Raw genomic sequence first — 56499 nt, 5'->3', positions numbered from 1 at the left:
CAAAAAAGCAAGAGAGCAATTCCAACTTTGCACTTACAAGAGATTAGTAGATATCTACTCAACTTCTTCTAAGACAGTAGACGCGTTGATGAAGCTGGAATTACCTAGCGGCGTTGATGTTGAAATCAAAGTTTGATAAGCAGCATTCCTGATGAAAGGGAGAGGGTAACCTCTCCCTTTTTTTGTGCCTCTACTTGATAAGATTGTTTTCCATCTGTTTTGACGAAAAAGCACCTAAATCAGAAATCATAAAGACTAACAATAGGGATTGGTCTAGGAGAAAGGAGCAAAGATCCGTTTTTAAGCAGTTATGGAGAAATAAGCAGCAAAACAGAAGAGGATTGGAATTATCTGAAGAACTTGAGAGTTAAGCAACTACTCCTGAATTCAGGAGAGCAAGCACAATGTTGGAAATACATTACTAGCTGAAAACAAATAATTTAGGATAGCTTGTAAAATAAAAAATAAATATAGAACTTTGCACTCCCGAAAATAGACCCTATTACGGGAATAATATTAATTGTTTAAATAAAAAAGTAGAATGCCTGGAATTATCGGTAAGAAAATCGGAATGACAAGCCTCTTCACTCCTGAAGGGAAGAGCGTGGCCTGTACTTTGATTCAAGCAGGACCATGCGTAGTAACTCAGGTTAAGACGCAGGAAACTGATGGCTACACAGCTGTTCAGCTTGGGTACGGAGAGAAAAAGGTTAAAAGAGTAAGCAAGGCGCTTGCCGGACACTTCGCTAAAGCGAACACAACTGCTAAGAAAAAGCTGGTTGAGTTTAGACTAGAAGATGTCGCTTCTTTCTCACTAGGAGATGAAGTAGATGTGAAACTTTTTGAAGAAGGCGAATTCGTAGACGTAGTTGGCACTTCAAAAGGTAAAGGTTTCCAAGGGGTCGTAAAACGCTACAACTTTGCTGGTGTTGGTGGCCAGACCCACGGTCAGCACAATAGAGCAAGACACCCCGGTTCAATTGGAGCCTGCTCATGGCCATCCAGAGTATTCAAAGGAATGCGTATGGCGGGTAGAATGGGTGGAGATCGCGTTAAGGTTCAAAACCTTCGCATCCTGCGCGTAATGCCAGAGCAAAATTTACTTGTAGTTAGCGGTTCTATCCCAGGCGCTAAAAATTCATTTATTGTAGTTGAGAAATAAGATGGAGCTATCAGTTTTCAATAGTAAAGGGGAAGATACCGGAAGGAAAGTAACCCTTCCAGAATCGGTGTTCGGCGTTGAGCCAAACGAGCACGCGATGTATCTTGATGTAAAGCAATACCTGGCTAACCAACGCCAAGGTACCCACAAATCAAAAGAGCGTGCCGAGGTAGCTGGTTCAACTAAAAAGATCAAACGTCAAAAAGGAACAGGTGGAGCAAGAGCTGGCTCTTTGAAATCACCAGTATTCGTAGGCGGTGGTCGTGTATTTGGACCGAAACCAAGAAACTATAGCTTCAAATTGAACAAGAAACTGAAGTCTTTAGCAAGATTGTCAGCTCTTTCTCAATTGGCAAAAGATGAGCGTCTGGTGTTAGTAGATAACATCACCATTGATACTCCAAAAACAAAGAGCTTCGCTGCTATTCTACAGAGCCTGAAAGTAGGTGAGAGAAAAACATTAGTGGTTACCAAAGAAGCTGATACCAATGTAGTTCTGTCTAGCAGAAACTTGCCAAAGGTAAAAGTTGCGACTCCGGGTGCTTTGACAACATATGACTTGTTAAACGCAGACAAAGTAGTTTGTTTAGAGGAATCTCTTTCTGTTTTTGAAGAAATATACACAGCGAAATAATGAGTATCCTGAAAAGACCATTATTAACTGAAAAGCTGACTGCTTTGAATGAAGTAGGTAAATACGCTTTTGAAGTTGATAGAAAAGCAAATAAGATTGAGATCAAAAAAGCGATCCAGTCACGTTACGGTGTAACAGTAGAGAAAATCTCTACCATGAGAACCCAAGGAAAATTGAAGTCTCGTAACACCAAGTCTGGTGTTGTAACCGGACGCACAGTATCCTCTAAGAAGGCGATTGTTACTTTGAAAGCAGGGGAAGTAATCGATTTCTATAGCGGAATATAAGCAACTACAAGAATGGCATTAAGAAAACTAAGACCGACAACACCAGGTCAAAGATTTAGAGTAGCGCCTGCCTTCACTGAAATCACGAAGAGCGAGCCTGAGAAATCTTTGTTGGCATCCAAGAAAAAATCTGGTGGACGCAACGATTCAGGAAGAATGACCATGCGCTATACCGGCGGTGGGCATAAGCAAAAGTTCCGTATCATCGACTTTAAAAGAACGAAATACGGAGTTCCTGCAACAGTAAAAGCGATTGAGTACGATCCAAATAGAACAGCACGCATAGCCTTGTTGTACTACGCAGATGGAGAGAAAGCTTACATCATTGCTCCTGCAGGCTTGGCTGTAGATTCTACTGTAGTATCAGGACCAGGTGTAGCGCCAGAAGTGGGTAACGCTCTGCCAATGACTGATATTCCACTAGGTACAATCGTTCACAACATTGAATTAGCTCCTGGCCAAGGAGCGGTACTAGCTAGAAGTGCAGGTTCTTATGCACAGCTAGTAGCCCGCGAAGGCCGTTACGCTACGTTGAAATTACCTTCCGGCGAAATGAGAATGGTACTGGTAAACTGTATGGCTACCGTAGGTACTGTTTCTAACGCTGACCACATGAACGTGAAGCTTGGAAAAGCTGGACGTAGCAGATGGATGGGTATCAGACCAAGAGTAAGAGGTGTTGCCATGAACCCTGTAGATCACCCAATGGGTGGTGGTGAAGGTAAATCATCAGGTGGTCACCCAAGATCACGTAAAGGTCTGTACTCAAAAGGTAAGAAGACCAGAAACAAAAATAAATTCTCTGAGAACCTGATTGTTAATAGAAGGAAGAAATAAGTAATGGCAAGATCATTAAAAAAAGGGCCTTATATTGACTACAGGCTCGATAGAAAAGTACAGACAATGGATGAGTCTGGGAAAAAGGCAGTGATCAAAACCTGGTCACGTCGTTCCATGATCTCTCCAGATTTCGTTGGTCATACGTTTGCAGTACACAACGGGAATAAATTCATTCCTGTGTATGTAACAGAAAACATGGTTGGTCACAAGTTAGGTGAATTTGCACCTACCAGAAACTTCAGAGGCCATATTGCTAAGAAAGATAAAGGTAAAAGATAATGGAAGCGGTAGCTAAATTAAACAATGTACCAAGCTCACCGCGTAAGATGAGACTGGTAGCGAACTTGATCCGCGGTAAAAGAGTTACCCAGGCATTAGGTTTATTAAAATTTACAGCAAATGCCGGCGCTCCTAAATTGGAGAAACTTCTTTTATCTGCTTTATCTAACTGGCAAGCAGCTAACGAAGATGCTCGCATTGAAGATGCTAATCTATATATTAAAGAGATTAGAGTAGATGAAGGAAAGATGCTGAAGCGCTTGCGTCCTGCTCCTCAGGGTCGTGGCCACAGAATCAGAAAGAGATCTAACCACGTAACACTTGTGATTGATTCTAAAGTGGAAGTGGAGACAGTTGAAACATCTACCTCTAACGAATCCAAATAGTTAAAATGGGACAAAAAGTTAATCCAGTAGGCCTAAGACTAGGTATTGTTAAAGGCTGGGACTCTAATTGGTTCGGAGGAAAAGATTTCGCTGATAAACTGATCGAAGACGAGAAGATCCGTAAATACATCCTTGCCCGTATTCCAAAAGGAGGTATTTCCAAAATCATCATCGAAAGAACTCTTAAGAGAATCACCATTACCATCAACACTGCCCGTCCAGGCGTGGTAATTGGAAAAGGTGGCCAAGAGGTTGATAAAATCAAAGAAGAGCTGAAGAAAATCACCAGCAAAGATGTTCAGATCAACATCTTTGAAATCAAGCGTCCAGAACTGGATGCCAAATTGGTAGGTGAATCAGTTGCCCAACAATTGCAAGCCCGTATCTCTTTCAGAAGAGCTATGAAACAAGCAATTGCTTCTGCCATCAGAGTAGGTGCTGAAGGTATCAAGATTCAGGTATCTGGTCGTTTAGGCGGTGCCGAGATGGCCCGTACTGAGCACTATAAAGAAGGACGTACTCCTTTGCATACTTTGCGTGCTGATATTGACTATGCCTTATCAGAAGCCCAAACCGTGTACGGTAAACTGGGTATCAAAGTGTGGATCTTCAAAGGAGAAGTATTCGGTAAGCGTGACTTATCTCCTAACGCTGGTCAACAAAGTGGTGGTCAATCTGCCGGTCCTCGCAACGAAAGAGGCGAGAGAGGTAATGACCGTGGTGATCGCAGAGACAACAACCGCAACAAGCGTCCTGCAGATGCCAACCAGAAGCGTGGTGGTGACAATAGACCAAAACGCAAGTAGTTGTTCAATTTTTAGGAATTTAAGAAATGTTACAGCCAAAACGGACCAAATATAGAAAGATGCAGAAAGGTCGGGTAACCGGTCTTGCGCACAGAGGAAGCACAATCTCCTTTGGTTCTTTCGCCATCAAATCATTAGAAGCCTCTTGGATCACTGCCCGTCAAATTGAAGCTGCACGTATCGCTATGACGCGTGCCATGAAACGGGAAGGCCAAGTATGGATTCGTATTTTCCCTGATAAGCCTATCACCAAAAAGCCTGCAGAGGTTCGGATGGGTAAGGGTAAAGGATCTCCAGAGTACTGGGTAGCCGTAGTAAAACCAGGTACCATCATGTTTGAATCTGATGGAGTGACGCTAGAAGTAGCTCAAGAGTCTTTACGACTGGCTGCTCAAAAGCTTCCAGTGAGAACTAAGTTTGTAGTACGTAGAGATTACGTTGAGAAATAGTCATGAAACAGTCAGAAATTAAAGCTCTTTCACTTAATGAAGTGAAAGAGCAACTTTCAACCGAGAGAAACAACTTAGTAAACTTGAAGTTTGCTCATGCTATTTCTCCGCTTGAGAATCCATCCAGAATTAAGATCACAAGAAAAACCATCGCCAGACTAGAAACGCAACTGCGCTCTCTAGAGCTCAATGGCTAAAATAGAAAACCATGGAGACGAGAAATCTAAGAAAAGAAAAAACTGGACGCGTGGTAAGTAACAAGATGGACAAGTCCATCACTGTTATTGTGGAAAGCAAAGTGAAACACCCCATCTATGGGAAATTTGTTTCCAAATCCAAGAAGTTCATGGCCCATGATGAGAACAATGAGTGTGGTATTGGTGATACTGTACGCATCATGGAAACAAGACCATTGAGCAAGAATAAAAATTGGCGCTTAGTTGAAATCGTAGAAAGAGCTAAATAAAATGATACAACAAGAATCGAGACTTACTGTTGCTGATAACAGCGGAGCAAAAGAGGTTCTGTGCATCCGGGTACTGGGTGGAACAGGAAAAAAATACGCCTCTGTTGGTGATAAAATTGTTGTTACCGTAAAATCTGCTCTTTCCTCAGGAAACGTAAAAAAGGGAACTGTTCACAAAGCTGTGATTGTTCGCACCAAGAAAGAGGTTCGTCGTAAGGATGGATCTTATATTCGTTTTGATGATAACGCAGCAGTGTTATTGAACAACAACGATGAGCCACGTGGTACTCGTATCTTTGGGCCAGTTGCCCGTGAGTTACGTGAAAGACAGTTTATGAAAATTGTTTCTTTGGCTCCTGAAGTAATTTAAACACGAGAAGAGAAAACAAGATGTCAAAGCATAAACTTCATGTGAAGAAAGGCGACACTGTAAAAGTGATCGCTGGTGATGATAAAGGCAAAACAGGAACAGTTACTTCTGTGCTTACTGATAAGCAAAAAGTGGTTGTGGAAGGTTTGAACCTGGTATCTAAGCACCAAAAGCCAAGCGCTAAAAACCCTAACGGTGGTATTGTTAAGTTGGAAGCTCCTATTCACGCAAGCAATGTGATGTTGGTAGAACCAGCTACAAATGTTGCCACTAGAACAGGAAAGAAGCTGAACGATGATGGTAAGCTTCAACGTTATTCCAAAAAAACTGGAAACTTAATCTAACATGGCAGCTAGACTAAAAGATAAATATTCAAAGGAAATTGTGCCTGCATTGAAAGAGAAATTTCAATACAAGAGCATAATGCAAGTACCTAAGATTACCAAAATCAGCATTAACAGAGGTATTGGTAATGCCGTGGCAGATAAGAAACTGGTTGACATTGGAGTTGATGAATTAACTATCATTGCTGGTCAGAAAGCAGTACAAACCAAAGCGAAGAACTCTATCTCTAACTTCAAGTTGAGAGAAGGTATGCCGATTGGTGCCCGTGTGACTTTGCGTGGTGAGAGAATGTACGAGTTCCTGGATCGTTTGGTAACAATCGCTCTTCCAAGGGTACGTGACTTCAAAGGTATCAGTGACAAAGGTTTTGACGGACGTGGTAACTATACATTAGGGGTTAAAGAGCAAATCATTTTCCCTGAGATCAGCATTGATAAAATCAAGTCTATCGCTGGTATGGACATCACTTTTGTTACCACTGCTTCTACAGACGAAGAAAGCCTTGAGTTATTGAAAGGCTTTGGTTTACCATTCGCAAATTTAAAGAAATAAGAAAATGGCTAAAGAATCAGCGAAAGCAAGAGAGCTTAAGAGACAAAAATTAGTTGCTAAGTTTGCAACTAAGAGAGCTCAGTTAAAAGCTGCTGGCGATTATGAAGCTCTAGATAAGTTGCCAAAAGATGCTTCTCCAGTTCGGTTGCACAACAGATGCAAATTAACCGGACGTCCAAGAGGGTATATGAGAAAGTTTGGCATCTCTCGCGTTACTTTCAGAGAGATGGCTTCTGCCGGCAAGATTCCTGGAGTAACGAAGGCTAGTTGGTAATTATTACTCCTATCATTATTATAGTTAGGAAAACATTAGTATCTTTGCGGCTCCTTAAAAAGAGCGGAATCTAAAATTATAGTCTAATGCATTCAGATCCGATAGCAGATTATTTAACTAGACTACGGAATGCCATCAAGGCAAATCACCGTGTAGTTGAAATTCCGGCTAGCAATATCAAAAAGGAATTAACCAAGGTTCTATACGAGAAGGGTTATATCCAAAGTTACAAGTTCGATGATAGTTCAGTTCAAGGTACAATTAAAATTGCCTTGAAGTATGATCCAGCAACCAAGCAGTCTGCTATCGTGAAGCTTGAGAGAGTCAGTAAGCCGGGACTCCGTAAATATGTGCATCTTGATGAGATGCCACGTGTGTTGAATGGGTATGGCGTAGCCATCCTGTCAACCTCTAAAGGTGTTATCACAGACAAAGAGGCAAGAGGCCTTAATGTAGGTGGTGAAGTATTATGTTACGTGTATTAATTAAGAGGAAATGTCGCGGATAGGAAAACTGCCAATCACGCTCCCACAAGGTGTAGAGGTGTTGGTTAACCAGGATAACCTGGTTACAGTGAAAGGGCCTAAAGGAACTCTTTCTTCACAAGTTGATACGGACATAACTGTTGCTATAGAGGATGGGGTACTTACAGTTACTCGTCCAACAGAGCAAAAGAGACACAAAGCTCTTCATGGTTTATACCGTTCTATCATCAATAACATGGTTGTTGGTGTTAGCACAGGTTATAAACTTTCTTTGGAATTAGTAGGGGTAGGTTTTAAAGCCACTACTGTAGGCCAGAACTTAGAGCTTGCGCTTGGTTATTCACATAACATTTACGTTGGTTTACCTCCAGAAATTTCTGCCGTTGCAGTAACGGAGAAAGGTAAAGCTCCTGTAATTACCTTAGAAGGTATTGATAAGCAGTTGATTGGTCAGGTTGCTGCCAAAATCCGTTCGTTACGTAAAGTGGAGCCTTACAAAGGCAAAGGTATTCGTTTCGTTGGTGAGGTTGTTAGAAGAAAAGCTGGTAAAACTGCTTCTAAATAAGAAAGAAAATGGCATTCGATAAAGCAAAAAGAAGACTGAGAATTCGTCGCAGCATCCGTAACAAGGTGTCTGGCACTGCTCAGCGTCCCCGTCTGTCTGTCTTCAGAAGCAATAAGTTTATTTATGCGCAGCTGATTGATGATGTGAATGGTGTTACATTAGCAAGTTCTTCCTCTTCTGTAAATGAAGGCGGAGCCACTGGTACCAAGAGCGAGTCATCTTCTTCAGTAGGCCGTGACATTGCAACTAAAGCTTTGGCACAAGGTATTACTGAAGTTGTTTTCGACAGAGGTGGTTATTTGTACCATGGTCGTGTTAAATCATTAGCAGAAGGGGCTCGCGAAGCGGGTCTAAAATTCTAAGAACATGTCTAAATTAAATATCAGAAGCGTAAAAGCGAGCGAAATCGAGCTGAAAGAGCGCGTAGTAGCTATCAACCGTGTTGCTAAAGTGGTGAAAGGTGGTAGAAGATTTAGCTTTTCTGCCATTGTAGTTGTAGGTGACGGCAACGGGGTTGTTGGATATGGCTTAGGTAAAGCAAACGAGGTAACTGATGCGATTGCAAAAGGTATTGACGATGCTAAGAAAAACCTGGTGCGTGTTCCTTTGTTCAAGCACACTGTTCCTCATTCCATGGAGGGTAAGTTCTCTGGAGGATTTGTTTTGATCAAACCTGCTGCAGCTGGTACCGGCGTTATTGCTGGTGGTGCTATGCGTGCTGTATTTGACAGTGCTGGAATCAGAGATGTACTAGCTAAATCAAAAGGTTCTTCTAACCCCCACAACGTGGTGAAAGCAACTTTTGATGCTCTGTCTAAAATGCGCGATCCATTGGTAGTTGCTCAGCAACGCGGAATCAGTTTACAACGTGTATTCAACGGGTAATTATGGCAAGTGTAGAAATCACCCAGATCAAAAGTATTATTGATCGTCCTGAAAGACAAAAGCAGACCATGAAGGCGCTTGGTCTTGGTAAAATCAATAAGACAGTAACAAAAGAGTTGACCCCACAGATTGCAGGTATGGTTAACCGTGTGCAACATTTAGTATCTATTAAAGAGGTCTAAAATGAATTTAAGTAATTTAAAACCAGCTGAAGGTTCTACCAAGAACCGGAAGAGAATCGGTCGTGGTACCGGTTCTGGTAGAGGTGGTACTTCTACCCGCGGGCATAAAGGAGCTAAATCTCGCTCTGGATATTCATCTAAAGCTGGATTTGAAGGTGGTCAGATGCCTTTGGTGCGTCGTGTTCCTAAATTCGGTTTCAAGAACATTAACCGGGTAGAGTATACTGCTGTTAACCTTGATGTTCTTCAAAACTTAGCTACCAAATCAGGATCTACTGTTATTGATTTTGCTGTGTTGCGTGAAAACGGCTTAGCTTCTAAAAATGACAATATCAAAGTTCTTGGAAGAGGAGAACTAACTACTGCTATTGAAATCCACGCGCATGCGTTCTCTCAAACTGCGGTAGAAGCAATTGAAAAAGCAGGCGGCAAGGTTGTGACTCTGTAACAGATGAAGAAGCTGATTACTACGATTAAGAATATTTTTGCGATTGAAGATTTGCGAGTTAGAATCCTAAATACTTTAGGATTCATCGCAATTTTCAGATTAGGTTCCTATGTTGTTTTGCCTGGTATTGATCCAAATCAATTAGGTGGCAATTCATCTGGAATTTTAGGTTTGTTAGATGCCTTTTTAGGTGGAGCATTTGGAAATGCTTCCATCTTTGCTTTGGGTATCATGCCTTATATCTCTGCTTCCATCGTTTTACAGCTTCTAACCATTGCAGTTCCTTATTTCCAGAAATTGCAAAAAGAAGGTGAATCTGGCCGTAAGAAGATAAACCAATACACCAGGGTGCTTACTATTGTGATTACGCTGGCACAGTCTGTTGGTTTCTTAGCTACCATCAATGCAGATGCAATTGATCCTTCTGTGGCCGGACCTCTCTTTACAATTTCTTCCATGATCATCCTTACTGCCGGAACAATGTTCTGTATGTGGCTAGGGGAGAAAATTACAGATAAAGGTATTGGTAATGGTATTTCCATGCTGATCATGATCGGTATTGTTTCTCGTCTGCCAGGCGCACTGGTTGGTGAGGCACTTGCTCTAGGTCTAGGTCGTGCTCTTATCTTTATTATTGAATTGATAGTTCTTTTCTTCGTAGTAATGGGTGTAGTGATGCTTACCCAAGCTATCAGAAGAATACCAGTACAATATGCGAAGCAAGTAGGTGGGAGTGCCTCTTTGCAAGCAGGACAGCGGCAATTTATTCCTTTAAAGGTGAATGCAGCCGGCGTTATGCCTATCATCTTTGCCCAATCATTGATGTTCCTACCCGGCATGATCGCTTCTTTCTGGAGAAACGAGAGTGATATTGCTAATGAGATTGGAAACGTTTTTTCTGATTATACCTCTTGGCAGTATAACTTATCTTTCGCCGTCTTGATTATCATCTTTACTTTCTTTTATACAGCTATCAGTGTGAATCCTAACCAGATTTCAGATGACTTGAAAAGAAGTGGTGGCTTTGTGCCTGGTGTGAAGCCTGGATTAGCGACTTCTGAATACATTGATGAAGTGTTAACCAGAATTACTTTGCCTGGAGCTATTTTCTTAGCGATTATCGCTATTCTGCCTTCCATAGCTATGTTGTTTGGGATCACAAGAGAGTTTGCAGCTTTCTTTGGTGGAACCTCCCTCATCATTTTGGTAGGCGTTGTTTTAGACACTTTGAACCAAATTGAGAGCTATTTGTTGATGCGTCATTATGATGGCATGATGAAGTCTGGTAAACTCAGAGGACGTTCAAAAAATATAGCGGTTGCTTCCTAAGGAATGATCATATATAAGACCGAAGAAGAAATCGAGCTTATCAAACAGAGTGCTAACATCCTCAGTCAAGTGCATGGTGAAGTTGCCAAGCACATTACTGAGGGTGTTACTACCTTGAAATTAGATTCTGTCGCGGAAGAGTTTATCAAAGATCATGGCGGTAGTCCTTCTTTTTTGGGGTATAATGGGTTCAAACATAGCTTATGCATTAGTTTGAATTCTGAAGTTGTTCATGGTATACCTAGTAAGTATGCTCTACAATCAGGAGATATTGTATCTATTGATTGTGGAGTTTTTTTTCAAGGTTTCCATAGTGACAGTGCTTACACCCATGCGGTAGGTGAGGTTGCTCCAGAAGTTACTGATCTCCTTCAACGCACCAAAGAGTCTTTGTACAAAGGCATTGAATTTGCAGTTGTGGGTGCCCGGATTGGCGATGTGGGTTTTGCTATTCAATCTCATGTTGAGCAGTATGGTTATGGAGTGGTAAGGGAATTAGTAGGACACGGTTTAGGCCGTAGTTTACATGAAAGCCCTGAAGTTCCTAACTATGGTAAACGTGGTCAAGGCATGAAACTCCAGGACGGTTTAGTTCTTGCCATTGAGCCCATGGTGAACCTTGGTTCACGCTATGTGGTTCAAGAAAATGACGGTTGGACTATCCGGACCAGAGATAAAAAGCCTTCTGCCCATTTTGAACACACAGTTGTGGTGAGAAAAGGAAAAGCAGAGATTTTAACTACTTTTGATTACATAGATAAAGCATTAAACTAATACATGGCTAAACAGTCTTCCATCGAACAAGACGGTACCATCATTGAGGCACTATCCAATGCAATGTTTCGGGTAGAATTAGAAAATGGCCATCAAGTTATTGCTCACATCTCCGGAAAGATGCGGATGCACTACATCAAGATTCTTCCCGGTGATAGAGTAAAATTGGAAATGTCTCCTTACGACCTTAGTAAAGGCAGAATAGTTTACAGATACAAATAAACAGATGAAAGTTAAAGCGTCAGTTAAGAAGCGCAGTGAAGACTGCAAAGTGATCAGACGTAAAGGCAAGCTTTACGTGATCAACAAGAAGAATCCACGTTACAAACAAAGACAAGGTTAATTTTTAAAACATGGCTAGAATAGCAGGAGTTGATATTCCAGATAACAAAAGAGGCGAAATTGCCTTGACGTACATCTTCGGTATTGGCCGCAAGTTGTCACAGTCTATTTTGGTGAAGGCTGGGGTGGATCTTGACAAGAAGGTGAAGGATTGGAGTGAAGATGAAGCGGGCGAAATCCGTAACATCATTGCTTCTGAGCACAAAGTTGAAGGTGTTCTTCGTTCTGAAGTACAATTGCACATCAAACGTTTGATGGACATTGGTTCTTATCGGGGTCTACGTCATAGAAAAGGTTTACCAGTAAGAGGTCAGAGAACTAAAAACAACTCTAGAACCAGAAAAGGTAAGCGTAAAACTATTGCAAATAAGAAGAAGGCATCTAAATAGTAAACAACAATGGCTCAGAAAAGAAAAGATAAAGCCAAGAAGCGTGTTGTTGTGGTGGAGCCTGTTGGTCAGGTACACATCAAAGCTTCTTTCAACAATATTATTATCTCTGTTACCAACATCAACGGCCAGGTTATCTCCTGGGCTTCTGCTGGTAAAATGGGATTCAAAGGGTCTAAGAAAAATACTCCTTATGCTGCCCAAATGGCTGCTGCCGATTGCGGTAAAGTAGCTTATGAAGCTGGTTTGAGAAAGGCAGAAGTGTTTGTAAAAGGCCCAGGTGCTGGACGTGAGTCTGCAATCCGGACTATGCAAAACGTAGGTATTGAAGTAACTTCTATCAAAGATGTGACTCCACTTCCTCACAACGGATGTCGCCCTCCAAAGCGCAGAAGAGTTTAAGGATCTTATTTAGTAGTAGAAATGGCAAGATACACAGGCCCTAAAAGTAAAATCTCCAGAAGATATAACGAACCAATCTTTGGACCAAGCAAAGCCTTAGCTAAGAAAGCTTACGGTCCAGGTATGCACGGTCGTGGACGGAGAAAAAAACAATCTGAATATGCTATCCAGTTAATGGAGAAGCAGAAAGCCAAATACATCTATGGTGTATTGGAGAAACAGTTTGAGAACTTGTTTGACAAAGCAGCCCGTAAGACTGGTATTACCGGTGAAAACTTACTTGCCCTATTGGAAGCAAGATTAGACAACACTGTTTACCGTTTAGGTATTGCTCCTACCAGACGTTCTGCGCGTCAGTTAGTAAACCACAACCACATTCAAGTGAATGGCCACGTGGTAAACATTGCTTCTTACACCCTGCGTCCTGGTGATGTGGTAAGTGTACGGGAGAAATCAAAATCATTAGAAGCGATTACTACCAGCTTGGCTGGACGTAATGCTCGCGCATTTACTTGGTTAGAATGGGATGGCGGTCAAATGGCCGGTAAATTCATCTCTAATCCACAGCGTGATCAGATCCCTGAGAAAATTCAGGAGCAGCTGATCGTCGAGCTTTACTCTAAGTAATCAGTTCTAATCTAAGTTTCAACCCTAAACCAGCAATCATGTCAATATTAGCCTTTCAAATGCCAGAGAAAGTCGTGATGGAGAAATCCGATGACTTTAATGGACAATTTGAATTTAAGCCGCTAGAGAAGGGCTATGGTGTTACCATTGGGAATGCGCTGAGAAGAATTCTTCTCTCCTCATTGGAGGGATATGCCATCTCCAGCATCAGGGTTCCTAGTGTGCTCCATGAGTTCTCTACCATTGAAGGTGTGGTTGAAGATGTCTCTGAAATTATCCTGAACCTGAAAATGGTTCGGTTCAAGAAAATTGGTGACCTGGTTGATGATAAAATCACCGTTAGCATCAGCAAGCAAGATACCTTCACTGCCGGTGACATCAATAAATTCTCTGGTTCTTTCCAAGTGCTGAATCCTGATCTAGTGATTTGCCACCTGGATCCTGAGTCTTCTTTTGAAATTGAATTAACTATTCAAAAAGGAAGAGGCTACGTACCAGCCGAAGAAAACAGACCTGCTGACCAGGTTTTTGGACAAATCGCGATTGATGCTATTTTCACTCCTGTAAAGAATGTGAAATACAGCGTTGAAAACACGCGGGTTGAGCAGAAAACTGACTATGAGCGTCTTTTACTGGAAATCACGACAGATGGATCTATCCATCCGGAAGATGCTTTGAAAGGTGCTGCCAATATTCTGATCCAGCATTTTATGCTTTTCTCTGACAACACCATGACTTTTGAGACAGTGAAGCCTGAAGAGGAAGAAGCGGTCGATGAGGAAATGCTGCACATGAGAAAAGTTCTTAAGACTCCATTGCACGACATGGACCTTTCTGTTAGAGCGTACAACTGCTTGAAAGCAGCTGACATTAGAACGTTAGGAGATTTAGTGCAGTTAGATCTTTCAGATATGATGAAGTTCCGTAACTTTGGTAAGAAATCATTGACTGAGTTGGAAAACTTGGTTTCTGACAAAGGCCTTACGTTCGGAATGGACATCGCCAAGTATAAATTAGAAGAGGATTAATCATCTACGGCATAATTCCCGATCCCGAAAGGTTGATCGACGGTATGCACGTGCACAATCAAATCAATGAGACACGGTAAAAAGAACAACCACTTAGGAAGAACAGCCTCTCACCGCGCTGCTTTGCTTTCTAACATGGCATCATCATTAATCCTACACAAGCGTGTAACCACTACGGTTGCTAAAGCCAAAGCGCTTCGCAAGTATGTAGAGCCTTTGCTTACAAAATCAAAAAGCGACACTACGCACTCACGTCGTACTGTATTTGCTTACTTACAGAACAAAGAGTCTGTAAAAGAGCTTTTTGACAATGTATCTGGCAAAATTGCTAACCGTCCAGGTGGCTATACCCGCATTATCAAAACTGGTACTCGTTTAGGTGACAACGCAGAAATGTGTATCATGGAGCTGGTAGATTACAATGAGGATATGTTGAGCACAACCGGTACCGGTACTGCTGCTAAGCCTAAAACCAGACGTCGTTCTTCTGGTAAGAAAAAAGAAGATGGTCAGGCTACCACTGATGCTTCTGCTTCAACTACAGAAGAAACTCCTTCTGCTGATTCGGCTGAAACTCCAACTGCTGAATAGTAAGAATGTAATAATTTATGAAAAGGGATACGAGATTACTCGTATCCCTTTTTTATTTTTGCCACATATCTAATTAGAATGAAACTTCAAACAACAACTGACGCAGTATTGGTGCTGGAAGACGGCACAGTTTTTCGTGGCAAGAGCCTCGGAAAGATTGGAACTACCGGCGGAGAGGTCTGCTTTAATACAGGCATGACCGGATATCAGGAGATTTTCACCGATCCTTCCTATTATGGTCAGATTGTGATTACTACCGTTTCCCATGTAGGCAACTATGGGGTACAGGCAGAAGAAGTTGAATCTAGTAACATCCAGATCAAAGGTTTGGTGTGTAAGGAGTTTTCGCAGCATTTTTCCAGAAAGACTGCTGAAGGATCTTTGCAGGAATACTTTGAGAAAGCGGGCATTGTGGGCATCTGTGAGATTGATACCCGTGAACTGGTGCGCTATGTACGCGATAAAGGCGTGATGAATGCCATCATTTCCTCAGAGACCACCGACATTGATGTTCTGAAGGAGAAACTGGGTGAAGTTCCTTCCATGGACGGTTTAGAGCTTTCTTCTCAAGTAACCACCCGTGAACAGTATGACCTGCCTGTAACAGAAACCAGATTCAAAGTGGCTGTGCTGGATCTTGGAGTGAAACGTAACATTCTGAATAACCTGACCAACAGAGGTTGTGAGTGCCGGGTGTTCCCCTACGGAACTACTTTTGAGGAAATGGAAGCCTGGGGGCCAGATGGGTACTTTATCTCTAATGGACCCGGTGACCCTGCTGTGACCTATGAGGCTGTTAAAAGTGTAGAGCAGATTCTGGCAGTAGAAAAACCGATGTTCGGGATCTGCATGGGACACCAGATTCTGGCTCAGGCCAATGGAATTCCTACGTACAAGATGCATAATGGGCATAGGGGCTTGAATCATCCTGTCAAGAACCTGATTACGGGTAGAAGCGAGATTACTTCCCAGAACCATGGTTTTGCGGTAGACGCAGACGCGGTGAGGAACAACCCTAATGTGGAAATCACGCACATCAACCTGAATGATAATACCGTAGAGGGAATCAGGATTAAAAATAAACCAGCCTTCTCGGTCCAATATCACCCAGAGTCTTCTCCGGGACCACACGACTCTGAGTACCTTTTCGACCTTTTCGTGGAGATGCTGGAGAAGGAAAAGAATTCATTAACAAAATAGAACTATATGAGCTTAATTGAAGACATCAAAGCCCGCCAGATTTTTGACTCCCGTGGCAATCCTACCGTTGAGGTAGACGTAATCACCCAAAGCGGTATTGTAGGCCGGGCAGCGGTTCCATCTGGTGCCTCTACCGGCAAACACGAAGCCGTAGAGTTGCGTGACGATGACAAGAGCATGTTCATGGGCAAAGGTGTACTGCAAGCGGTACAAAACGTGAACACCATTATTGCCGATGAACTGGTAGGTTTCAATGTATTTGAGCAGAGCCTGCTGGATAAAATCATGATAGAGATTGACGGCACGCCTAACAAAGCAAAGTTGGGTGCTAACGCCATCTTGGGTGTTTCTCTGGCAGCGGCCAAAGCGGCGGCCAAAGAAGCCGGTCAGTCTTTGTACCGTTACGTGGGTGGAGTGAATGCCAACACATTGCCGGTGCCTATGATGAACATCCTGAACGGCGGTAGCCACGCTGACAACTCAATTGACTTCCAGGAGTTCATGGTAATGCCTGTAGGTGCTTCTTCTTTTTCTGAAGCGCTCCGTTGGGGTACTGAGGTGTTCCACCACCTGAAGAACGTACTGAAGAAGAAAGGTATGTCTACGAACGTAGGTGATGAGGGTGGATTCGCGCCTAACATCGGGTCTAACCAGGAAGCCATTGAGGTGGTATTGCAAGCCATTGAGGCTGCTGGATACCGTCCGGGCGAAGACTTCATGATTGCCATGGATGCCGCAGCTTCTGAGTTCTACGATGCTTCTACCGGCCATTATCACTTCAAAAAATCTACTGGTGACAAACTGACCTCTTCTGAGATGGTTAGCTACTGGACCGAGTGGGCGAACAAATACCCGATCATCTCTATTGAAGACGGGATGGACGAAGATGACTGGTCTGGCTGGAAAGCGCTGACGGATTCCATAGGCAACAAAACGCAGTTAGTAGGCGATGATTTGTTCGTAACCAACGTGACTCGTTTACAGCAAGGAATTGACCAGCAGGTAGCCAACGCGATCCTGATCAAGGTAAACCAGATTGGAACGTTGACGGAGACTATCAATGCAATTAACTTAGGCCGTATCAATGGCTATAAGAGCATCATGAGCCACCGTTCTGGTGAGACTGAGGACAATACAATTGCTGACTTAGCCGTGGCCTTGAACACTGGTCAAATCAAAACCGGTTCGGCTTCCCGTTCAGACCGGATGGCCAAATACAACCAGTTACTCCGTATTGAGGAAGAACTAGGCGAGGTTGCTTACTTCCCTGGCCGGAAAATGTAAATTTGTCTTTAGGAGCTTGTCAAAACAGAGCACGTTTTAGGTTTGTTTTACATAAAACAGGACGAAAACGGAATCTTAAAATTTGATTCGCTTCTGGTGCAGATACCTTCTGGAAACTTTGTAAATTCATGGCGGCAAGACAGCACTTGCCGCCATTTCCTTTTTACCATGTTAGCACGCGTACCCAAATTCTTCTGGAACTTTTATTTTCTGACAGGGCTCGCCTTTCTGTCCTGGATGTTCTTCTTTGATTCAAACGACTTTATTACCCAATACCAGACCAGCCGCAAACTGACTATTTTGGAGGAAGAACGCGACTATTACCTGGAGAAGATTGCCGAAGTCCAGAAAGACCGCAAGGAACTGATGAGTAACCCTGAGTTACTGGAGAAGTTCGCCCGCGAGAAGTACCTTATGAAGAAGCCTACAGAAGAGCTTTACCTCATTGTAGAGAAAGACGAAGAAGAGAAATAAGCATATTTCTAACCCATAAAAGCAGAACGCGCAGCTCTAACAAGGGCTGCGCGTTCTGCTTTTATGGCTATCTGTTCTGAAGCCGTTTTAGTGACAACGGCCCCAAAGCATAATCGACTCTTCTATGGCGCAGAAGTTACTTCCGTGGCTTATAATTACTTTATAGGAAGTCACGGAAGTAACTTCCGCGCCATAGAAGGATTTCAGCTAATCTATTTCAGGACTGTTACTACAAAATAACCCCGAAAAGGACTATTCAATTTTTTTACCCGTCATGGCTTTCTTGATGGAAATCTGCATCACGCGTTCGGCAAAGGGGCTGGTTTGCTCTTCCAGCACATCTACTGCTTTCAGGATGGTGTCTTTATCGCCGGTAGGCAACACGTCTTTTAGGTGCTGCAGGTTCTGGCGGGTAAGGGTAATTTCCTCTGGGGTGAGGTGTTCGCCATTCTTCTCTAGGAAGCGCTCAACTTGGTATATCATCTGCTCGGCGGTGGTGCGGGCTTCAATGACCATGCGGGTGGAAACGTCTTCGCGGGCGTGGGTGATAGAGTCCATCAGCATCTGCTCTACCTGCTCATCGGTGAGGCCGTATTGTGGTTTTACTTCCACTTCCTGCCGTACGCCGGAGCGCAGTTCAATGGCTTCCACTTTTAAGATACCATCGGCGTTCAGGATGAAATTCACGTCTACTTTCGGGAAACCGGCGGGCATGGCCGGAATGCCTTTTAGGTCAAACTCCGCCAGTTTACGGTTCTCTTTCACTACATCGCGTTCGCCCTGGTACACGGATATTTTCATGTTCACCTGACCATCTACCGACGTGGTGTACTGCCGGCCGGCTTTGGTTGGAATCTTGGAGTTACGCGGAATGATGGAGTCCATTAAGCCGCCCATGGTTTCAATGCCCAGCGTGAGCGGTGTTACGTCTAGGAGCAGGATGTCTTTACGGTTACCAGCCAGCACATCGGCCTGGATGGCGGCGCCAAGAGCTACGACTTCATCGGGGTTCAGGGAGTTGTTGGCCGGTTTTCCAAAGAAATCAGACACGGTTTGGTACACCAAGGGCACGCGGGTAGAACCGCCTACCATGATCACGGTGTCAATCTGCTCTGGTTGCATTCCGGCGTCTTTCAACGCCATCTGGCAAGACGCCATAGTACGGTCCACAATGGGGGTAATCAGGGTCTCAAAGGTGTGGCGGTCCAGTTCCAGTGCAATGCCGTTCAGTTCAGATTTGAATGTGTCCTGGTTGCTTAATGTTTTCTTGGCTTCTTCGGCTTTCAGGCGAAGGGCTTGCGCTGCGTTGGCATCTTGCGTAGCCAAATCAGCTAACAAACGATTTTGCAGGCCCCAGTGCGTAATAATAGCGCGGTCCAGGTCATCGCCACCCAAATAGGTATCACCGTTGGTAGACAGCACCTCAAAGATGCCCTGGTGGATGCGTAGAATGGAAATATCAAAGGTTCCGCCACCCAAGTCATACACGGCAATGGTGCGCTCCTCGGTTTGGTCCAGCCCGATGCCGTAGGCCAGAGAAGCCGCGGTGGGTTCGTTCACGATACGCAGTACCTCCAGGCCCGCCAATTTACCGGCATCACGGGTGGCTTGGCGTTGCGAGTCATTGAAATAGGCCGGAACGGTAATGACGGCGCGGTTCACTGGAGTTTTGAGGGCGTGTTCGGCACGAGCGCGGAGTTCTTTCAGAATCTCGGCACTCAGCTCAATAGGGGAGTAGAACTTGTCCTGCACCCGTATCTTCACCAGTCCTTCAGAATTATCATCAATGATTTTGTAGCCGAAGAAGTCTTTGTGCTCGCCTAGGTCCTGGTACGATTTTCCCAACAGACGCTTCACCGAATAGATCGTATTGGCGGGATCTGTAATCAAGTAGTCTTTGGCGGCATCGCCCACTAACACCTCTCCGTTCTGGGAGAAGTGAACCACTGAGGGCACAATGGTGCCCAAGCCTTGGTCATTGATGGCAATGGGCACATGGTCCTCGGGGTGCATATAGGCCACCAGACTGTTGGTGGTGCCCAGGTCAATACCCACAATCACCTCTTCCTTCTGGATAGAAGCCGTGGTCAGATTTATCGCTATTTTAGCCATGTTGTCAGGTTTAGAGCCGCGCGTTGCCGCGCACTTCCGCAAAAGTACGAAGAAATAGACTGTTAACGGTTTACGGTTTCCTGCGGGATAGGTAGCGAAAGAAAGTGTTGGCTCCCGGAGTTAAGTGCTGCGGTATCAGGTTGATTTCTGAAAAGTACGTCTGAAATGAAATCAGTAGCGTCGTTACACTGTAACGACGAGTGTCTATGGAACATGAACGTCACTACCAAAAAGGCCTTGCTCCAAGGCAATGTGTTGAAAGCAGTTCATTAAGCAAAGAGACGGATTTGGCCTGTAGAACCACGTCGTTACACCGTAACGACGCTACATTTAAGGCCTAATTATTGGAAAGTAGGTCAAAAAAAGCCCTCTCGGGGGAGAGGGCTTTGGGGAGGTCTTTACACGGCATCTGACAAACTGCTGAACGTGAAGTCACGGATTTTGAGGGGCGGCAACAGGTAATTGTTGCTGGATTCGCCGCTTACGGTGCGTTCACTTTTACCCATGGCTTCCAGGTTGTTGAGCATGATGATGGGGCTTTCATTGAAGCGGAAGTTCTTGACCGCATGCTTGATTCTGCCGTTCTCAATGTAAAAGGTTCCGTCACGAGTGAGGCCGGTGAGCAGGAGCGTCTGTGGGTCTACGCTCCGGATGTACCAAAGGCGGGTGACCAGAATGCCCTTCTGCGTGCCTTTAATGAGGTCTTCCAGGCTTTGGGTTCCGCCTTGCATGATGGCGGTGTTGGGGAACGGTACGGGCGTGGTTTTCTTTTGCTGCGCCCAGTACCGTGAGGTTGGAATTTGCTTTACCACGCCTTTGTCTATCCAGGTGACTTTGTTCAGCGGCTGGCCGTCTCCGGCCCAAGGCGAAGTGGGCAGTTCTGGGTGGGCCGGGTCTGAGTAGATGGTCACGCGCTCGTCTACTAATTTCTGCCCTAGTTTATTGCCGCCACCCGGCTTGCTTAGAAAGCTTCGGCCTTCATCCGCGGAGCGGGCGTCCATCCCGAAGAACAGGTTTTCCAGCATTACGGCCACCGCCGCAGGTTCCAGAATCACGGTGTACTTGCCGGGTTCCAGCGCTTTGGCGTTCATAGAGCCGGTGGCTTTGTTCACGGCAATGGTGGAGACGGTAGCGGTATCTAGCTTAGAGACATCATTGAAGCCTCTGGACACGTAGCCCGAGCCGGTGCCGTCTGGGGTGCGTACGGTTAAGGAGAAATCCACGCCAGTATCTGTATTGTAGGCGAAAAGCCCTTTGCTGTTCATCATGGACTGGAATCCCACTGTGTCTTGCAGGTAGCCAGCAGCGGTGAGATTCTTGGATTTAGCGGCGGCAATGCTCTGGGCCACCATTTCGGCACGTTTGTCTGGAGTGATGGCTGCCGTTGCCGGTGCGTACGGATTGGTTGTGACGTATTTCTGCGGACCCAATACGCCCATGTACTCGGGGTTCTCAGGTGCCAGCTTTGCCAATTCCTCGGAGCGCCGCACCACTTTCTCCAGCGAAACATCGTCAAACTCATTGATGGTAGCCGTGCCCACGCGCTTCCCGAAGGAAGACTGCACCACCAGTTGCGTGGTGTGCGACTCCCCGGCGGTAGAGACGGAATTACGGGCGTAGCGCACGTTCCCCGCCTTGCCGCCGGTTAAGTTCGCCTCGCATTCATCTGCTTTGCTCAATGCCATCACTTTCTTCAGGACGGCCTGCGCTTGTTCTTTGGTATATATTGCCATTGGTTGATTAGCGTCTATTTGTTGACTGAAACTGGTTGGGGTTAGTTCTGAGTCTTGAGTTCTGAGTCCTGAGTGGGAAAATGACTCAGAACTCAAGACTCAGAACTCAGGACTGATCAACACTGGAAGGAAAATCTCAGATTTTTCTTCCAGTGTTGATGACGTTCACGCCGTTGAAGCGGGCGGTGGCGGAGCCATGGGACACGGCGCTGCTTTGGGTGGGTTGGCCTTTGCCGTCAAAGAAGGAGCCGCCCAGCCGGTAATCGCTTTCATCGCAGACGGCGGCGCAGGAGTTCCAGAATTCCTGGGTATTGCTCTGGTAGGCCACGTCTTTGAGCGGACCCACAATTTTGCCGTCTTTGATCTCGTAGAACAACTGCCCGCCGAACTGGAAATTGTAGCGTTGCTGGTCAATGGAGAAAGAACCGTCGCCAATGATGTAGATGCCTTTCTCCACGTTCTTGATCATGTCGTCTACACTCAGTTTCTGTTTTCCGGGGGCTAAAGAAACATTGGCCATGCGCTGGAATTGGACGGAACTCCAGTTGTCGGCGTAGGAGCAGCCGTGCGATTCTTTCTCGCCGATGATATGCGCCTGGTCGCGGGTGGCCTGGTAGTTGACCAGCGTGCCGTCCTTCACCAGATCCCAGCGCTTGGTTTTCACGCCTTCATCGTCATAGCCCACGGCTCCCAGAGAGCCCGGCTGTACTTTATCAGCGAAGAGCGTTACCTTATCGCTGCCGTATTTGAAGTTCTTGGCTTGCCATTTGTCCAGCGTGGCGAAACTGGTGCCTGCGAAGTTGGCCTCATAGCCCAGCACGCGGTCCAGTTCCAGCGGGTGTCCCACAGATTCATGGATGGTGAGCCACAGGTGCGACGGATCCAGTACCAGATCATATTTACCCGCCAGTACTGATTTAGCAGTCAGCTTTTCTTTGGCTTGTTTGGCGGCGGCGGTACCGTCTTCCACCATGTCATAGTACTTGCCGTAGCGGGTGGTAATGCCTTTGTATTTGCCCTCAGGTCTTCCGCTCAGGTACTCAAAGCCCATGCCCACCGGCGAACTTAAGGATTGCCGGGTTTCAAACTTGCCGGTTTTCTGGTCAATGGCGGTGGCGTTGAGTACGGGCCAGGTGCGGTGCACATCCTGATTTATGTAAGAGCCGTCTGACGAAGCGAAGTATTTCTGCTCGTTTACCAAAAACAGCGCTGAATTGACATAGTTGGCACCGTTCTGCATAGCGGCAGCATTGGCACCCAATAAGATATCTACTTTCTCTTTCAGGGGAACCTCAAAGGCGTTGCGTTCAATGGGTGTTTTCCAATTTACCTCGCCGTAACCTTGCTGCGGAGCCAGTTGGACCGGTTCAGACTGCAACTTGGAGTTGGCTTTGGCAATGGCTACGGCCAATTCAGCCGCTTTAGCTGCCCCGGCAGGCGTTACCTCGTCAATGGCCGAAAAACCCCAGGTGCCATTCACAATAACCCGTACGCCCAACCCAAACGACTCTGTGTTAACGGTATTCTGCACCTTGTCTTCCCGCGTGATCAGGTACTGGTTCAGGTAACGGCCAATCCGTACATCGGTGTACGTTGCCCCCTTAGACTTGGCAGCGTTGAGGGCCGCATCGGCAATTTGTTTGTTCAGGGCTACATCTAAGGGCGTAAGCATGGCCTCTGGAGCAATGTCATGGCCCCACAGAGGAATCGGCAGCATAAGGGCTCCAAGTCCCAAGCCAGAAAGTTGAAGGAAATCGCGTCTTTTCAAAGCGGAAGAAGTTAAGGGTTAGCTATTTAAATGTAGCTAATTTGCGAGTATTACCAAAGGAGAAAATTAAGTTTATGCTATATAGAGGAGAAAGCTCGAAAGACCTTCAGCTAAGTGTCTGCAAACAAAAATCCCACTTCCGCCGGAAGTGGGATTTTTGTTTGTTTTCAGGAAAATGGCCCTGAATCATTCTTCGCAGCCAATCATATCTAGAGAACCAATGGGGGCTCCGGGAGGCAATTCTTTGTGCAGTTCTGGTTTAGCTTCTGATGGGTTTTTCAGGCGGTGCAAGGCTAGAAGCCCATTGGCTTTCACGCTTTCATCAGATGACTTGGCCAGCTTTTTCGCTTTCTTCTCTAATTGGGATAATTGCAGAAGAGCCGCTGCACGGGCGGGGTACGCGGCTGCTTCGTTCTGAGACAAAGCCAGCAGGTGCGTGAGGACCAGTTGCTGCGTCAGTAATTGAATCTGGCCGTTCATGCCAGCGGCTAATTTGCCGGACCAGGTGTGTTCTATCACTTGTTCCAACACTTCATCCAGGCCTAGTTCATTGCCTCGGGCTTTCAGCTCCACCAAACGGGTCGCCCGCTCTGGGTGAAACAGGAACGAAAGCGTGAAATCAGCGGAAGCTTCGGCGGCGGCGAGCGGGTCAAAGGTGAGGCCGGTACGTTTGCCGAACAGCTCCCGAGTGGGCGACCAACCAGCCGGCCGGGGCGGAATAGCGGCAATGATTTTCTCTGGAAGGGCTAACACATTTGGCTGCAGGGTAGAAAGTAAGGCATCTAAGGCTTTCTGCTGTTCGGCCTCCGGCACAAACTCCGTAACCAGCTGTCCGTCGCCGCGGGAGGCGTAGGTGTAATTAACGCCGCCTACTACTTTGGCGGCGGCTTCTACCTGGTAGCGGTGGTAGTTGTAGATAGGCACTAACACATTTTCCAGCATGGCCATGGGTACGCCCGGTTTAATGTTGTTCACCCCGAACCGCTCCAACGCTTTCTGCCGCACATTTAAAACGTGTTTCAGTTCCTCGGCGGCGTTGGCGCCATTATCCCAAAGGTGCGCCTGCGGATGCGCTCCGCCTGGTGCTCTAGAGTCACGGTCAGAAATAAATTGCAGGCCGCGTTTGTGGCTTTCGCGCAGCAGTTGGTCTAAGGCTTGTGGCTCATTGGTGCCCGCCGGGAAATGCTGGTAGCCGAATTTAATGGCCTCTTTGTCCCATTCGCCAATACCCACGGCGTAGGCATCAGACAAGTCAATCTCGCCGCCGGAAGTCAGTTTCACGGTAGGGTGCGGGTAATCCATTACGCTGGCGCGGTTGGTCACGCTGGCGGCGTAGTTGTGCATGATGCCCAGCGTGTGGCCCAACTCATGCGCCGACAATTGCCGCAAGCGTGACAAAGCCATTTTCATCATCTCGGGGTTGGCTGGTTTGCCTTCCTCATAAGGAGCCAGCAAACCCTCGGCAATCAGAAAGTCCTGGCGCACGCGCAGAGAGCCCAAACTCACGTGCCCTTTGATGATTTCACCCGTTCTGGGGTCTGTAACAGTTGCGCCGTAAGACCAGCCTCTGGTGCTGCGGTGCACCCATTGGATCACGTTGTAGCGCACATCCATGGGGTCAGCCTCTACGGGCAGGATTTCTACTTGGAAGGCATCTTTGTACCCGGCGGCCTCAAACGCCTGCGCCCACCAGCGGGCTCCCTCCAGCAACGCGCTTCTGATAGGTTCCGGGGCAGCGTGGTCTACGTAGTACACAATCGGCTCCACGGCCTCAGAGGTCGGTGCCGCCGGATTCCTCTTCTGGAGGCGGTGGCGGGCAATAAACCGTTTTACAATGGGCTGGTCTACGGGCGTGCTGAAATCAAGGTACTCAATCCCGAAATACCCGGCCCGTGGGTCCATGGCGCGGGGTGTGTAGTTCTTATCTGGGAGTTGCACAAAGGAGTGGTGCTGCCGCAACGTGATGGCTTGCGCCGATGGAGTCACGCTACGCACGAAGCCTCCCGCATCGTCTCCGCCAGTAAACGTAAGCGTCGCTTCAAACTCTGAGTTCTGCGGAAAATTCTTGGTGCGGGGCAGGTACATGGCCGAACGGGTGGCATCTAACCTATACGTGCCTTGGCGGCTGCGCCGAATGCTGCCTACCACATCATGGGCATCTCTTAACAAGAACTCGGTGGCATCTACCAGTACCTTGTCACCCTCAGCCGCTTCCACCTTGAAACCCCACAACGCTGACTGCGCGAACGACTGGGCCACGGCCTGTTCCTCGGCGGGGTTGCCGTTCATGGCACGGTAGCCTTGGTTGGGTTCAATCAGCAGCACTTTCGGGCCAACTTTATGAAAATACACCACATGCTCACCGCCCAACTGCCCCCGGTCCAACCCGATGTCATTGCAGCCCAACCCAGCCGCCAGAGAATTGACGTACAGAAACTGCTGGTCCAGCTTGTCAATCTCCAGCAGGATTCGGCCGGTGGCCTCGTCCCAATAATAGGGAAAGTAGCCGCTGAACTTCTGCATGCCCGCCGTTTTACCTGCAATGCCCGCGGGTTTATTCTGGGCCCAAAGTTGGGTGATGGTCAAAAAAGTGAGAAGAAAGGGGAGTAGCGTTTTTCGCATAGTTTTGGGAAAGTAAGCCTGAAACGGAATGAGTTGGATAAGGTAGGGAATTTAGAACATAGGGGCAAGGCTATGTTTAAGGTAGAAAGCAGAATAAATAACAGACAAAAACAGAACAGCCGTTTCTTCGCGAAGAAACGGCTGTTCTGTTTTAATTTTATAATAGGATGAGCTTGGTTAGTTTACGTCTTTATGTTGGAAGTCTGTTTTTTTGAAGTTCCTTTCAATAAAGTTAAAGCCGATATCAATAGTAATTGGTTGCCTTGTCTTGTACCAGAACTTGAAGTATCTCCCGTCTGTCGTAATTTCCTTTATAGGTACAGAATCCAACTTTGTATAACCTTGACCTTGTGCTTCTTCTTCAAAGGAAGGAACCCAGAGGTAATTCAAATTAAAGCCTATCTGATATTTATTGTTGAAAGGTTTACTTATGGTTTTGCCTCGTCGAAGGCAATCCCATAATAAGAAGCCTTCTGATTGGGTAAGCCGTAATTCTTTGTTCCCTTTCTTAATCATGTGATAAAATCCAGCAGGATCGAAAAGTGGTTTATCTATGGGCAGAGGAGTAAGTTTAACAGTTTTATAAAGATGCCTGACTGGTATAAAGGCCCATTCTAGTTCTAAAGGTCCTGCGTAGCAATAGTCTGATATGGTTTTGTAAATACTGTCTCCTTTCAGAAAGGTGACTGTGACTTCCTCACAATCACTGGTAGCTTTATGATACTCATGGGCAATATTGTTTAGGTCTGCTTTCCTGAAATTGTCCTGTAGCTCCTTGAACACTGTTTTCGATATTGTTCCGGTAAAGAGCCCCTCTTGGGTGGTGTACATAGCACCAAAGAAAGTTACCTGCCCCGTAGAAGTGATGATGGTGTTTGCTACCTCGCAAAAGCCGTAGCAACCAGAAGTAGAAAGAACTATTTTATCAAAAGTGGGCATCGTATCTAGAAGGTACTCCTTTTTGAAGTAGTTCTTCACTACACCCGGTCCATGGAGTATGGAAAGCGTGTCTTTTGTAAGCTTATGTATTTTACTAGCAACCCAAGTAGAATCAGAAAGGTCAAAGATTTTTAAACTATCGTCTTTGACATAGTATTTCGTTTTAGAACTGAAGTAGATAAAGTTTCTTTCCCTACCAGTTTTACTTAAAGATAGAAGCTTGAAGTAGGCAAGCTTTGTGTCCACTACTCCATTTGAATAAAAGGTGAATCCCCGCTCAGGACCTAAACTTAAGAGAGGTGGAGTGTCTTTAAACCAGGCACCACTATCAGAAATGATTTGATAGCCTGCAGGTAACCAGTCTCCATAGAGCTCAGGCAAAAGCTTTATTCTTTGTTCTTGATGCTCTTTACAAGAGAAAAATACAAAGAGAGTAAGAATGAAGTAGAAGGTGTTTCTCATATGGAAATTCTAATTACTGAAAATAGTAGCCATGTAAGGGTTCAGTAATGTAGATGCAGAAATCCTTCTGTTTCCATACGTCATAATTCCTCTCAACTTAGGAAGCCTTATTTACATTTCAGGCCTGTTTCTTACAAAACAAGCCTGAAACATTTTCCTACAACGTCACCCCAAACTTCTCACCCAAACCTTCCAGATCCTTCACCACGGGCGGCAACAAGGGAATGCCTTCTTTCAGGCGTTGTTCGGTGAAGATGCGTTCTGGGTCACCGGGGATGAGGACTTGGTGACCTTCTTTGGCTTTGGAGCTCCGGAAGCGGGTAATCCAGTTGTCCATGTGGTGCTTGAAGTCATCGGCCGGGCGGAAAGCGTCTACCCGCATAGCCCCGAAGAAATGCCCGATGCCTTCCCCTACGGGGTCAGCAGGCGGTGCCAGGAAGCTCACGAAGGGCGGTACCCACGGGCCGTAGTTGGCCCCGGATAAGACCGCCGAGAAAATGTCTACCACCGCACCCAGCGCGTAGCCTTTGTGGCTGCCGGTATCGCCGCCCAGGGGGAGCAGGGCCCCGCCGTTTTTCAGTTCATGCGGATTAGTGGAGGCACTGCCATCGGCGGCCTGAATCCAGCCGAGGGGTGCGTCCAGGTTCTTGCGTTGGAGCATTTCCAGTTTACCGTTGGCGGCCGTGGTGGTGGCTAAATCTGCTACAAACGGCGGCTGCTCGTTGGCCGGAATAGCGACGGCGATGGGGTTGGTGCCCAATAGGCGTTCCAGGGAAAACGTAGGGGCCACGAGCGGACTGGCGTTGGTCATGGCCAAGCCAATCATGTCATGTTCCAGCGCTTTCATGGCGTGGTATCCGGCAATGCCGTAGTGGTTGGAGTTTTTCACGCTCACCCAGCCGCTACCCGCCACTTTCGCTTTCTCCAGCGCAATCTGCATCGCCTTGGGCGCGACCACCAACCCGAGACCACCATCGCCGTCTACCGTGGCAGTGCTGGGGGTTTCATGTACAATGCGCACGTTAGGCGTGGCATTGATCCGGCCGGCTTCCCAGAGCCGCACATAGCCAATCAGGCGGGCCACGCCGTGCGAATCTACTCCGCGCAGGTCGGCGGAAAGGAGGGTTTCAGTGGCGGTTTGGGCATCTTCGGGCGGACAGCCCATGGCTAAGAAGATCTGGCGGGAGAAGTCGAAAAGACGTTGGTACGAGTACATGCGCAAATTCAAATGGAAACTGCCAAAGGTAAGCGAAAGCAGGGGAAAGATTCCAGTAGAAATGTTTCCTTTGTAAGATGTTCCACTTCGGCACCCTGCGCTAACCCTTTACCTTTATGAAAGTTCTGTCCTATAGTTTCGGTCTCCTGATTAGCTGTTTTTGCCTTGTTTTTCCAGTTTCGGCCCAAAAGCAGGAAGCAATGAACACGCAGGTGAAAGCGGTGACGGTCTTTTTGAACCGGGCGCAAGTCACCAATACCGGTAAGGCTACGGTAGAACCGGGGGTGACCGAATTGGTGCTGGAGGGCCTGCCTGCGCAATTGGACGAACGCAGCGTGCAGGTAAACCCCACGGGCAACGTGACCTTGCTTTCGGTGCGCTATGAACAGAATTTTTTGCAGAATGCCACCGTGCCCCGTGATGTGCAACGCTTGGATGATTCGCTCCAAAGCTACAATGGCCGCATTAGAACACTAACCGATCAGCGCGAAGTGCTCCAGAAAGAAGAGGCGCTACTGCAGGCTAACCAGAATCTGGGAGGTTCCCAGACCGGCCTCACCGCCGCCCGCCTCAAAGAAGTAGCCGACTACTACCGCAACCGTTTGCTGGCCATTAGAAAGGAAGTACACGCCACAGACTTACAACTGGCCATTCTGCGGGAACGGCAGCAGCAATTCAACAACCAGGTGAACCAATACAGGCAGAGTCTACAAGCCAATAACCGCGTGATTGTGGCGGTGCAAGCCTCGGGCCGGGCGCAGGTCAATCTGGAAGTCACGTATCTGGTCATGAATGCGGGTTGGGAGCCTATTTATGACCTGCGGGCCACTGGTAGCCAAGGACCGGTGCAACTGCAGTACAAAGCCAACGTGCGGCAGAATACCGGCGTGAACTGGAACAATGTGCAATTGGCTTTAGCCACCACCAACCCCGCCGAAGGTGCGCAGAAACCCGATTTGTTTCCCCAGCAGTTAGGAATTTTGCAGCCAGAAGGTATAACAGGTGCTGCTGCTGGTGTTAGAATTAGAGGTGCAAACAGCGCCGATAAAAAAGAAACGTCTCAATCTTTAAACGAAGTAGTAGTGGTAGGCTACGGAGCTGCAAAAGCGCCGTCTCCTAGCACCGCTGATTTCACCCAAGCCGTTGCCACCACATTGGCGGCCGAGTTCAAGATTGGTATTCCGTTCAGCGTTCCCTCAGACGGAGAACCGCATACGGTAGACATCCAGCAGCACAGCCTTACCACTTCCTACGCGCATACCACGGTTCCCAAGTTGGATCCTACGGCTTTTCTGGTGGCGTATCTGACCAACTGGGAAAACCTTAAATTGCTTCCCGGCGAGGCCAACGTCTTTCTGGCGGGCACCTTCACCGGCAAATCGTTCCTCAAACCAGAGCAAACCCGAGACACCCTTACGCTTTCTTTGGGCCGGGACCAGAACGTGGTAGTGCAGCGCGAACGCCTGAAAGATTACCAGAAACGGTCAACGCTGGGCAGCAACATCAAAGAGCAGTTTGGCTACGAGATCAGCCTCCGGAACACCAAAGCCCAGCCGGTGACCATCACCGTGGAAGACCAGATTCCTCTGAGCACTACGTCTGACATTGAAGTAGAAGACCTGGACACCAACGGCGGCAAACTGGACAAAGAAACTGGTAAAGTGACCTGGCTTGTTTCTCTGAAGCCCAATGAGACCGTTAAGCGCACACTCCGGTACGTGGTGAAATACCCGAAGAACAGCCAGGTGAGCGGTATCTAGAAAGAAGAGAAATCAAATTTAGCTTCAAACTTCACCTCACCCAGCATCTCTTTTCATTTCTTCTGATGCACTTACCTCTTCCCTAACATAGGGGTGAGCCGGAGGGAAATGGTCTTTCCTGTACGCTTTAGGCCCGCTTTCCGGAAAACGGGCCTAAAGCGCTTACGCTGGTTATTTCTTTTCCCAGAAGCAACCTTGCCACAAAGTAGCGCATCTTCTAACTAAAGAAGCACCGCTCTTACTTTCTGGAACGGATTTTGCCTTCGCTTGAATATAAGAAACGTCTAATATTATGAAAGCACCCTTACTCTCTCTCATCTTCGTTTCGCTGCTCTTCTGGAGCGGGCGGGCCGGGGCGCAGTCTAAGGTTTTGTACGAGCAAAACCGGCAGGAAACGCTTTCTATCTCCAGCTTCACCAATTCAGATTTGAATGCGTTGGCGCAGCAATTAGGGAGAGACAACCATCATCGGTCGGGTAAGTTGGTGCTGCCGGTGGCGTTTGAACAGCGCGAGAAAATTACCCGCTCGAGTAGTCAGGTGGAAATCAGCGCCTGGGTAAAGAACGTGCGGGTGCCGGAACGGGTGCTTTTCCGGGAGTTCGACTTCGCCGATGCGCTCACCCCTACAGTTGTCTACGCCAAAGTACAGTTACTGGGCGCTGAGGACAAGGTGCTGCAAACCTTTAATATCTCTAACAAGAGCCTGGGGCAGGACGGTGCCGCCGTGCTGGTGCAGACTACTCTCAAAGACACATCAGACTTTGCGGGTTATAAACTGCGGGTGGTGGAGAAAAAGCTGGGTTTTTCCGCGAGGAACCACAGCGCGGTGCAGGAACGCCTGACCTGGGTAAAACGGTATTATGACACCGATGCCCGCCTAGCCCAACTCTCCCGCGATTTGCAGACCATTAACCCCAATGACATTGAGTACCTCAAAGCACACAATGACCGGCTGAAAGACCTGGAACGGGAGTTAGACCGTGTGTATGATAGCCGCATGGAGCGTGAGTTGCAACTGAACCACCATGACCCCATCCAGCTTCGCCGCCGCGTAAAAGACTTGGATGTACGGCTAAAAGAGCGCCGCATAGCTTTAGACCAGATGTGGGCCCGTTTACCCGAAATCTATTACAACCGAGGCTTAGAAATGGCGATGAACGGCAACAGCCGGGCGGGTCGGGAGTTCTTTGAGCGCTCGGTAGAAGCAAATCCGGCCTTCGCGCCTGCGCACCTGCAACTGGCCCGCTTAGATTTTAAGGATGGTTTTCTGAAAGAAGCCGGAATACGTACCCGCGACCTGTTGAGCCGCATGCAAGTAGACCCAGAAACCCATCGGTTTGGGCAGGAACTGGCGCTGGATATCCAGAATGCCTACGTGCGCCAGGGCGAACAATTCAACAACCAAGGCAAATACCGCCAGGCCATTGAGCAGTTTGAAGAAGCCAAGGAGTTCTGCCGGGCCATCTCCCGCCTGCAGTGCCGGTCTGAGCTATGGGAAGAAGGCATTGCCTTCGCCAAAAGCGGTATCTACGACAACCTGTTACAAGACGGACGCACGGCTTTAAGCCAAAGGAATCTGACCCAAGCCGAAAAGCTCGCCAAAGAAGCACAGCAGTTCGCCCGCAACAACAAAACCGCCATTGACTCAGATGCCGCCGCTACCACTTTGCTGCGCGAGGTACAGCAACAAGTATACCTCGGCCTGGTAGCCACTGGTCGCCAGGCACTCCAAGCAAAGCAATATAAAACCGCTTTGCAGGCCTTCGAGAAAGGGCAAACCTTAGCTAGTGACTACAACTTAACTTCTGCCGTTGATGCTGAAAAATTGCTTCGCCAGGCGGCCCGTCCGGTAATCCTGGAGAAAATAGCCGAAGGTCAGTTACAGGCCAATGCCAACAAGTTGCCCCAAGCCCGTTTGGTGGCCTCAGAAGTGACGAACCTGCAAATCCGCTATGGGCTGGTGAACGACAAAGAGCTGGACGGTAAGTTCAGAGCCCTGAACCAAGGCATCTTCTCGCAAGAGTGCGCCAACGCCCAAGCCGCGTATGACCAGCACTACCAGCGTTCGCTGCAACTGAGCAGTGCGCGTCAGTTTGCCCAGGCTGCCGCTGAGTTAGACAAAGCCCTGGCCGCCGCCAAAGAAAATGGTGCTTGCGCCATCCCCTCGGCGAGTGCTGAAGTGGAACTGGCCCGCATAGACGCCCCGGCCCACTTCCAGGAACTTCTGCAGCAAGCCAATGCGCTCATCAACCAAAACAAAATGGCCGATGCGGTAAAGGTTTACCAGGAAGCCAGCCAACACTACGCTTCTTCAGATGTCGCCCGGTTTGGGCTGGAGAATGCGCCGTTGCTTGCCTACGCCCTAGCACATGAAAATAAAGCCTTTGTGGCCGAAGTAGCCCGCTACGCTGCTGTTCACGGAGATGCCAACGGAGCCCTGGATCTGGTAAAACGCCTGGTTTCTCTAAACTACACCAAATACAACCTGAACCAACTACAGGAGCAAATAGGCCAACTTCTCGCCACCCGTGATGTCCAAGCCAACCCTAAAGGTAACTACAAGCAACTGGCCAACACCTACACCGGCGGCGGCAAAGACCTGAAGAAACTGAATAAGGCGTATCAGAAGCAGTTCAAGAAACTGACGTAGTTTACCGCCCTGCGGGCACCCCTCCTAAAATAGGAGAGGTGTTGTTTTGCTAGATGGGGTAGGGAGGTGGAAATCCTTGGGAATGCGTGGTTTCGCTGCGGGGCAGCGAGGGTTTCAGAGACTACCCATTATCAGTAGGCACGAGTCTGGAGACTCGCGCCAGCGGAAAAGTCAGCGGGAGACAAATGAAAAAGACCTCACAGGTTTCTAAAACCTGTGAGGTCTACAAACTCCACTCACACATATCCGTTTCCAGCCTTTCGCTTGAGCGCCTAGAGTTCGACCGTCCCTGAGCGAGAGCGAAGCAGGTGAGGAGAAATCACAGCGCGAGGGCGGAAGGCGGGGCCTCGCGGCCGTGAGCGCTTATCGCCAAAAATGAAACAACACAGCATCTGCACCCACGCAATAAGCCACCAAGCCAAGGGAACTACAAAATGCGTGCACAAAAACTACTACTTACTGCTGCAACAACTCCGCTAACATCCCTTCCTTCAACGCATACGCAGACACCCTGATCTGTTCCAGATTATATTTCTCCAGTACCCAGTCAATCGCAACACAGGCTACTACAATCATGTCAACGCGCATGGCCAGCATACCGGGGATGGCCAGACGTTCGGGGCGGGTCTTTTGCAGAAGTTCTTTGTATTGCCGGTGAAAGGTAGAGAGCGCCAGGGGCATGTCTGGGGAGGCGTCAAGGTCCCGGATAATACCCTGGGGCACCAGGTCCATGTCTACCAGCGTGTCAAACGTACCGGAGGAACCAATCAGCACCTCGGGTTGGTGCTGTAAGACGGCGGCCGTGAGTTTCTGTAGGTGGTCTTGCAGGTAGTGGCGCAGGGCTTTGACTTGGTCTGGTCTAATGGCTTGTTCCTGCTCTGGGTAGAACTTGTCTAGCAGCCGCTGGGCCCCAATTTCGAAGCTTTTCTTCCACAGAATGCCTTTGTCCGTCCCGATGATGAATTCAATGCTGCCGCCGCCAATGTCCATCACCAGAACGGGTTTAGGACCCACTTGCATGGCCAGTTGCACCCCTTTGAAAATCAGTTCGGCTTCGCGGGCACCCGAGATTACCTCTACGTCAATACCGGTTTGGTCTTTGATGGCTTGTACCACCTCGGGGCCGTTGCTGGCGCTGCGCAGGGCGCTGGTGGCGGTTGCTTTCACTACTTCCACCCCGTGCTGGTCCATGATCTCTTTGAATTCAGCCAAGGTTTTAAGGCCACGCTCCCGGGCCGCCGGCGTGATCTCTCCTTTGCTGATGCCGCCTTCGCCCAGCTTTACCGGAACTTTGGTTTTGTACAGCGTCTGCTGCACGCCATCGGCATCCAGTTCAACAATAAGCAGGTGAAACGTATTGGTTCCAAGGTCTATGAGGGCAAATCGGCGAGCCATATTTAGGAATTTAGAGGTAGGAATTACGAGTGTGAACAACAGGTAAAAGTGGTAGGCTTTCTGTTATTCTGATTCTAAAGAGCAGTACAATAAAATCTTCGGCTGCGCCGATGCAATGTTTATGGAAACAGAGAATTTGTTTAGAGCCAGTTTTGTAAAAAGAAGGCCAAAAGCATCTCACTCTTTCTTGTCATCTTGGAAAGATATTGTGGGCAAACGGTACCAGCGTTTACGACAAAGCTTATCTAGTTCGCCCACAAGATCCTTTCAGGATGACAAGGGGGATGAGTGGTGCATGATTGACATCGTGGCAGATAGAACTACTTCACAGAACTGAACCGGAAGAACGTGCCCAGCGGCAGTTTGCGTTTGGCCTGGTCTTCCAGGTACAGTTCGCCCAGTTCTTCGTTGCGCACGATATTTCCGAAGGATGCTTTGATGAGGTTATCCAAAATCAGGGCCGAAAACCCGAGGGAGTATAGGTTGATCACGAAGAAGTTATTTTCCGAGTCCAGCAGTTCAGCGCAGAGTTTGATGAGCTCATTTATCTGTTCTTCCAAAAGCCATTTTTCGCCATCGGGGCCGCGGCCATAGGCGGGTGGGTCCAGGATGATGCCCTGGTATTTGTTTCCGCGTTTCACTTCGCGGCGGGCGTATTTCATGGCATCTTCCACCAGCCACCTAATGTTGTCCAGGTTGCTGGCTTCCATGTTCTGGCGGGCCCAGAAGTTGACCTGCTTTACAGAGTCCAGGTGAGTCACATCGGCGCCAGCCGCGTTGGCAGCCAAAGAAGCGCCGCCGGTGTAGGCGAACATGTTTAGGACCTTCGGCTTGCCGGGCAGGGCGCGGGTACGGTCAAAGATGAACTGCCAGTTGGGGTCTTGCTCGGGGAACAAACCCACGTGTTTGAACGAAGACAAGCCCAAGCGGAACCGCAGTTTCAGGTCGTTGTAGCGGTAGTTGATGAACCACTGCTCGGCCATGCCTTTCTTGAGTTGCCACTGTCCCTTCTCCTGATTGCCTTTTTCGCGCCGAAACGTGGCTTGGGCCAGTCTTTCCCACTCGCGTTCTGAGAGGTGCTTGTCCCAGGCGGCCTGCGGCTCGGGGCGGGCCAGCACGTATTCTCCAAAGCGCTCCAACTTCTCGAAGTTGCCGCAGTCAATGAGTTCATAATCGGTCCAGGCGCTGGTGGTCAGGAAAGAATACATAGGTTCTAAAGGTAGTGAAAAGACAAAGGTACGGTTTTGTGGCGAGCGGTGCAGTGCTTCTTGTTTGGCCTTGGGGCAAGGTTCTGAAAGTAAATGGTTTCAAACCTGTTTTATGTGAAATAGCCTCTAAACAGATGTCTGTTTCAGAGCGTTAGAAAACGGATTTTGGCGTAAGTTGCTGGCGTGGCATTGGTTTTTTGCTTACTTTTCAAGGTTCTTACCAAGACAAGAGGGGCCGCCTCGGCGGAAAACATTCGTATACGAGCAAGATGGAGTTAACTTTCTTTAAATACCAGGGCACCGGCAACGACTTTGTGGTGCTGGACAACCGCGACCTCACCATCCAACTGAGCCAGGAGCAGGTGGCTTTTCTCTGCGACCGCCGCAAAGGCGTAGGGGCCGATGGCCTCATGCTGCTGCAACCCCGGGAAGGCTATGATTTTGAGATGGTTTACTACAACGCCGATGGCCGCCCCAGCTCCATGTGCGGCAACGGCGGACGCTGTCTGGTGGCCTTCGCGCAGTTTCTGGGAGTGGTGGAAGACCAGGCGTACTTCATTGCCGCCGACGGTCCGCACCAAGCTTACCTGAAAGAGGGGTTGGTGCACCTGCAGATGAAAGATGTAGACACAGTAGAAGATTTGTCTGAAGCTGTTTTCCTAGATACCGGCTCGCCGCATTACGTGAAACAGGTGAGCGCCCTATCAGACCTGGATGTGTTTACCGAAGGCCGTGCCGTGCGCTATTCAGACCGTTTTAAGGCCTACGGAACCAACGTGAATTTTGTGGAGCACCTGCCCGAAAACAAACTGTTTGTACGCACCTATGAGCGCGGCGTGGAAGATGAGACGTTTTCCTGCGGCACGGGCGTAACCGCGTGTGCTTTGGCTGCCAGCCGGGCAGGGTATGAAAGTCCGGTGCACATACAGGTATTGGGCGGAGAGCTGCAGGTAAGCTTTGAGAGAGACGGCCATGGCTTCAAAAACGTGTTCCTCATCGGCCCTGCCGAACAGGTGTTCAGGGGCGAAATCAACCTGTAACCTTCCCGTTTTCGGCACTCTTTTCTCTAAAACGCTTCAAAACTAAACCGTCTCTACTGAATGGCTTTGCCCACGTGTTCGCTCATTATTGCTACGTACAACTGGCCGCAAGCCTTGGATTTATGTCTGCAGAGTGTGGCGCAGCAAACCGTATTGCCCAAGGAAGTTCTGATAGCCGATGACGGTTCTGGCCAGGAGACAAAGGAATTGATTGCGCGTTTCCAGCAGGAATTCCCGGTCCCGCTCCTGCACTTGTGGCAACCCGATAATGGTTTTCAGAAGACCATGATTCTGAATAAAGCCATTGCGCAAGCCAAAGAACCCTACATTGTTCAGGTGGACGGTGATGTGTTGCTGCACCCCAAGTTTGTGCAGGACCATCTTTCTATGGCTACGCCTGGCCGGTTTTTGGCGGGCGGCAGAATCAACCTTTCCCCGGAGACAACCCAGGAGGTGCTGAAGAATTCCCTTACCCGGTTCAGCCTGCGGGACATCATCAAGACCAACAATCTGTTCAATGGACTAAGAATGGGGTTTCTGCGCCGGATTCTGGCAAATCGCTACAAACTGAAGGGGAAAAATAAATACTACGCGAAGGGCTGCAACATGTCTTTCTGGCGGAAGGACCTTCTGGCGGTGAACGGGTACAATGAATCTTATGTAGGCTGGGGCCCCGAAGACAGTGAACTGGCGGCTCGCCTCATGAATGCGGGCATCAGGAAAATGTCCCTCAAAATGGGAGGGGTGCAGTACCACTTGCACCACCCCTACATAGATACCAGCCGCAAAGCGATCAATGAAGAATTGCTGTGCACCACCATCCAGACCAATATCACTTACTGCCAAAAAGGAGTAGACCAGTATCTGCAAAAGTAGCAGTTGCCGGTGCGTTGGTTATAAGGCCACGTATTTTTAAGTGAAGTCTTAAAAATCTGTAAAAACGGAGTTGCACAGTTTACAGGATCGTTTCTAAGAATAAGACAAAAAACGGCTTGTCTTTTCACGCTTCTTATGGCTAAAATGAAAGAGGTTTGATTACCTTTAAACGCTACTTTAGGCAAGAGGCGTTTTCTCTGCTTAAGTAAAAGTGGAACCCCTTCTTTGCTAGATTAACGCTTTATGTTGCACACAGACCGCATCTTTCTTCGGGCCCCGGAACCTTCAGACCTGGCTTTTCTCTATAAATTGGAGAATGATACCACGCTGTGGCCGGTGAGTCTGTCGGTGGCGCCGTATTCGCAGGAAGCCTTGCGGACGTACCTTGAAAACGCCGGTCTGGACATTTATGCGGCCCGTCAGCTTAGGCTCATGATTTGCCTGCAACAGGAGCACACCGTTATTGGTACCGTAGACCTGTTTGACTTTGAGCCGCTTCACCTTAGGGCCGGGGTAGGCATCGCCTTGGCAGCAGACCAACGGGGGCAGGGCTACGGCAAAGAAACCTTACAGCTTTTGGAAAACTATGCCACCCATGTGCTGCAACTGCACCAACTTTACTGCTCGGTTGCGCAGGAGAACACCTCCAGTTTAAAGCTCTTCCGTCAAGCCGGATTCCAGGAGATTGGCGTGCGCAAAGACTGGCTTAAAACCCCCAAAGGCTGGCAGCATGTGGTAGAACTTCAGAAATTTCTGTCCGTTTCTTGAAATGTGTCTATTGTCTTGCCAGAAATGGTAATTTGAGGGAAAGAAAAATAAATCTCATTCTAAACCGGTGAATTTATACTGAATTTTGCATGGTTTTATAGGATAATCAAGGGTAAATCCTATAAAGATGCAGCCTTTTTACAAAAACTACGTAAGCTAGTTACAAATGGAAAAGACACCGTTTCAGGTGCTTTTCGCGGACCCACACTTCTTAACTAGCTTTTGAATATGTTTGACCTAGACCTAGATTTTATCCCCGGAGGGGGGAGTAGCTCCCTTACGCCAGAACCAGAAGTAACAACCCCCAGTACTTATTCATCTTCAGTAAATACAAGCTCTAACGTATCTCCCAAACTTACCAATGACACTAGTTTGGAAGCGTACCTTGCCTCTGTTTCTGCCATCATTTGCTTGTCGCACCTGCGGTGGGATTTTGTGTACCAACGTCCGCAACACTTGTTGTCCCGCTTCGCCAAACATACCCGTCTTTTCTACTTTGAAGAACCTTATTTCTACGACGGCGCAGAACCGCGCCTGGAAATGAAGGAGCGTGAAAATGGCCGCGTTACGTTAGTGATCGCCCATTTGCCCAATGGTTTAACGCCGGCCGAATCAGACGCGAAGCAAATAGAGTTGCTCAACGCTTTCATGGCAGACCATGATCTGGAAAATACGGTTTTCTGGTACTATACGCCTATGGCGCTGGAGATTTCCCGCCAGTTTACCCCCGCCCTGACCGTGTTTGACGTGATGGATGAACTTTCTGCGTTCAAATTCGCGCCGCCGCGGTTGCTGGAACTGGAAGCTGAACTATTGGAGAAAGCCGATGTGGTGTTTACCGGCGGCCAGAGCCTGTACGAGGCAAAGAAGAACCGCCACCAAGACGTGCACGCATTCCCCAGCAGCATAGATAAAGTACATTTCGGGCAGGCCCGTACTGCGCAGGCAGACCCGGCAGACCAAGCCAATATCCCACACCCGCGTATGGGATTTTACGGGGTGGTAGATGAGCGCTTTGACATTGAATTGCTTAGAGAAGTAGCCACTGCCCGTCCAGAATGGCAGTTTGTCATCATTGGCCCGGTGGTGAAAATAGATCCGGCGGTGCTGCCTTCCAGCGCCAATATCCATTACCTGGGCGGAAAGTCTTACCAGGAATTACCTTCTTATCTGGCCGGTTGGGACGTAGCCCTGCTGCTGTTCGCCCACAATGAGTCTACCAAGTTCATCAGCCCTACCAAAACGCCAGAGTATCTGGCCGCCGGTAAGCCAGTGGTGTCTACCTCCATCAGAGACGTGGTGCGCCCTTACGGCGAACTGAACCTGGTGCAGATTGCCGACGGTGCCCAGGCCTTTGAAGCCGCCCTTGAGAAAGCGCTGGTGCAGAAAGACGACCAAGACTGGATGCAGCGTGCTGATGGTTTCCTGGCAAATGTCTCCTGGGACGATACCTGGAAAGGGATGGTACGCCTGATGCAGGCTGCCAGCACCAAGAAGAAAACTAAGAAAGGTTCTGTCTCTAAGTAACGTCTTGCTGTAGCGTTTTAGGCAAAAAGGTTAGCCGTTAAGGGCTAGTTTCCAGAAAACTGCCTTAACATAAAAAGCAGCACTTCTCTCTTATGACTTACAGGAGAGAAGGAGCGAGATATAAGTCTTCATCTCTGTATATACTATAACTGAAAATAACTTTAGCCCAATAATATTATGTTCGACTATCTGATTGTAGGGGCAGGATTTGCCGGGAGCGTACTAGCCGAGCGCTTAGCCACGTATTCCAACAAAAAAGTATTAATCATAGACAAACGCCCGCACATTGGTGGTAACGCCTATGACCATTATAACGAAGACGGGATTCTAGTGCACAAGTATGGGCCGCACATTTTCCATACCAACTCCAAAGAGGTGTTTGAGTACTTGGGCCAGTTCACAGAGTGGCGCCCGTATGAGCACCGCGTGTTGGCCAGCGTAGACGGGCAACAAGTGCCTATGCCTATTAACCTGGATACCATCAACAAGCTGTATGGTCTTAACCTTACTTCCTTTGAACTAGACAAATTCTTTGAATCTGTCGCCGAAAAGGTAGACAACATCCGCACGTCAGAAGATGTGGTGGTGAGCAAGGTGGGCCGTGAGTTGTATGAGAAGTTCTTCAAGAACTATACCCGCAAGCAGTGGGGCATGGACCCGTCTGAACTGGATAAGTCCGTGACCTCACGGGTACCAACCCGCACCAACCGCGATGACCGGTACTTCACAGATACCTACCAGGCCATGCCGTTGCACGGCTTCACCAAGATGTTTGAGAAGATGCTGGACCATCCCAACATCAAGATTATGCTCAACACAGACTACCATGAGATCATTGACATGATTCCGTTCAAAGAGATGATCTACACCGGTCCGGTAGACGAGTACTTCGACTTCAAATACGGAAAACTGCCGTACCGATCTCTGGAGTTCAAGCATGAGACCGTAAACAAAGAAGTATTCCAGCCGGTGGCGGTGGTGAACTATCCTAATGAGCAGTTGTACACCCGCGTAACGGAGTTCAAGTACCTGACCGGGCAGCAGCATCCTAAAACCAGCCTGGTATATGAATTCCCTCGTGCCGAAGGAGATCCATACTATCCGGTTCCTAAACCAGAGAACGCTGAGTTGTACAACAAATACAAGAAGCTAGCTGATGCTACGCCTAACGTACACTTTGTAGGCCGTTTGGCAACTTACAAGTACTACAACATGGACCAGGTAGTGGCGCAGGCGCTTACCGTACACAAAAAGCTCACTGAAAAAGACAAAGTAAGCAAGCCTTTGATAGACGGAGTAGACGTATTACCCAAAGTAGTGCGTGAGGCCCTGAACGGCGGTGCTGCCACCCTAAACGGAAGTTCCACCAAAGTAAGTTCGAATGGCAAACATTGAGCTTTGGGGAGGCGTTGAGTGTACCGTTAACCGCGTAGGTGACCAGTACTTTGACCAGCTTGCACAGAGCGGGCATGCGCACCGGATTTCTGACTTAGACCTTTTCGCGGAGTTAGGAATCAAGAAACTGCGGTACCCGGTTTTGTGGGAAAGTGTAGCCCCAGAGCATCCGGAGGAACAAGACTGGCGCTGGGCAACAGAACGGCTGAACAAACTCCGGGAACTGAACATAGACCCTATCGTGGGGCTGCTGCATCATGGCAGCGGCCCCCGATATACCAACCTCTTAGACGACGATTTCCCTCAGAAATTTGCCCAATATGCGCGCGCAGTGGCTCAGCAATTCCCGTGGGTCAATTATTACACCCCCGTCAATGAACCTCTTACCACTGCCCGGTTCAGCGCATTATATGGCTTCTGGTATCCGCACACCAAAGACGATGCTTCCTTTGCTAAAGCTTTACTAAATCAAATTAACGGCACCAAGCTGGCCATGCAAGCTATTAGGGAAATAAACCCTGAGGCCCAATTGGTGCAGACCGATGACCTTGGTTATTCTCACAGTACGCCTGCGTTGCAATACCAGGCAGATTTTGAGAACCATCGCCGGTGGCTTTCCTGGGATTTGCTCTGCGGTAAAGTCAACCAGGAGCACCCTCTCTGGAAATACCTGCGCACGAACCAAGTGCCCGAGGCAACCCTGCTGGAACTGGTGCAAAGTCCTTGTCCGCCTAATGTCATTGGGGTGAACTACTATGTCACCAGTGAGCGGTACTTGGATGAACACATCATTGACTACCCGTGGCACACCCACGGCAGCAACGGAAAACACCGCTACGCCGATGTGGAGGCCGTACGGGCACAGGCCGCTTCGCCGTTAGGCGTGCAGAAGATTCTGGAACAGGTTTGTGCCCGGTATGACATTCCCGTAGCCATCACTGAGGCCCACTTATGCTGCACCCGCGAGGAGCAGATGCGCTGGTTTGCTGAGGTCTGGGATTCCGCGTCGTTTCTGAGAAATCAGGGCAAAAACATACTGGGAGTCACTGCCTGGACTTTGCTGGGTGCCTATGATTGGAACAGCCTCCTCACGCAGTACAAAGGACATTATGAGATGGGGGTTTTTGACCTCCGCGGTGGTGTTCCTGCCCGAACTGCCGTTTCAAAATTCCTGAGCGGTGTGGCTGACGGAGAAGAACGTCATCCGTTGCTGAGTATTGACGGCTGGTGGAAACGAGCCTGCCGCAGTGAGTATCCGCCGTTGGCGGAATGTCCTGAGGTATGGGATATTTCTTCCAATGAGCAGAAGCAGCAAGAGACCATCGGCGTTCCACCGCTATTGATTACCGGAGCTACTGGTACATTAGGCCGAGCTTTTGCCCGTCTCTGCGATGTACGGGGCGTTCCGTACGTGCTGTTGTCCCGGCAAGACATGGATATTGCGGATGAGGCCTCGGTAGAGCAGACTATTCTGAAATACCGTCCCTGGGCCTTGGTAAATACGGCCGGTTACGTGCGTGTAGATGATGCCGAAAAGGAGCAGGAAGCCTGTTCCCGTGAAAACACGCTGGGGCCAGCCGTGTTGGCGAAGGTGTGCCAGGCGCAGAACATCGGGTTTGTCACTTTTTCTTCAGATTTGGTATTTGACGGCGAAAAGCAAACACTTTATACCGAAGAAGATAAAACCAACCCGTTGAACGTGTACGGTGCCAGCAAAGCCTTGGCAGAAGAACAGGTCCTAGCCGCCATGCCTAGTGCTTTGGTGATTAGAACCAGCGCCTTCTTCGGCCCTTGGGACGAACATAATTTTGTGTACCACGCCCTCAGAGCCATCGCGCACCAGGAAACGTTCAAAGCCGCCGAAGACAGCTTTATTACGCCAACGTATGTGCCAGATCTGGTGAACACCACCTTAGATTTATTGATTGACGGGGAGCATGGCATTTGGCATCTGGCCAACCAAGGCACCTATAGCTGGGCGCAGTTAGCGGAATTAGCGGCCAAACTGGCGGGCCTGGAGGCTGACCCCTGGCTACAACCGGTACCACAGGCCAGTTTCAACTTACCTGCCGCCCGGCCCGCTTCTTCAGCGCTGGGAACAAGTAAAAGAGGCGTTTTGCCCACCGTAGAAGATGCCCTGCGCAGATTCATACGCACCAGCGAGTTCAATTTCCGGCCTAAACTCACCACTTCCCCTGAAGACGAAATACGCTTCGCCGCCCAGGCGTAACCACTTCTTCTTCCCTTTCACAGACCGATTTTAGCCTAGTTTCTCAGAAACGGGCTGAAATCGGTCTTTTGGGTTTAATGGGTATTGGCGCAGACGCTCGCAGGTCTAAAGACGCTACGAGGTCTTTGGAGCAAGCGGTATTGCGAGGCAGGCTGTTAGAAAGTACTGGCGTAAGAGCAGATTCTCCCCTTGAGGGGAGATAAAGAGGGGTGTTTACACTGGAGAATACGCATTCCAGAGCTTATTACAATAAACAGTTACCATTGAAGAGAGAAGCAAGGGGTATTCAACAAAGCATGGCCCAGCAGGTGTAAACACCCCTCTAACTCCCCTCAAGGGGAGAATCTGCATTGAATAGGTGCTTTGGTGTTGTTGAAGAATACTTGTTGTCCTTGAAGCCTCTTCTATCCCTGAGTTCACGAACAGAAGAAGTGAGTAAGACTATCACTGCCCTTCAATAAAGAACCTTTCTGTAATTCTACCCAAAGAGCCTGTTTTAAACTCGATTTCCCAAAAACAACCTTAAAACACCGCTCGTTTCCCTTCCTGCACAAACCAAATGCAGCAGATTATAGCTTTCTCTGCCATACCGTCATGCTTCGGGCACTAATGTGTAAGTGGTATTGTTTTAGCTAGATAGAAAATTGTCGGAAAAACCGCGTATTTTTGAAAGTGATTCAAGTAAATTTTAATTAGTTATATATGTTTGACTTTGTTGGGAAGACGGTCGCAAAGATTTTCGGAACCAAATCGGAGCGGGATATTAAAAGCGTACTGCCGTACGTAACGCTCATCAACCAGGAGTTCGCTAAGCTCAATTCCCTTTCTGATGACCAACTGCGGGCTCGTACCCAGGAGGTGCAAGCCGTTATCGCGGAGCGTCTGAAACCCATTGATGATAAAGTAACGGTTCTGTACCAACGTATAGAAAACGAGCCGGAACTGGATATCGCCCAGAAGGAAGAAATCTTTACTGAGATTGACGGCCTGGAGAAAGACCGCAACAAAGACCTGGAAGTGGTGCTCATGGAAGTGCTGCCGCAGGCCTTTGCCATTGTGAAAGAGACCGCCCGCCGGTTCAAAGATAACGGCCAACTGACCGTTACCGCCACTGAGCTGGACCGCAACTTCGCCTCCCGTAAACCTAACGTGCAAATCAACGGAGACCAAGCCGTTTGGGCCAACCGCTGGATTGCCGCCGGTACTGAGGTAGTCTGGGACATGCTCCACTATGATGTGCAGTTGATTGGGGGTATTGTCTTGCACCAGGGTAAAATTGCCGAGATGGCGACGGGTGAGGGTAAGACTTTGGTGGCTACGCTGCCCGCTTTCCTGAATGCCCTGGCCAAACGCGGCGTACACGTAGTAACCGTGAACGACTACCTGGCCAAGCGTGACTCTGAGTGGATGGCGCCGTTGTTTGAATTCCACGGTATCACCATTGACTGTATTGACAAGCACCAACCCAACACAGATGCCCGTCGCAACGCGTATTTAGCGGACATCACCTACGGCACCAACAACGAGTTCGGGTTTGACTACCTGCGCGACAACATGTCTCGTGAACCCGGTGAGCTGGTACAGCGCAAGCACCACTACGCCATGGTAGATGAGGTAGACTCCGTTCTGATTGATGATGCCCGTACGCCGTTGATTATTTCTGGTCCGGTGCCCCGCGGCGATGAGCACGAATTCTACGTGTTGAAGCCACGCGTGGCCATGCTGGTAGAAAACCAACGCAAATTGGTGAGCAACTACCTGGTAGAAGCCAAGCGCCTTATTAAAGAAGGAAACGAGAAAGAAGGCGGTCTGGCCTTGTTCAGAGCCTACCGTGGTTTGCCTAAAAACAAGCCGTTGATCAAGTTCCTGAGTGAGACCGGCGTGCGCCAGATCTTGCTCAAGACCGAAGCGTTTTACCTGCAAGACCATTCCCGCCAGATGCCGGAGGCCGATAAGCCTTTGTACTTCACCATTGACGAGAAACACAACCAGATTGAGCTCACCGAGAAAGGCATTGACCTGATCACGGGCCAGGGCGAAGATCCGCACCTGTTCATCTTGCCAGACATTGGGACGGAACTGGCCAACATTGAGAACCACAAGGAACTTTCTGCTGATGATAAACTGCACGAAAAAGAGCGCTTAATCCAGGAATACCAGGAGAAGTCGCAGCGCGTGCACACCATCAATCAGTTGCTGAAAGCCTACACGCTGTTTGAGAAAGACACCGAGTACATTGTGACTGATGACCACAAAGTGAAAATTGTGGACGAGCAAACCGGTCGTGTCATGGAAGGCCGTCGTTATTCAGACGGATTGCACCAGGCCATTGAAGCCAAAGAGAACGTGCGCGTAGAAGATGCCACGCAGACGTACGCTACCGTTACTTTGCAGAACTACTTTAGAATGTACCACAAGCTGGCCGGTATGACTGGTACCGCCGAGACCGAAGCCGGTGAGTTCTGGGAGATCTACAAGCTGGACGTGGTGGTAATTCCTACTAACCGGGTAGCCCAACGCAGAGACGAGCACGACAAGGTATACAAAACCATGCGTGAGAAGTATAACGCCGTAGCAGAGGAAATTCAGGAGTTGACCAAAAAAGGCCGTCCGGTGTTAGTGGGTACTACTTCAGTAGAGATTTCTGAGCTGGTAAGCCGTATGCTCAAACTGCGCGGAATCCCTCACCAAGTATTGAACGCGAAGCAACACCAACGCGAGGCCGAGATTGTAGCCGAAGCTGGTAAGCCAGGTACGGTAACCATTGCTACCAACATGGCGGGTCGTGGTACAGATATTAAACTTACCCCAGAATCTAAAGCTGCGGGTGGGTTGGCCATCATTGGTACAGAGCGCCACGAGTCACGCCGCGTAGACCGTCAGTTGCGTGGTCGTTCAGGCCGTCAGGGAGACCCGGGATCATCCCAGTTCTTCGTGTCCCTGGAAGACAGCTTGATGCGTCTCTTCGGTTCTGACCGCATTGCCCGCTTAATGGACCGTATGGGTCTGGAAGAAGGCGAAGTGATTCAGCACTCCATGATCACCAACTCTATTGAAAGAGCGCAGAAGAAAGTAGAAGAAAACAACTTCGGGACCCGGAAGCGCCTGTTGGAATATGATGATGTGATGAATGCCCAACGCGAGGTGGTGTACAAACGCCGCCGCAACGCCTTGTATGGTGAGCGTCTGGAACTGGATATCTGGAACATGATTTATGACGTGGCCGAGGACATTGTCCAGACTTACAAAGCCACCGGTAATCATGAAGACTTCCTGTTACACATTATCAGAGTGTACGGTTTCAATTCCACCATTACGGCGGCAGAACTGGCCGGGCAATCCGTAGATGTGTTAATGGACCGTTTATACAACGAAGCGTTAGAGTTCTACCTGGCGAAGAGTCACCAGATCATGGAGCAATCGGCGCCTATCATGGCCGATATCTACCAGAACCGTGGACCGATGATTGAGAACATTGCCGTGCCTTTCTCTGACGGCCGCAAGCAGATCACCGCCGTAGCCAACCTGGAGAAAGTGTACACCTCTAAAGGCCGTGAGTTGATCAAGACCGTGGAGAAAGTGATCACGCTGGCTACCATTGATCAAGCCTGGACGCAGCACCTGCGCGAGATGGACGACCTGAAGCAAAGTGTGCAGAACGCGGTGTACGAGCAGAAAGACCCCTTGTTGATCTACAAGTTTGAGTCTTTTGAGTTGTTCAAGCGCATGATTGCCAAAGTGAACGAAGAGACCGTTTCCTTCCTGTTCAAAGCAGATCTTCCGGTGCAGGAGCAGCAACCAACTCCGGTACAAGAGGCCCGTCAGCCACAAGCGCCAAGACCGCCAAGATTGCACGAGCAGAAAGAAGAAGTACATTCTACGTTGGAAGAGCCAACGCAAGGCATGCCTTCTATGCCTCAGGCAGCCGCTCCTAAGCAAGCACCTATCAGGGTAGAGAAGCACGCCGGCCGTAATGACCGCGTGAACGTGATGTACTCTGATGGCCGCGTAATGAAGGACGTGAAGTTCAAAAACGTGGAAAACGATTTGCTCAACAACCGTTGTGTTCTCATTGAAGACTAAATCCCTTATTTCTCCGGAACAGAGCTTGGCACCGTATATAGACCATACGGTGCTCAAGCCTGAAACCACCAAAGCCATGGTGGCACAACTCTGCCAGGAAGCGATTGAACATCAGTTCGCGGCAGTGTGCGTGCCACCTTGCTTTGTACGGCAGGCGGTGGCCGCCCTGCAAGATACCGGCGTACAGGTAGCCACCGTGGTGGGTTTCCCGTTCGGGTATCAACTAGCCAAAGTAAAGTTTTTTGAGGCGCACCAAGCCTTGTCTGAAGGAGCCACCGAGATTGACGTGGTCATGAACATTGCCGCCTTCAAAACGGGGAAGCATGATGAGGTCATTTCTGAACTGCAGGAATTGAGCACGCTGTGCCACTTCAAGAACTCTATTCTGAAAGTGATCATTGAAACTGCGCTGCTAACGGCCGAAGAAATCATCCAAGTCTGCCAGATCTGCGTGGAGGCCGAGGTGGATTTTGTGAAAACCTCAACCGGCTATGCCGCGCATGGTGCCCAGGTAGAGGACGTGCTGCTGATGCGGGCCAATCTACCCAGACACATTAAAATCAAAGCCTCCGGCGGAATCAAAACCAAGGAAGCCGCCCTTGCGTTGGTAAATGCAGGAGCAGACCGGATTGGAACATCCGCCGGGGTTTCATTGCTATGACTTGGAGAAACATGACATCCAGAATATTTGCTTTCCTCTGCCTGTGCGCTATGATGAGTTGCGCCGCTACCGGCAGTACTTCTACCTCCACCAACACGGGTAACGGTAGTGCCGCTTCTGACAATCGCTCCGGTGATAAGAAAAAGGAAGGCACTGATACGTTGGTAGATACCAAAAAATACCGGCCAACCTTTCCGGCGGCGCCTAAAGGCGGCGCTGAACCCATGGCACCGGCTGCCCCCACTCACCATGTTGGCCCGCAGGTAAGCTTACTCATGGACAGTGTGGTACAGGTGAATAAAAACATCAAGTACGCTGCCGGATACCGTATTCTGGCCTACACCGGCATTGAGCGCCAAGTGGCCATGAACCTGCGCAACAGTATCATCCGGCGGTTACCAGAGGAAAAAGATTACCTCACCTACAAGCAACCTACCTACCAACTGAAGATTGGTGATTTCTTTACCCGGGTAGAAGCCCAAGCCGCCTTAAACAAGATTCAGGATTTACTGCCCAATGCCTTGTTGGTGCCAGAAACCATCAATATCCCTAAGTAAGACTTTCTCGTCTACCTCAACTTCCGCCGTTTCTAAGCTGTTTTTCTGAAAGCAGTTTAGAAACGGCGGTTTTGTTTAAAGCAAATATTCACTTCCTCAGCTGGTTTCAGGTGCTTCCTTTATTCCCAGGTGAAAAGGTAACCAGGAATTTGCTATTCACATTACGTATTTTTCGCGGGGGGGGGGGGGGGATGTGCTGAAAGTCATGTGGCAATTACGTAAATAACAGTTTGCCAATCTATTAAGAGGCAAGTTGTTCGTACGTTTGGGAAAGGGCACTGCCATATGGACAAACAGGACTTGGTATTATTGAATCTGTACGCCAGAGTAAGAGGGCACCAGGAGCCGGAGGATCATCCTGCGTCCTCATCAGATATTGCCCAAGACTGTCACCTAGCCCTGGAGCAAACCCTGTCGCTTTGCAAAACGCTTTCTGAGGAAGGATTCATCGCCATCAGTCCCTTGCACACGCCTCCTCTTATTTACATCACCTTAACGGGCCTAGCCCGGGTCCGCAGAATGGACTTGTCCCAAAGCGTGTCCTCCTCCAGTAAGTGAGGCTAACCGGCCGGTAGAAATACTGTTTGTGGCTTGTTTTCGGGAAAACAGGCTGTAAACAACAGGTATCGTTTTATAGCCGTACCTTTGTGGTCATTGTTTGCCTTCTATTATGCAAGAACTTACCAGCCACATACAGGAACTCGCCAGAAAATACGCGACAGACACCGTATCTACCCGGCAGCACCTTCACCAACACCCAGAGCTTTCTTTTCAGGAATTTGAGACTTCAGCTTATGTTTTCCGAAAACTGCAGGAATATGGACTGGAGCCAGAGCGTGTCACAGAAACAGGCGTGGTTGCCTTGGTGAAAGGGAAGAATCCCGAGAAAGCCACCACTGCCCTTCGTGCCGATCTAGATGCTCTACCTATTCTGGAAACTAATGAGGTTGCCTATAAATCCAAGCAAGAAGGCGTGATGCATGCCTGCGGCCATGATGTGCATACTTCTTCCTTGCTGACCACGGCCCGTATTCTGCAGGAACTTCGCCATGAGTTTGAAGGCACTGTGAAGCTGATTTTCCAGCCCGGTGAAGAGAAGTTCCCGGGTGGTGCCTCGCTCATGATCAAAGAAGGGGTCCTGGAGAACCCCGCGCCGCAGAGCATCCTGGGGCAGCACGTGTTTCCGTTTCTGCCCGCCGGGAAAGTAGGGTTCCGCTCGGGCATGTACATGGCCAGTGCAGATGAAATCTACATCACCGTGGAAGGCAAAGGCGGCCACGGCGGCTTGCCCGAGCAATTGGTAGATCCTGTGCTGATTTCGGCCCATTTACTGGTCGCGCTGCAGCAGATTGTGAGTAGACGGGCTAATCCCAAAATTCCATCGGTGTTGTCGTTCGGAAAAGTAATCGCCAACGGTGCTACCAACGTGATTCCGGGCGAAGTGAAAATAGAAGGCACCTTCCGGACCATGGATGAAGCCTGGCGCGCCGAAGCCAAGCAGAAAATCAAGAAACTGGCCGAAGGGCTCTGCGAAAGCATGGGCGGTTCCTGTGACATCAACATCATGGACGGCTACCCCTTCCTGAAAAATGACCCAGCACTGGTGGCCCGCGCCCGCGCCGCCGCCGAAACCTACTTAGGTGCAGAAAACGTGGCAGAGTTGGATATGTGGATGGCCGCCGAGGACTTCGCCTATTACTCCCAGCAAACAGATGCCTGCTTCTACCGCTTGGGCACCCGCAACGAGGCCCAAGGCATCACCTCCGGCGTACACACTCCTACCTTTAACATTGATGAGGCGGCATTGGAAGTAGGCAGCGGTCTCATGGCGTGGCTAGCGATTAGTGAGCTTCGGGCGTTAGCCCAAGGTAATGGCCTTTTTTGATAAGGGTTCTTTTCTTTAGCTGAATTACTTTTTCGCTCTACTTCGCTGTGCGTAGAGTTAGCATCAGCGCTCTACGCACTTGGTGGACAGCCAATCTCCTGATTGGCGAAATGGGTAAGCCTTCACTTTACACTATCATTTTTCTAGTCCTTTCGCCGTTGTTGTTGTTCTCACCAACAACTAAGACTGCCGTTCCAATTAGCTTTTACTTTCCACTTCTTTTCTTCCCATACTCTTGGCGGCAGATGCGCTCTGCGGGCGTTTGTCACTTTTCTCCTTGATGAGAAAAGTAACCAAAAGAATCAAGAAGCTCCGAACTCGCTGACGCTCAGACATGCGGAGCTTCAGTTCAGTACCACCTGGTAAAAGCCTTCTGTTCCATAGGGAGCTTGGGCCTTTGTCACTTGGAACGCCGCTGCTTGCGCTTCCTCTTGCTTCGGGCGACGCAAGCGGCCCTCCGCTGGGGAAGCGCAGGTGACAGGTTGCAGCTTGTTCCGTTGCAATGCCTTCATCGTCCTGCGGACGTGCTTTGGTTTCTTGTTTTAGATAAGGGGAGAATGCCTTATCGATACTTATTATCAAATAATTAGGACAAGTTGTCTGCTTTGTTTTGTGTGAATTTTGGGTTTAGTGACGTTGTGTCTTGTTTCTGGTTGATTTCTTAATTGGTACAAAATTTACTACTAGAGTAGTATCCAAGTGAGAATTTAACTTAAAAGCTATAAAGACAATGACAACTGTAAAACAACATCCAGTATTGCAAGGTAGAGCTCCGCAGACGTTTAGCAGCCTGTTAGACAGCTTTTTTCAGGATACGGTGAACAACCGCAGGGTGCAAGGCTTTACGCCAGCCGTAGACCTTTGGGAAACCGAGAAGAGTTATGAGGTAGAACTGGCCCTGCCTGGTCTGAAGAAAGAAAACATTGCTGTAGAGTTTGAAGAAGGTGTGCTTACCGTGAGCGGAGAGCGTACGTTCAACAAAGGAAACGAAGGGCAGAAATACCACCGGGTAGAAAACCTGTACGGTAAGTTCAGACGGGCTTTCCAACTGCCAGAGCATGTAGATGCCACTGCCATTGATGCGCAGTTTGAGAATGGTGTGCTACACATCTCTGTTCCTAAAGTAGAGGAGAAAGTGGTGAAACACCAGATTTCTGTCAAGTAAGAAAACGTTAAGAAGATGGTAAAAAGGCGCTACGCAGCGCCTTTTTGGCGTAGTCTTTGTTTAACAAAATACTAGTTTTACTATTTTCGCGTTTCCCACGTACAAAGGAAACAGGACTAGCAAACCTTCTTAGAAAAGAGATACTTTTCAATTTATTAACCTATATAGCTGACTTATAGATATGAAAACGAAACAGCTTATGTTGGGGCTAATGCTCTCCGCTATGGTAGGTGGGGGCGTGGCCGTTGGAAGTTATAAACTGCTGGACGAGGACCTGCCCGTTAATGAACAACAATTGCCTAACACCAATGTGCGGTACACCAGTGCCATGCGCAGCTCAGATGTAGTAGTGCCCGAAGGCCTGAACTTTGTGACTTCTGCAGAGTTGGTAACACCTGCCGTGGTTCACGTAACTACTGAATACAAAGTGCAGGCCCGCCGTGGCCCAAGTGCCAGTGAAATGCACCCATTTTTCCGTGATTTCTTCGGAGATGACTTTGAGGGATATCAGCGCCAGCAGCAAGGCCCGGCCATGGGTTCTGGTTCTGGGGTAATCATTGCCTCCAATGGCTACATTGTAACCAACAACCACGTGATTGACCGTGCCGATAAAATTCAGGTGATTCTGGATGATAAACGTACGTTTGATGCCACTTTAGTGGGTACTGACCCTAACACAGACATCGCGTTGCTGAAAATCAACGCTGACAATTTGCCTGCCCTCCGGTACGGAAACTCTGACAATGTGAAAGTTGGCGAGTGGGTACTGGCCGTAGGTAACCCTTTCAACCTGAACTCTACCGTAACAGCCGGTATTATAAGTGCGAAAGGCCGTAATGTAGGTATTTTGCAAGGTGCCGGTAACATGAGCGTAGAGTCCTTCCTTCAGACCGATGCCGCCGTGAACCCTGGTAACAGTGGTGGTGCCTTGGTGAACCTGAACGGGGACTTGATTGGTATTAACACCGCCATTGCTTCACAGACTGGTTCTTTTGCGGGTTACTCCTTCGCCGTTCCTTCTTCTATTGTAAGCAAAGTAGTGGACGACCTTCTGAAATATGGAGAAGTACAACGTGCCTTACTAGGCGTGCAGATGCAGGAAGTGGATGCTGAACTTGCCAAAGAGAAAAGCCTGAAAACGCTGAACGGGGTGTATGTGGCAGGTTTCTCTGAAAGTAGCGCCGCTAAGACTGCCGGTATTCAGGAAGGTGACGTGATCACTGAGATCAACGGCGTGAAAGTAAATACCGGTGCCCAGTTACAGGAGCAAGTAACCCGTTACCGCCCAGGCGACAAAATCAAAGTGTCTTACCTGAGAGGGGGCAGCACTAAAACCGCTAACGTGACCTTGCGTAACGCCAGCGGCAGCACCGAGATTGTGAAACGCGACCCGAACTCAACCAAGTCCATGACCATTGACGGGGCTAAGTTTGAGGCAGCTAGCAAGCAGGAACTGAATAAACTGGAAATACCCGGTGGTGTGAAAATTAACGGCGTAGAGGAAAGTGCTTTCGCCGAGACAGGTATGAAAGATGGCTTCATCATCACCAGCATTGACAGAAATCCTACCAATACCCCGCAAGACGTAGACAAAGTATTAAAAAGTACGCGCCGCGGAGGTCTCCTCATTGAAGGAGTATATCCAGATGGCCGCCGGGCCTATTACGCCTTGGGTCGTTAATCTGAACTACTTTTGAAAAAACAGGCCGGAAACGGCTTTTGCAAAGCTCCTGCCAACTGGCAGGAGCTTTTTTGTTTTATATGTTGGTAGAAAGGCCTATACTAGAGCTTCAAATTCCCCATTGCTTAACCACAACATGCTATGCAGACCAATAACACAGACATACTTTCCCAACTCGGCATACAGGAAACCAACCTTGCCTACAGCACCGGTTTAACCTGGGGCGGAGAAAACAACCCGGAAACCCGCACCATCCATTCGCCCACCAACGGCAAGCCAATTGCCACCGTGAACATGGCTTCAGAGGCAGATTACGAACAGGTGATGAGTACCGCCCAGCAGGCGTTTCTGCAATGGCGTACGTGGCCATCGCCCAAGCGCGGCGAAGTGGTGCGCCAGATAGGTCAGAAGTTGCGCGAAAACAAAGAAGCGCTGGGCAAACTGGTGAGCTACGAGATGGGCAAAATCCTACAGGAAGGCCTGGGAGAAGTACAGGAGATGATTGACATCTGCGACTTCGCAGTTGGGTTATCCCGTCAGTTACACGGTTACACCATGCACTCAGAAAGACCCACCCACCGCATGTACGAGCAATATCATCCGCTGGGCGTGGTGGGTGTGATTTCCGCATTTAACTTTCCGGTGGCGGTGTGGAGTTGGAACGCTATGCTGGCCGCTATCTGCGGCGATGTGGTCGTTTGGAAACCCTCTGAGAAAACTCCCCTAACGGCCGTGGCCTGCCAGCAGATTATTCAGGATGTCTTGAAAGAAAACCAAGTACCCGAAGGCGTTTTCAACGTCATCATCGGTGATGCCACTATTGGAAGCAAAATGGCCCATGATGAGCGCGTGCCGCTGGTGTCTGCGACCGGTTCTACCCGCATGGGCAAGAAAGTGGGTGAGGCCGTGGGTGCTCGTTTAGGCAAATCTTTGCTGGAACTAGGCGGAAACAACGCCATCATCCTCACGCCAAACGCCGACCTGGAAATGGCCATGCGGGCAGTGGTGTTTGGCGCGGTAGGTACCTGCGGGCAGCGCTGTACGTCTACCCGCAGGTTGATCATTCATGACAGCATTTATGACGAGGTGAAAGAACGTCTGTTGAAAGTGTACCCTAACCTACCCATCGGAGATCCGCTGAAAGACGGAATCTTAGTGGGGCCCCTCATTGATAAAACCGCGACCACCGCTTTTCTGGATGCTCTGGAGCGCGTGCAGCAGGAGGGCGGCAAACTACTTACCGGCGGAACAGTACTGGAAGGCGAGGAATACGCCACCGGCACCTATGTTACCCCAGCGCTGGTAGAAGCCGAGAATCATTACCACACCGTGCAGGAAGAAACCTTTGCGCCTATTCTGTATTTGATCAAGTACAGCGGTACTGTAGAAGATGCGATCGCTGTTCAGAACGGCGTGCGGCAAGGGCTTTCTTCGTCTATTTTCTCTTCTAATCTGTTGGAGACCGAAGCCTTCCTGAGCCACTGGGGTTCTGATTGTGGCATCGCCAACGTGAACATCGGGACCTCGGGTGCCGAGATTGGGGGAGCCTTCGGGGGCGAGAAAGATACCGGCGGTGGGCGCGAGTCTGGTTCAGATGCGTGGCGTTTCTACATGAGACGGCAAACCAACACCATCAACTTCGGGCGAGAGCTGCCGCTGGCGCAGGGCATCAAGTTTGATTTCTAATTTCAGAAAGAAAGCGCAAAGCGGAGCGAGGAAAGACAAAGTGCCTCATTTCGCCTTGTTTGAAAAGTCTTTTTTTGATGTTCTTCCGTAATACGGTCTTTAATTTCCTTAGAATGAAGAAACGAAATGTAATGATAGTAGTGACAGGCGCTGCGCTTATCCTGCTTCTGCCGCGCTTGCTTTCAGGGCAAATCACAGATAAGAACGCTATTGTTGCCAAGGGCGCCAAAGTAGAGAAGTTAGGCGATGGGTACGCCTTCACCGAGGGACCGGCAGTAGACCGTGACGGGAACGTGTACTTCACAGACCAGCCCAATAATAAGATCTTCAAATGGTCAGCTAAAACGGGTGAGATCAGCTTGTTCACAGATCAGGCGGGGCGTTCCAACGGACTGTACTTTGATAAGAAAGGCAACCTCATTGCGGCCGCAGACATGGATAACCAGCTTTGGTCTTTTGACCTGGCGGGGCACCACACGGTTTTAGTGAAAGATTATGCCGGTAAACTGCTCAACGGCCCTAATGATCTCTGGATTGCCCCCACGGGCGGCATGTACCTGACAGATCCCTTGTACAAAAGAGATTACTGGGCCAGAAACCCTGAACGGCAGCAAGATGGCGAGCACCTGTACTACCTGAGTCCTGACCGCTCCCGTTTAATAAGGGTAGATGAAAGCCTGGTAAAGCCGAACGGAATTGTAGGCACCCCAGACGGGAAGAAACTGTACGTGGCAGACATTGAAGCCAATAAAACCTATGTGTACACCATCAACGCAGACGGTTCTTTGTCCAATAAAAAGCTGTTCGTTCCCATGGGTTCTGACGGCATGACCATTGATAATCAGGGAAATATTTACCTCACCGGAAAAGGAGTGACCGTGTTTGACAAGGCAGGCCAACATATTGCGCACATCCCCATTCAGGAGAACTGGACCGCCAATGTGGTGTTCGGTGGCAAAGACCGGTCCACGCTGTTTATTACCGCCATGGGATCTGTGTACGGATTGAAAATGAAGGTGAAAGGCATTTAAATTGCTATCATTTAAAACAGCGTTTAAGGCTTGTTTTAGCGGAAACAGCCTTAAAACATCGGCGCAAGCCGAAAAATGGGAGCATTTAACTCTAAGACAGCCCGAAGGTGTCAATCACTTTATGGAAAAGCCCTGGTCATTTTAAGTGGTCTGGGCTTTTTTGTTTATAGGCTATTTGCCTGAAAACAGCCTAT

The 56499-nt window shown here is 48.8% G+C and carries 59 protein-coding genes (1 of these 59 cut by a window edge); 50 read left to right on the top strand and 9 right to left on the bottom strand.

Annotated features, from left to right (window positions below):
• From rpsJ to ACY0JR_RS08100, 33 genes are all read left to right on the top strand, one after another.
• Window positions 1-136, top strand: partial view of a 30S ribosomal protein S10 gene (gene rpsJ, locus ACY0JR_RS08260; protein ID WP_048919298.1) — the 3' end only. The gene continues 170 nt to the left of window position 1, outside the view; 136 of the gene's 306 nt are visible here — the last part of the coding sequence; its start codon lies beyond the left edge, outside the window; the stop codon is at window positions 134-136.
• 405 nt (window positions 137-541) lie between these two features.
• On the top strand, window positions 542-1162 hold the full coding sequence (rplC, locus tag ACY0JR_RS08255; protein WP_462633473.1) for a 50S ribosomal protein L3: 621 nt from the start codon (window positions 542-544) through the stop codon (window positions 1160-1162).
• Between the two features lies 1 nt (window position 1163).
• On the top strand, window positions 1164-1796 hold the full coding sequence (gene rplD, locus ACY0JR_RS08250) for a 50S ribosomal protein L4 (RefSeq protein WP_462633472.1): 633 nt from the start codon (window positions 1164-1166) through the stop codon (window positions 1794-1796).
• On the top strand, window positions 1796-2083 hold the full coding sequence (gene rplW / locus ACY0JR_RS08245) for a 50S ribosomal protein L23 (RefSeq protein ID WP_123127728.1): 288 nt from the start codon (window positions 1796-1798) through the stop codon (window positions 2081-2083). Before rplD ends, rplW begins: the two co-directional genes overlap by 1 nt.
• Before the next feature lie 12 nt (window positions 2084-2095).
• Window positions 2096-2920: a 50S ribosomal protein L2 gene (gene rplB / locus ACY0JR_RS08240; RefSeq protein ID WP_462633471.1), complete on the top strand. Its 825-nt coding sequence runs from the start codon at window positions 2096-2098 to the stop codon at window positions 2918-2920.
• A gap of 3 nt (window positions 2921-2923) precedes the next feature.
• Window positions 2924-3202, top strand: coding sequence for a 30S ribosomal protein S19 (gene rpsS, locus ACY0JR_RS08235; protein WP_048919303.1), 279 nt, complete (start codon window positions 2924-2926; stop codon window positions 3200-3202).
• On the top strand, window positions 3202-3588 hold the full coding sequence (gene rplV, locus ACY0JR_RS08230; protein WP_462633470.1) for a 50S ribosomal protein L22: 387 nt from the start codon (window positions 3202-3204) through the stop codon (window positions 3586-3588). Before rpsS ends, rplV begins: the two co-directional genes overlap by 1 nt.
• A gap of 5 nt (window positions 3589-3593) precedes the next feature.
• Complete coding sequence (gene rpsC, locus ACY0JR_RS08225; RefSeq protein ID WP_149092185.1) at window positions 3594-4394, top strand: 30S ribosomal protein S3; 801 nt, start codon at window positions 3594-3596, stop codon at window positions 4392-4394.
• 26 nt (window positions 4395-4420) lie between these two features.
• Window positions 4421-4843, top strand: coding sequence for a 50S ribosomal protein L16 (rplP, locus tag ACY0JR_RS08220; protein WP_181304570.1), 423 nt, complete (start codon window positions 4421-4423; stop codon window positions 4841-4843).
• A 2-nt stretch (window positions 4844-4845) separates the two neighbouring features.
• A complete protein-coding gene (gene rpmC / locus ACY0JR_RS08215; protein WP_181304569.1) occupies window positions 4846-5040 on the top strand; it encodes a 50S ribosomal protein L29 in 195 nt (64 codons plus the stop codon).
• Between the two features lie 11 nt (window positions 5041-5051).
• The gene (rpsQ, locus tag ACY0JR_RS08210; RefSeq protein ID WP_210466562.1) at window positions 5052-5309 is read left to right on the top strand and encodes a 30S ribosomal protein S17; all 258 of its coding nucleotides are present in this window, start codon (window positions 5052-5054) and stop codon (window positions 5307-5309) included.
• Between the two features lies 1 nt (window position 5310).
• Window positions 5311-5679 (top strand): 50S ribosomal protein L14, encoded by a 369-nt coding sequence (gene rplN, locus ACY0JR_RS08205; protein ID WP_123127722.1) that lies wholly within the window; start codon window positions 5311-5313, stop codon window positions 5677-5679.
• 20 nt (window positions 5680-5699) lie between these two features.
• Window positions 5700-6023: a 50S ribosomal protein L24 gene (gene rplX, locus ACY0JR_RS08200; protein WP_462633469.1), complete on the top strand. Its 324-nt coding sequence runs from the start codon at window positions 5700-5702 to the stop codon at window positions 6021-6023.
• A gap of 1 nt (window position 6024) precedes the next feature.
• Window positions 6025-6576 carry a 50S ribosomal protein L5 gene (gene rplE, locus ACY0JR_RS08195; protein ID WP_062543990.1) on the top strand — a complete coding sequence of 184 codons (552 nt, stop codon included), beginning with the start codon at window positions 6025-6027 and terminating at the stop codon, window positions 6574-6576.
• Between the two features lie 4 nt (window positions 6577-6580).
• On the top strand, window positions 6581-6850 hold the full coding sequence (gene rpsN, locus ACY0JR_RS08190) for a 30S ribosomal protein S14 (protein WP_181304566.1): 270 nt from the start codon (window positions 6581-6583) through the stop codon (window positions 6848-6850).
• Window positions 6851-6936: 86 nt separating this feature from the next.
• Window positions 6937-7335 carry a 30S ribosomal protein S8 gene (gene rpsH / locus ACY0JR_RS08185; RefSeq protein ID WP_462633468.1) on the top strand — a complete coding sequence of 133 codons (399 nt, stop codon included), beginning with the start codon at window positions 6937-6939 and terminating at the stop codon, window positions 7333-7335.
• 10 nt (window positions 7336-7345) lie between these two features.
• Entirely contained in the window at window positions 7346-7900 is a 555-nt protein-coding gene (gene rplF / locus ACY0JR_RS08180) for a 50S ribosomal protein L6 (protein ID WP_149092190.1), read from the top strand.
• A gap of 8 nt (window positions 7901-7908) precedes the next feature.
• The gene (gene rplR / locus ACY0JR_RS08175) at window positions 7909-8262 is read left to right on the top strand and encodes a 50S ribosomal protein L18 (protein WP_462633467.1); all 354 of its coding nucleotides are present in this window, start codon (window positions 7909-7911) and stop codon (window positions 8260-8262) included.
• Between the two features lie 4 nt (window positions 8263-8266).
• A complete protein-coding gene (rpsE, locus tag ACY0JR_RS08170) occupies window positions 8267-8785 on the top strand; it encodes a 30S ribosomal protein S5 (protein ID WP_181304563.1) in 519 nt (172 codons plus the stop codon).
• Between the two features lie 2 nt (window positions 8786-8787).
• The gene (gene rpmD, locus ACY0JR_RS08165) at window positions 8788-8967 is read left to right on the top strand and encodes a 50S ribosomal protein L30 (protein WP_123127715.1); all 180 of its coding nucleotides are present in this window, start codon (window positions 8788-8790) and stop codon (window positions 8965-8967) included.
• 1 nt (window position 8968) lies between these two features.
• Window positions 8969-9415, top strand: a complete 447-nt coding sequence (gene rplO / locus ACY0JR_RS08160) for a 50S ribosomal protein L15 (RefSeq protein ID WP_462633466.1) — start codon at window positions 8969-8971, stop codon at window positions 9413-9415.
• A 3-nt stretch (window positions 9416-9418) separates the two neighbouring features.
• On the top strand, window positions 9419-10744 hold the full coding sequence (gene secY, locus ACY0JR_RS08155; protein ID WP_462633464.1) for a preprotein translocase subunit SecY: 1326 nt from the start codon (window positions 9419-9421) through the stop codon (window positions 10742-10744).
• 3 nt (window positions 10745-10747) lie between these two features.
• Window positions 10748-11518 (top strand): type I methionyl aminopeptidase, encoded by a 771-nt coding sequence (gene map, locus ACY0JR_RS08150; protein ID WP_462633463.1) that lies wholly within the window; start codon window positions 10748-10750, stop codon window positions 11516-11518.
• A gap of 3 nt (window positions 11519-11521) precedes the next feature.
• Complete coding sequence (gene infA, locus ACY0JR_RS08145) at window positions 11522-11740, top strand: translation initiation factor IF-1 (protein WP_048919321.1); 219 nt, start codon at window positions 11522-11524, stop codon at window positions 11738-11740.
• A 4-nt stretch (window positions 11741-11744) separates the two neighbouring features.
• Window positions 11745-11861, top strand: a complete 117-nt coding sequence (ykgO, locus tag ACY0JR_RS08140; RefSeq protein ID WP_071885446.1) for a type B 50S ribosomal protein L36 — start codon at window positions 11745-11747, stop codon at window positions 11859-11861.
• Between the two features lie 10 nt (window positions 11862-11871).
• On the top strand, window positions 11872-12249 hold the full coding sequence (rpsM, locus tag ACY0JR_RS08135) for a 30S ribosomal protein S13 (protein WP_462633461.1): 378 nt from the start codon (window positions 11872-11874) through the stop codon (window positions 12247-12249).
• A gap of 9 nt (window positions 12250-12258) precedes the next feature.
• Window positions 12259-12651: a 30S ribosomal protein S11 gene (gene rpsK / locus ACY0JR_RS08130; protein WP_062544001.1), complete on the top strand. Its 393-nt coding sequence runs from the start codon at window positions 12259-12261 to the stop codon at window positions 12649-12651.
• A gap of 21 nt (window positions 12652-12672) precedes the next feature.
• Window positions 12673-13278: a 30S ribosomal protein S4 gene (gene rpsD / locus ACY0JR_RS08125; protein WP_462633460.1), complete on the top strand. Its 606-nt coding sequence runs from the start codon at window positions 12673-12675 to the stop codon at window positions 13276-13278.
• A gap of 38 nt (window positions 13279-13316) precedes the next feature.
• The gene (locus ACY0JR_RS08120) at window positions 13317-14306 is read left to right on the top strand and encodes a DNA-directed RNA polymerase subunit alpha (protein ID WP_123127708.1); all 990 of its coding nucleotides are present in this window, start codon (window positions 13317-13319) and stop codon (window positions 14304-14306) included.
• Window positions 14307-14372: 66 nt separating this feature from the next.
• Window positions 14373-14897 carry a 50S ribosomal protein L17 gene (rplQ, locus tag ACY0JR_RS08115; protein ID WP_462633459.1) on the top strand — a complete coding sequence of 175 codons (525 nt, stop codon included), beginning with the start codon at window positions 14373-14375 and terminating at the stop codon, window positions 14895-14897.
• A 78-nt stretch (window positions 14898-14975) separates the two neighbouring features.
• Window positions 14976-16097, top strand: coding sequence for a glutamine-hydrolyzing carbamoyl-phosphate synthase small subunit (gene carA, locus ACY0JR_RS08110; RefSeq protein WP_462633458.1), 1122 nt, complete (start codon window positions 14976-14978; stop codon window positions 16095-16097).
• A 6-nt stretch (window positions 16098-16103) separates the two neighbouring features.
• Entirely contained in the window at window positions 16104-17381 is a 1278-nt protein-coding gene (gene eno, locus ACY0JR_RS08105; RefSeq protein WP_462633457.1) for a phosphopyruvate hydratase, read from the top strand.
• 168 nt (window positions 17382-17549) lie between these two features.
• Window positions 17550-17855, top strand: coding sequence for an FtsB family cell division protein (locus tag ACY0JR_RS08100; protein ID WP_462633456.1), 306 nt, complete (start codon window positions 17550-17552; stop codon window positions 17853-17855).
• Window positions 17856-18107: 252 nt separating this feature from the next.
• On the opposite strand, the gene dnaK is transcribed toward ACY0JR_RS08100, so the two are convergent.
• The 6 genes from dnaK to ACY0JR_RS08070 all read right to left on the bottom strand — a co-directional run bounded on the left by dnaK (window position 18108) and on the right by ACY0JR_RS08070 (window position 28707).
• On the bottom strand, window positions 18108-19967 hold the full coding sequence (gene dnaK / locus ACY0JR_RS08095) for a molecular chaperone DnaK (protein WP_462633455.1): 1860 nt from the start codon (window positions 19965-19967) through the stop codon (window positions 18108-18110).
• Window positions 19968-20365: 398 nt separating this feature from the next.
• Entirely contained in the window at window positions 20366-21700 is a 1335-nt protein-coding gene (locus ACY0JR_RS08090; RefSeq protein ID WP_462633453.1) for a TldD/PmbA family protein, read from the bottom strand.
• 136 nt (window positions 21701-21836) lie between these two features.
• Window positions 21837-23468, bottom strand: coding sequence for a TldD/PmbA family protein (locus ACY0JR_RS08085; protein WP_462633452.1), 1632 nt, complete (start codon window positions 23466-23468; stop codon window positions 21837-21839).
• 186 nt (window positions 23469-23654) lie between these two features.
• Window positions 23655-26090, bottom strand: coding sequence for a zinc-dependent metalloprotease (locus ACY0JR_RS08080; RefSeq protein WP_462633451.1), 2436 nt, complete (start codon window positions 26088-26090; stop codon window positions 23655-23657).
• 177 nt (window positions 26091-26267) lie between these two features.
• On the bottom strand, window positions 26268-27491 hold the full coding sequence (locus ACY0JR_RS08075; protein ID WP_462633450.1) for a DUF6438 domain-containing protein: 1224 nt from the start codon (window positions 27489-27491) through the stop codon (window positions 26268-26270).
• A gap of 157 nt (window positions 27492-27648) precedes the next feature.
• Complete coding sequence (locus tag ACY0JR_RS08070; protein WP_462633448.1) at window positions 27649-28707, bottom strand: Ldh family oxidoreductase; 1059 nt, start codon at window positions 28705-28707, stop codon at window positions 27649-27651.
• Between the two features lie 200 nt (window positions 28708-28907).
• On the opposite strand from ACY0JR_RS08070, the gene ACY0JR_RS08065 reads away from it, so the two are divergent.
• Window positions 28908-30467 carry a DUF4139 domain-containing protein gene (locus ACY0JR_RS08065; protein WP_462633447.1) on the top strand — a complete coding sequence of 520 codons (1560 nt, stop codon included), beginning with the start codon at window positions 28908-28910 and terminating at the stop codon, window positions 30465-30467.
• A gap of 292 nt (window positions 30468-30759) precedes the next feature.
• Entirely contained in the window at window positions 30760-33117 is a 2358-nt protein-coding gene (locus ACY0JR_RS08060; protein WP_462633445.1) for a hypothetical protein, read from the top strand.
• A gap of 456 nt (window positions 33118-33573) precedes the next feature.
• Here the strand turns inward: ACY0JR_RS08060 and ACY0JR_RS08055 are convergent, their stop codons facing one another.
• On the bottom strand, window positions 33574-34512 hold the full coding sequence (locus tag ACY0JR_RS08055) for a Ppx/GppA phosphatase family protein (RefSeq protein WP_462633444.1): 939 nt from the start codon (window positions 34510-34512) through the stop codon (window positions 33574-33576).
• Window positions 34513-34832: 320 nt separating this feature from the next.
• Window positions 34833-35720, bottom strand: coding sequence for a class I SAM-dependent methyltransferase (locus tag ACY0JR_RS08050; protein WP_462633442.1), 888 nt, complete (start codon window positions 35718-35720; stop codon window positions 34833-34835).
• A gap of 269 nt (window positions 35721-35989) precedes the next feature.
• Here ACY0JR_RS08050 and dapF point away from each other — a divergent pair, with 269 nt between their 5' ends.
• From dapF to ACY0JR_RS07995, 11 genes are all read left to right on the top strand, one after another.
• Complete coding sequence (gene dapF, locus ACY0JR_RS08045; protein WP_462633441.1) at window positions 35990-36760, top strand: diaminopimelate epimerase; 771 nt, start codon at window positions 35990-35992, stop codon at window positions 36758-36760.
• Between the two features lie 60 nt (window positions 36761-36820).
• On the top strand, window positions 36821-37636 hold the full coding sequence (locus ACY0JR_RS08040) for a glycosyltransferase family 2 protein (protein ID WP_462633439.1): 816 nt from the start codon (window positions 36821-36823) through the stop codon (window positions 37634-37636).
• Between the two features lie 243 nt (window positions 37637-37879).
• Window positions 37880-38404 carry a GNAT family N-acetyltransferase gene (locus ACY0JR_RS08035; protein WP_462633438.1) on the top strand — a complete coding sequence of 175 codons (525 nt, stop codon included), beginning with the start codon at window positions 37880-37882 and terminating at the stop codon, window positions 38402-38404.
• A 228-nt stretch (window positions 38405-38632) separates the two neighbouring features.
• Window positions 38633-39931 (top strand): glycosyltransferase family 1 protein, encoded by a 1299-nt coding sequence (locus ACY0JR_RS08030; RefSeq protein WP_462633437.1) that lies wholly within the window; start codon window positions 38633-38635, stop codon window positions 39929-39931.
• A gap of 177 nt (window positions 39932-40108) precedes the next feature.
• Complete coding sequence (gene glf / locus ACY0JR_RS08025; RefSeq protein WP_462633436.1) at window positions 40109-41326, top strand: UDP-galactopyranose mutase; 1218 nt, start codon at window positions 40109-40111, stop codon at window positions 41324-41326.
• Complete coding sequence (locus ACY0JR_RS08020) at window positions 41313-43556, top strand: family 1 glycosylhydrolase (protein WP_462633435.1); 2244 nt, start codon at window positions 41313-41315, stop codon at window positions 43554-43556. Before glf ends, ACY0JR_RS08020 begins: the two co-directional genes overlap by 14 nt.
• A 702-nt stretch (window positions 43557-44258) precedes the next feature.
• Window positions 44259-47639: a preprotein translocase subunit SecA gene (secA, locus tag ACY0JR_RS08015; protein ID WP_462633434.1), complete on the top strand. Its 3381-nt coding sequence runs from the start codon at window positions 44259-44261 to the stop codon at window positions 47637-47639.
• 25 nt (window positions 47640-47664) lie between these two features.
• Window positions 47665-48300: a deoxyribose-phosphate aldolase gene (gene deoC, locus ACY0JR_RS08010; RefSeq protein ID WP_462633432.1), complete on the top strand. Its 636-nt coding sequence runs from the start codon at window positions 47665-47667 to the stop codon at window positions 48298-48300.
• Between the two features lie 11 nt (window positions 48301-48311).
• Window positions 48312-48857 carry a sporulation protein gene (locus ACY0JR_RS08005; RefSeq protein WP_462633431.1) on the top strand — a complete coding sequence of 182 codons (546 nt, stop codon included), beginning with the start codon at window positions 48312-48314 and terminating at the stop codon, window positions 48855-48857.
• A 285-nt stretch (window positions 48858-49142) separates the two neighbouring features.
• Window positions 49143-49415, top strand: a complete 273-nt coding sequence (locus tag ACY0JR_RS08000; RefSeq protein WP_462633430.1) for a hypothetical protein — start codon at window positions 49143-49145, stop codon at window positions 49413-49415.
• 112 nt (window positions 49416-49527) lie between these two features.
• Window positions 49528-50742, top strand: coding sequence for a M20 metallopeptidase family protein (locus tag ACY0JR_RS07995; RefSeq protein WP_462633429.1), 1215 nt, complete (start codon window positions 49528-49530; stop codon window positions 50740-50742).
• A 198-nt stretch (window positions 50743-50940) separates the two neighbouring features.
• Here ACY0JR_RS07995 and ACY0JR_RS07990 read toward each other — a convergent pair whose 3' ends face one another.
• Window positions 50941-51324 (bottom strand): hypothetical protein, encoded by a 384-nt coding sequence (locus ACY0JR_RS07990; RefSeq protein WP_462633428.1) that lies wholly within the window; start codon window positions 51322-51324, stop codon window positions 50941-50943.
• A gap of 148 nt (window positions 51325-51472) precedes the next feature.
• Between ACY0JR_RS07990 and ACY0JR_RS07985 the strand changes: the two genes are divergently transcribed.
• The 4 genes from ACY0JR_RS07985 to ACY0JR_RS07970 all read left to right on the top strand — a co-directional run bounded on the left by ACY0JR_RS07985 (window position 51473) and on the right by ACY0JR_RS07970 (window position 56305).
• On the top strand, window positions 51473-51907 hold the full coding sequence (locus ACY0JR_RS07985) for an Hsp20/alpha crystallin family protein (protein WP_462633427.1): 435 nt from the start codon (window positions 51473-51475) through the stop codon (window positions 51905-51907).
• A gap of 181 nt (window positions 51908-52088) precedes the next feature.
• The gene (locus ACY0JR_RS07980) at window positions 52089-53588 is read left to right on the top strand and encodes a Do family serine endopeptidase (protein ID WP_462633426.1); all 1500 of its coding nucleotides are present in this window, start codon (window positions 52089-52091) and stop codon (window positions 53586-53588) included.
• Window positions 53589-53729: 141 nt separating this feature from the next.
• Window positions 53730-55274 carry an L-piperidine-6-carboxylate dehydrogenase gene (gene amaB / locus ACY0JR_RS07975; protein ID WP_462633424.1) on the top strand — a complete coding sequence of 515 codons (1545 nt, stop codon included), beginning with the start codon at window positions 53730-53732 and terminating at the stop codon, window positions 55272-55274.
• 131 nt (window positions 55275-55405) lie between these two features.
• The gene (locus ACY0JR_RS07970; RefSeq protein WP_462633423.1) at window positions 55406-56305 is read left to right on the top strand and encodes an SMP-30/gluconolactonase/LRE family protein; all 900 of its coding nucleotides are present in this window, start codon (window positions 55406-55408) and stop codon (window positions 56303-56305) included.
• Window positions 56306-56499: the final 194 nt, after the last annotated feature.

This window comes from Rufibacter sp. JT3400010 (assembly GCF_054956755.1).
The sequence above is the reverse complement of the archived record's forward strand: the minus strand, read 5'-3'. Positions and strand labels throughout refer to the sequence as shown.

What these genes read in the sequence shown, in the direction of transcription:
- ACY0JR_RS08055 (WP_462633444.1), bottom strand. Translation starts at nt 34,512, where the DNA reads ATGGCTCGCCGATTTGCCCTCATAGACCTTGGAACCAATACGTTTCAC.
- ACY0JR_RS08120 (WP_123127708.1), top strand. Translation starts at nt 13,317, where the DNA reads ATGTCAATATTAGCCTTTCAAATGCCAGAGAAAGTCGTGATGGAGAAA.
- rpsK (WP_062544001.1), top strand. Translation starts at nt 12,259, where the DNA reads ATGGCTCAGAAAAGAAAAGATAAAGCCAAGAAGCGTGTTGTTGTGGTG.
- rpsE (WP_181304563.1), top strand. Translation starts at nt 8,267, where the DNA reads ATGTCTAAATTAAATATCAGAAGCGTAAAAGCGAGCGAAATCGAGCTG.
- rplN (WP_123127722.1), top strand. Translation starts at nt 5,311, where the DNA reads ATGATACAACAAGAATCGAGACTTACTGTTGCTGATAACAGCGGAGCA.
- ACY0JR_RS08065 (WP_462633447.1), top strand. Translation starts at nt 28,908, where the DNA reads ATGAACACGCAGGTGAAAGCGGTGACGGTCTTTTTGAACCGGGCGCAA.
- rplW (WP_123127728.1), top strand. Translation starts at nt 1,796, where the DNA reads ATGAGTATCCTGAAAAGACCATTATTAACTGAAAAGCTGACTGCTTTG.
- rpsQ (WP_210466562.1), top strand. Translation starts at nt 5,052, where the DNA reads ATGGAGACGAGAAATCTAAGAAAAGAAAAAACTGGACGCGTGGTAAGT.
- ACY0JR_RS08040 (WP_462633439.1), top strand. Translation starts at nt 36,821, where the DNA reads ATGGCTTTGCCCACGTGTTCGCTCATTATTGCTACGTACAACTGGCCG.
- amaB (WP_462633424.1), top strand. Translation starts at nt 53,730, where the DNA reads ATGCAGACCAATAACACAGACATACTTTCCCAACTCGGCATACAGGAA.
- ACY0JR_RS07995 (WP_462633429.1), top strand. Translation starts at nt 49,528, where the DNA reads ATGCAAGAACTTACCAGCCACATACAGGAACTCGCCAGAAAATACGCG.
- secA (WP_462633434.1), top strand. Translation starts at nt 44,259, where the DNA reads ATGTTTGACTTTGTTGGGAAGACGGTCGCAAAGATTTTCGGAACCAAA.
- rpmD (WP_123127715.1), top strand. Translation starts at nt 8,788, where the DNA reads ATGGCAAGTGTAGAAATCACCCAGATCAAAAGTATTATTGATCGTCCT.
- ACY0JR_RS08080 (WP_462633451.1), bottom strand. Translation starts at nt 26,090, where the DNA reads ATGCGAAAAACGCTACTCCCCTTTCTTCTCACTTTTTTGACCATCACC.
- rpsS (WP_048919303.1), top strand. Translation starts at nt 2,924, where the DNA reads ATGGCAAGATCATTAAAAAAAGGGCCTTATATTGACTACAGGCTCGAT.
- rplO (WP_462633466.1), top strand. Translation starts at nt 8,969, where the DNA reads ATGAATTTAAGTAATTTAAAACCAGCTGAAGGTTCTACCAAGAACCGG.
- secY (WP_462633464.1), top strand. Translation starts at nt 9,419, where the DNA reads ATGAAGAAGCTGATTACTACGATTAAGAATATTTTTGCGATTGAAGAT.
- ACY0JR_RS08005 (WP_462633431.1), top strand. Translation starts at nt 48,312, where the DNA reads ATGACATCCAGAATATTTGCTTTCCTCTGCCTGTGCGCTATGATGAGT.
- rplR (WP_462633467.1), top strand. Translation starts at nt 7,909, where the DNA reads ATGGCATTCGATAAAGCAAAAAGAAGACTGAGAATTCGTCGCAGCATC.
- rplC (WP_462633473.1), top strand. Translation starts at nt 542, where the DNA reads ATGCCTGGAATTATCGGTAAGAAAATCGGAATGACAAGCCTCTTCACT.
- rpsH (WP_462633468.1), top strand. Translation starts at nt 6,937, where the DNA reads ATGCATTCAGATCCGATAGCAGATTATTTAACTAGACTACGGAATGCC.
- rplX (WP_462633469.1), top strand. Translation starts at nt 5,700, where the DNA reads ATGTCAAAGCATAAACTTCATGTGAAGAAAGGCGACACTGTAAAAGTG.
- infA (WP_048919321.1), top strand. Translation starts at nt 11,522, where the DNA reads ATGGCTAAACAGTCTTCCATCGAACAAGACGGTACCATCATTGAGGCA.
- ACY0JR_RS08060 (WP_462633445.1), top strand. Translation starts at nt 30,760, where the DNA reads ATGAAAGCACCCTTACTCTCTCTCATCTTCGTTTCGCTGCTCTTCTGG.
- eno (WP_462633457.1), top strand. Translation starts at nt 16,104, where the DNA reads ATGAGCTTAATTGAAGACATCAAAGCCCGCCAGATTTTTGACTCCCGT.
- ACY0JR_RS08050 (WP_462633442.1), bottom strand. Translation starts at nt 35,720, where the DNA reads ATGTATTCTTTCCTGACCACCAGCGCCTGGACCGATTATGAACTCATT.
- glf (WP_462633436.1), top strand. Translation starts at nt 40,109, where the DNA reads ATGTTCGACTATCTGATTGTAGGGGCAGGATTTGCCGGGAGCGTACTA.
- ACY0JR_RS07985 (WP_462633427.1), top strand. Translation starts at nt 51,473, where the DNA reads ATGACAACTGTAAAACAACATCCAGTATTGCAAGGTAGAGCTCCGCAG.
- ACY0JR_RS07970 (WP_462633423.1), top strand. Translation starts at nt 55,406, where the DNA reads ATGATAGTAGTGACAGGCGCTGCGCTTATCCTGCTTCTGCCGCGCTTG.
- map (WP_462633463.1), top strand. Translation starts at nt 10,748, where the DNA reads ATGATCATATATAAGACCGAAGAAGAAATCGAGCTTATCAAACAGAGT.
- rpsM (WP_462633461.1), top strand. Translation starts at nt 11,872, where the DNA reads ATGGCTAGAATAGCAGGAGTTGATATTCCAGATAACAAAAGAGGCGAA.
- ACY0JR_RS08100 (WP_462633456.1), top strand. Translation starts at nt 17,550, where the DNA reads ATGTTAGCACGCGTACCCAAATTCTTCTGGAACTTTTATTTTCTGACA.
- ACY0JR_RS08075 (WP_462633450.1), bottom strand. Translation starts at nt 27,491, where the DNA reads ATGAGAAACACCTTCTACTTCATTCTTACTCTCTTTGTATTTTTCTCT.
- carA (WP_462633458.1), top strand. Translation starts at nt 14,976, where the DNA reads ATGAAACTTCAAACAACAACTGACGCAGTATTGGTGCTGGAAGACGGC.
- ACY0JR_RS08035 (WP_462633438.1), top strand. Translation starts at nt 37,880, where the DNA reads ATGTTGCACACAGACCGCATCTTTCTTCGGGCCCCGGAACCTTCAGAC.
- rplB (WP_462633471.1), top strand. Translation starts at nt 2,096, where the DNA reads ATGGCATTAAGAAAACTAAGACCGACAACACCAGGTCAAAGATTTAGA.
- dapF (WP_462633441.1), top strand. Translation starts at nt 35,990, where the DNA reads ATGGAGTTAACTTTCTTTAAATACCAGGGCACCGGCAACGACTTTGTG.
- rpsC (WP_149092185.1), top strand. Translation starts at nt 3,594, where the DNA reads ATGGGACAAAAAGTTAATCCAGTAGGCCTAAGACTAGGTATTGTTAAA.
- dnaK (WP_462633455.1), bottom strand. Translation starts at nt 19,967, where the DNA reads ATGGCTAAAATAGCGATAAATCTGACCACGGCTTCTATCCAGAAGGAA.
- rpsD (WP_462633460.1), top strand. Translation starts at nt 12,673, where the DNA reads ATGGCAAGATACACAGGCCCTAAAAGTAAAATCTCCAGAAGATATAAC.
- rplV (WP_462633470.1), top strand. Translation starts at nt 3,202, where the DNA reads ATGGAAGCGGTAGCTAAATTAAACAATGTACCAAGCTCACCGCGTAAG.
- ykgO (WP_071885446.1), top strand. Translation starts at nt 11,745, where the DNA reads ATGAAAGTTAAAGCGTCAGTTAAGAAGCGCAGTGAAGACTGCAAAGTG.
- rplF (WP_149092190.1), top strand. Translation starts at nt 7,346, where the DNA reads ATGTCGCGGATAGGAAAACTGCCAATCACGCTCCCACAAGGTGTAGAG.
- rplQ (WP_462633459.1), top strand. Translation starts at nt 14,373, where the DNA reads ATGAGACACGGTAAAAAGAACAACCACTTAGGAAGAACAGCCTCTCAC.
- rplE (WP_062543990.1), top strand. Translation starts at nt 6,025, where the DNA reads ATGGCAGCTAGACTAAAAGATAAATATTCAAAGGAAATTGTGCCTGCA.
- rplP (WP_181304570.1), top strand. Translation starts at nt 4,421, where the DNA reads ATGTTACAGCCAAAACGGACCAAATATAGAAAGATGCAGAAAGGTCGG.
- ACY0JR_RS08070 (WP_462633448.1), bottom strand. Translation starts at nt 28,707, where the DNA reads ATGTACTCGTACCAACGTCTTTTCGACTTCTCCCGCCAGATCTTCTTA.
- ACY0JR_RS08030 (WP_462633437.1), top strand. Translation starts at nt 38,633, where the DNA reads ATGTTTGACCTAGACCTAGATTTTATCCCCGGAGGGGGGAGTAGCTCC.
- ACY0JR_RS08000 (WP_462633430.1), top strand. Translation starts at nt 49,143, where the DNA reads ATGGACAAACAGGACTTGGTATTATTGAATCTGTACGCCAGAGTAAGA.
- ACY0JR_RS07980 (WP_462633426.1), top strand. Translation starts at nt 52,089, where the DNA reads ATGAAAACGAAACAGCTTATGTTGGGGCTAATGCTCTCCGCTATGGTA.
- ACY0JR_RS08020 (WP_462633435.1), top strand. Translation starts at nt 41,313, where the DNA reads ATGGCAAACATTGAGCTTTGGGGAGGCGTTGAGTGTACCGTTAACCGC.
- rpmC (WP_181304569.1), top strand. Translation starts at nt 4,846, where the DNA reads ATGAAACAGTCAGAAATTAAAGCTCTTTCACTTAATGAAGTGAAAGAG.
- rpsN (WP_181304566.1), top strand. Translation starts at nt 6,581, where the DNA reads ATGGCTAAAGAATCAGCGAAAGCAAGAGAGCTTAAGAGACAAAAATTA.
- ACY0JR_RS08090 (WP_462633453.1), bottom strand. Translation starts at nt 21,700, where the DNA reads ATGGCAATATATACCAAAGAACAAGCGCAGGCCGTCCTGAAGAAAGTG.
- rplD (WP_462633472.1), top strand. Translation starts at nt 1,164, where the DNA reads ATGGAGCTATCAGTTTTCAATAGTAAAGGGGAAGATACCGGAAGGAAA.